Genomic DNA, 56,768 nt, shown 5'->3' on the forward strand with positions numbered 1-56,768 from the left:
CTCCCTGATCTCCCCGCATCTCCCTGATCTCCCCGCATCTCCCTGATCTCCCCGCATCTCCCTGATCTCCCCGCATCTCCCTGATCTCCCCGCATCTCCCTGATCTCCCCGCATCTTCTGGTGCACGGGGTCACGCGCTGCTGGCCTTCCGCCGCGGGTTGCGGGCGGCGAAGTCGTCCGCGATCTGGTCGAAGGTCACCCAGCGGACGCCTTCGCGGGAGTTGATGTGGTCGATGAGCCGCTCCAGCATCAGCAGGACCTGGGGGCGGCCGGACACGTCGGGATGGATGGTCATGGTGAAGGCGGCGTAGTCCATCTCCCGGTGCACCCAGTCGAACTGGTCGCGCCACATCTCCTCGATGTCACGGGGATTGACGAAGCCGTGGCTGTTCGGGCTGGCCTTGATGAACATCATCGGAGGCAGGTCGTCGAGGTACCAGTTGGCCGGGATCTCGATGAGGTCCGTCTCGTGCCCCCGCACCAGCGGCTTCATCCAGGTGCTCGCCGGCTTGCCGTAGTCGATCCTGGTCCAGGAGTCGCCGACCCGGACGTAGTGCGGCTCGAAGTCCCGGTGCATCAGCGAGTGGTCGTACGTGATCCCCCGCTCCAGCAGCAGTTCGTTGGTGACCTGGCTGAACTCCCACCAGGGAGCCACGTATCCGGTGGGACGACGGCCGGACCGGGTCTCGATCAGCTCGATGCACCGGTCCAGGACCGCGGCCTCCTGCTCACGGCTCATGGCGATCGGGTTCTCGTGGCTGTAGCCGTGGAGACCGATCTCGTGGCCGGCGGCGACGCAGGCGTCGAACTCCTCCGGGAAGGTCTCGATGGAGTGGCCGGGCCAGAAGAAGGTCTGGGTCAGGCCACGGCGCCGGAACAGCTCCAGCAGGCGCGGCACGCCGACCTCGCCCGCGAAAAGGCCGCGGGAGATGTCGTCGGGCGAGTTCTCGCCTCCGTACGAGCCGAGCCAGCCGCCGACGGCGTCCACGTCCACTCCGAAGCTGACGAGGATTTCCTTGGGCATCGAACGTCTCCTTGCCTGAGGACACGGGGGTGCGGGTCCGCATGGCCTGTGCGGGTCCGTGCGGGTTCACGGGGAGTGAATCCGGAGGCACGGGGAAAGGGCGGGTCGCGGGGCGCGGATCAGGAACCGGCCCCGGACAGCGGGTCCTGTCCGTCGAGCCAGGCGCGGACGAGTTCCTGCGGCGACCGGCCGGGTACGGCACTCGCGGCGGCCAGCAGCAGCCGGGCCTGCCAGGGGCTGAGGTCGCCGGCGAAGAGGGCGCCGACCCGTCGCAGCTCGGCGCCGCCGCCGGCGTAGAGGGGCATGACCGGGCCGGAGTGCACCCGTGAGCAGATGAGCACCGGGTGACCCGCCGCGACCGCGTCGCCGACCGCGGCCACCAGCTCGGGTCCGGCGTTGCCCGCGCCGACCGCGGCCACCACGACCCCCACGGCGCCCGCGTCCAGGCTGGCCCGGACGAACAGTCCGTCCGCACCGGGGTAGGCCGGCACCACGTCCACCCGGGGCAGCCGGGGGAGGTCGAGGTCCAGGGGAAGCCGCGGGCTGGGGCTCGGCCGCCACAGCGGCACCACGTGTCCGTCCGCCACGCGGAGCGCAGGTCCGCGCCCGGGTGCGGTGAAGGCGTGCGCCGACAGGGTGTCGCTCTTGCGCACCCCGCGAGCGGGGAAGGCGAAGCCGTCGAAGACCACCAGCGGACCGTGTCCCCGGGCCGCCTCAGCGGCGGCCAGGGCCAGGGCGTCGCCGAGGTTGGCCGGGCCGTCAGCGGCGCGGTCGTCGAACGGGCGCTGGGCGCCGGTCAGCACGATCGGCCGCGGATCGTCGAAGGCGAGGTCGAGCAGGAAGGCGGTCTCCTCCATCGTGTCGGTGCCGTGGGTCATGACCACCCCGTCGACGCCGGCGCGCAGCGCGTCACGCACCTCGCGGGCCAGCGCGAGCAGATCGCCGGTGTCGAAGGCGTAGCTGCCCCGGGTGCTCACGTCCCGTGCGTCCACTTCCACGTTTTCGGGCAGTGGGCCGACCGACGCGACCAGTTCCTTCGCGAGCACGGTCGCCCGGCGGCCCTCGGCCCCGGACCGGCTCGCGATGGTGCCGCCGGTTGCCACGATCCGGATACGACGCATGGAGCCCTCTCTTCGCACTCGTCTGCCCCCTGGGCCACGGGTACCGCGTACTGGTCCGGACCAGACATCCATGGGCATCCATGGAGGTGCGAAGCCCAGCGACGTGGCGACGGCGATCGGCCGTGTGCATAAGGAAGAAGATCCAAAAGGGTGCCGGGCGTCCTTCTCCCCGGGGTGCCTCGTCCGGCGCGGTCCGGAGGATCCCGCCCCGGACGGGGCGGGATCGTGCGGCCAGGCGACCGACCGGCGCAGGTCTCGCACTCGGCGGCCTTCGGGCGCCGATCGAGCCGGTGATCTCGAAGGTGATCTTCTTCAGTGAGGTCCGGGGAAGTCGATGACGCCTGCTCCGCTCCGGAGGTCAGGACGGCGCCGGTGTCGGCGTTGACGCCCCTCCAGGACCGGATGGATGGTGCCCTCGGATCCCGATCCCGCTGCCTACCGGATGGTGATCCTGGACACGGTGGTGGCGGGAGCCCCACTTGATCGATATCGCCATGGAGCCGGTGGTGCCGGACGACGACCAGAAGGTGCTCATGTTGCCGTTCCGGACGCTGCCGTGGCTCGTCCCGCTCGCCTGGCTGGAACCGTCGTGCACTCGGCCCACACCGTCTTGCCGGAGCCGAGGCGGTCGCGGACGCCCCAGTCGACGGCGAGCGCGTCGACGAGGACCAGGCCACGGCCCCCGTCCTCGTCGGACCCCGGGGCCAGGCGCGCCGGCAGGGCGGGGTGGGTGTCGGTCACCTCGATCCGGACGATGCGCCGATCGTCGTCGCAGGCGAGGAACAAAGCGAAGTCCCTTCCCGGGACGCGGCCGTGAAGGACGGCGTTCGCGGCGAGTTCGGCGACGACGAGGACGACGGTGTCATGCACCTCGGTCCCGCGAGGGTGGCCCCACTCGGTGAGCTGATGCGCGGCGAGCAGCCGGGCGAGGCGGGCACCGCGCCGGGTGGCGGAGAAGCGCTGGGGGAACGAACGGGCGTGAGCGGGGCTTTGTGTGCGTGGTGCTGACATGCGGGCCACCCTGCCGGGAGCTGACGCTCCGTCGGCAGGTCCGGCGCCGATACAGATCGCGTTGTACCGGTTCACGCACTGGACCGGGACGGTCGCTGTACGTGAGCATGGATCGGTCTGGCGGGGCGCAGCGCGGACGACGAACAGTACGGCACGAGTCCGGGCACAGCACGGGTACGGCCCGGTGGTACAGGGGAAGGCGGCTGCGATGGCGTCGGACAACGGTGGCGCAGTGGGCGGGGGCTGCGAGCCGGAGCTCTCCGAGAGTCTGAGGACCTTCGGCGCGGTTCTCAAGGCCCTGCGGGAGGAAGCGGGCCTGACCCAGGAGCAGTTCGCGCCACTGGTGCGCTACTCGCCCGCGTACATCGCCAAGATCGAACAGGGGAAGCGCTTCCCGCCGAGGGAACTGCTGAAGCGGTCGGACGAGGTCCTGGGCGCGGTCGCGGCACGGGTACTGGAGGCCGCGGCGAAGAGCCTGACACGGAAGGCGGGCTTGGCCTCCTGGTTCCGGCAGTGGGCGGGAATCGAGGAGGAAGCGATCTCGCTGTACGCGTACGAGTGTCGTGCCGTTCCGGGGTTGTTGCAGCCCGAGCCGTACATCAGGGCTGTCTTCGACCGAAGGCTTCCTCCTGTCACAGAGGAACAGCTCGACCGTGCCGTCGCCGCCCGTCTCGACCGCCAGCAGATCATCGTTCAACGGCCCAACACCGCGTTCAGCTTCATCATCGAACAAGCCGTCCTGGAACGACGTCTCGGGGGAAGCCAGGTGACAAAGGCCGTTGTCGATCACCTGCTTGCCATGAGCCGTCTGCGCAACGTCGAGATCCAGCTCATGCCGCTCAGGCAGGAGGATCACTGCGGAGTCGACGGCCACATGTACTTGGCCGAGACGCCTGACCATCGCTGGCTCGGCTACACCGAAGGCCAGCGGTCGAGCAATCTGATCAGCGCGCCCAAGGATGTAAGTGTCCTGCTCCAACGCTATGGAAAGCTGCGCTCGCAGGCCCATGATTGCAGGGCCACCGTGAGCCTGCTGGAACAGATGCGAGGAGCGCTATGAGCACCACTCAACAGGACTGGTTCAAGAGCAGTTACAGCGGTAGTGAAGGCGACAACTGCATCGAGGTCGCCCTGCGCCCCGGCATCGTTCTCGTCCGGGACTCGAAGGACACCCGGAAGCAGCCCCTGACCGTCTCCCCCGACGCCTGGGCGGCATTCACCGCACTCGCCGCCGACTCACACGTCTGAACTTCCGGTGGGGCGGCACCTGCCCATCGCTGCCCCACCACGCCTCGACGACTGCCCCGCATCAAACGCGGCTTGCTCGGTTCCTCAAGTCGCTGCGTCTGTCACCGCGAGTAGCTTCTGGAGCCCCCGTGCGCAGAAACAGCACGGTGAACAGGAGAGCCCCCACAGTGAAACCGTCGAACGCTGTGCGCGTATTCATCACTTGGTGAGGCAGGATCGACTGCTCCCGGCCACGATCACCACGTCTGTAGCGGTGAACCACGGTGCCCGGCACAGGCCCGCATATGTCAACGGCCTCAACTGTCATCCCCGGTCAGGGGCCGTTCTCACAACTCTCGAAGCGAAGGCGGTGGGATTTGAACCCACGGTGACATTGCTGCCACGAAGATTTTCAAGATCGCGCCCATTGGGTCATGAGTAGAAGTTCGCCCAGTACTCCTCGTGACTCTTGGTGAAGTCGGCTGGGCGTTCTCGTCGCAGCACCTCGTAGCGTGCGACGTAGACGTCGAGGGCTTCATGCAACGAGCAGCCGAGGTGATCACGTAGCGTCTTCAGCCCGAGGATGATCTGCCCAGCGACGATCGCGTCGTCGGCCACCTCTGCACCCGTCTCGCCGTTGCCAGGCCCCATAGGGTGATCACATCTCACCTCCGCAGTCAGGTCAACGCGTTATCCCACACTGTCCCTGGGTCGTCTCTGAGTCCTCCGAAGGGGATCAGCGGGACAGACGACGACCGCCGGCGACAGGCATCCAGACCGGCAGTCGCAGGTCACCGAAGTCGATCTGCGACACTGGTAGCACCATGCCCAAGCCCTGAGAACCGGCGTGAAAGGGCTGCTCTGCTGTACAGCAGAGCAGTACAGCAACCACCGCGACCGTAGCCAGTCGTCACAGACCTCAGACACCTGATAGTCCGAAGACTTGACTCGGCCGTTGAGACTCCACCGCCCAGCAGCGCCACACCACGACCGGCCCCAGCCCTTCACGCATCCGGGACGTGGTACTCCGTCCTCTCAGGGGCGGGCCGGACGATGACGCTCTCTTCGGCGAGTTCTCGCAGGAGTCCGCGCGCCTTCTTCTCGTCGGCCTGCGGGGTGGCCGGCTCGCATTCGGCGACACGGAGCGCCAGAACGGCACGCGCCAAATCCCCCGTGCCGCCGAGAACTCGTATGACTGCTGTCAGGGCCTGCTTGGTGTGTCAGTGGCTTGGTCGAGGTGTGTTTCTTCCCGGGCTGACACCACGAGTCATTGGCGGCGAAGGCGGTCGGTCGCCGTGCAGCGTACCGCCAGGGCGTCACCACAACACTGCTGTCGCAGGATCCGGTGTGCCGGACGCGAGAGCCGCAGTGTGCGCCGACCGACCTCGTCGGCGGCCCCCCGGGCCAGGGTCGTCAGGTGCCGAGGTATGCCGTCGCGCCGACAACGAGGGTGCCGATGAGCCATCCGGCCGCGCGGAGAACTCACGTGCCCAGATAGGCGGTTCCGCCGGCTACGAAGATTCCGATGAGCAGCGAGACCAGCGCGGCAAGGCCGGTCGGGAGACTCTGTGTTCCTCTCGCCTCCTTCCCGAAGTGCAGGAGGAGCGAGCGGCAGCTCATGCCGGACAGGACGGGGATGATCAACGTCTTCAGCTCGTCGAGATCGGCATGGGGATGACGCCCGGTCGCGAACTCGCCGATCAGCACGCCCGCGACCGAGGCGGCGGCCACGGCGAGCGGGAGTTCGAGCTGGAGCGCCTTTCGCTTCCGGGGGTCGCGTCGCACCCTCAGCCAGATCAGGATGTGGGCGGCGAGAACGACGGTGGCGACAGCGAGGGATACGGTGCCGGCGGCTGCCCAGAAGTCAGCGGACATGGGGTTCCTTCGGGTGTGAGGGGTACGGCCGCTCCAGGGACTCAGGGAGTCCCCGGAGCGGCCGGGGAGGACTCCGGAAAGGGGCTTCGGCTCAGGTCAGAGGGGCTCTCCGCAGTCTTCCTGGACGGAAGAGATCCCCATGAAGTCGGCGATCGCCCAGCCTCTCTCCTCAAGCGGATGTCGCAGGTTCGAATCCTGCCGGAGCACAGCGAAAGTTGAGAGCACGAGTTCGATTCTCGCCACCCGCTCCACGCGAAACCCCCGAAGGCAAAGGCCCGGAGATTCTCCGTTGTTTGGCTCAGTGAGGTTTTCTTAGCGAAATGATCTACGCAAATCCGGGTGAAACTTCGATACCAGGACAGGTCGGACAGTCCTGTCCCGGTGACGGACAGACGTAAAGCCCCTGACAGGACAGGTCTCACCACAAGATCCTGTCCGGACAACCAGAGACTTCACATTGGTTCCCTATGTGCCAATGCTCGACGTCCCCCGCCCGGTGGTGGTCTTCCTCGCCCACCTGCCGGCCGCCCGCCGCCGGAAGACCGGCACCCCGCGCGGCTCACGAACGCTGGGCCCGTTCCGCCAGGCGGTGCCGGTGCTGCGCTGGTTCCGCCACCGCACCTGCGTGCACTGCCTGACCCGGGACGCCGGCACCTCCCAGGCCACCGGCTACCGGTACCTGCACGAGGGCATCGATGTCCTGGCCGAGCACGCCCCCAACCTGCACGAAGTCCTGGACCACTGCCGCGAGCAGGGCCTGAGCCACGTGGTGCCGGACGGCACCCTGATCGCCTGCGACCGCGTGGCCGGCACCACCGCCAAAGGCACCGACCTGTGGTACTCCGGCAAGGCCAAGCGCTTCGCCGGAAACCTGCAGTTCATAGCCGCCCCCGACGGACAGCCGCTGTGGGTCTCCGACGCCGAGCCCGGCTCCGTGCACGACCTGCGCGCCGCCCGCATCCATGTGCTGCCCGCCCTGTACGCCGCAGCCCGCCAGGGTCTGCCGACCCTGACCGACGTCGGCTACACCGGCGCCGGCCAGGGCATCCACACCCCCTTCCGCCCGCACCCCGACATCGCCTCACCCCTGGCGGCAAACACCCGCACCCACAACCGGCTCCTGCGCGGCATCCGAGCCCTGGGCGAGCGAGCCGCCGCCGAACTCAAACAGCGCTGGCGTGCCCTGCAACATGTCACGCTCAGCCCCAGCCGCATCGGAGCCATTGCTCAGGCCGCCCTTGTCCTCAACAACGCATGGAACGAAAGGCGTTGAGAAAACCTCATTATGTCCGGAACGAAAGCCAAAATACCGGGGCAGCCATGTACGTCTGGAGAAATCATGAGGCATGGACGAACTTCCTTGCGACGACGGGTTATCGGTGAGCGGAAGAGTGAGCCACGTGGACTGGCATGACGACGCAATACTGTCGGCCCAGATTGGCGCCATGGATCGACAGCAGCGCCATCAGGCCGCATACCTGGCCCTGCGAAGGCTGCAGGCGCCCTTGCTGGGCATGGAGATGCCTGCATACTGGGGAATCGACCCTGCTGCGCTCGGTTCCCTGATCCGCAGAGGTGGGGAGCGGCTGGACGGCGAGGCCGACGAGGGTTTTCTACAGGCCATTGGTCGGCTCACGAGCGCTCCGCTGTTCAACTCGGAAGTAGAGTCAGAATTCGCCGAAAGTTTCCAACTGGAGGCTATCGGCGGATGGCTCATGCTGGGTGAAGCTCTTGGCGAGATGAGTGCGACCCAGACGGAGACGTTGATCTATCTGGCACGAGAATTGGCTGACTATCTCGACGGATTCATGGAAAACTCGTCCGCCGAGATCGCTGGAGAAGAGAAGCGAAATGCCTGCTTGACCGGCGTCGATGACCAGCTCCGCTCCTATGGCCTGAGGTATTTCGGCACCATGAATCTCGCCATCGAGCTTGAGTGTCACAAAACCATCCTGGCTGCGTCTGACAGTGATGATCTGCTTGCCTCGGAGGCGGGTCGGCGACTGCTGGTAATGTGCGATGAGTACAGCGGCGAAATGTTGTCCGTCCTGCGGTCGCTTCCGGAGGATTGATGCGGCAGCCGCCTTGTGGGGCGCACGGGCGGGGCCGACCACTGTGGACCGGAGGCTGCTCGAAACTTCAAGAAGACACCGAACCCTCTCACTGGAAAGCGTGGGAGGCGGCCCTGGCCAGAGCAAGTCGGTCGTATAACCGCCTTCGCCTGAAGAAGAGCGGGAAGGCCTTCCGCGGCTTGCTCTCCACCGAGCACCAGCACGGTAAGCGGCAAGACGTCGAGCCCGGTTGCATGATCATGACCGCGCAGCCTGGGGAACACAGTCGGACAACATCACTGCGGCCGAGGGGCGCCGGTGACGCTGCCGGACCGCGAAGAGCTCCGCGGACTCGTCGACTCCATCGTGGAGGCTATTGAGAACCCGAAGAAGGAACTCCACGTGCCGGTGGAGAGCATCAATTTCAACCTCAAGGAGTACCACTACGGCGACAAGGTCAATATGTACGGCGGTCTGAGCAACACGGGGGTGCTGAAGAAATGAGCGGCGACACCGTGAACATGTACGGCGGAACCCACAACACCGAGATGATCAAGAATCAGTACCTCGCTGCACCGCGACCGGCGTCGCAGCCCCTCCTCGAAGCAATTGAGGAGCTGTCGCGCCTTCTCCAGGAACTGCGCAACCAGGTCGCGTCCGCGACCGCGCAGGTCATCGACGACTCCTTGCCCGTGATTTCCTCTCAGACGAGCACCCCGCAGGAACGGCATCGCGCCCTGATCGCCGTGGCCACCATCGCCGCGACCGTCGGAGCGCTGGGTCAGCCGGTCGTCGAAGCGGTCAACAGGGTCCTGGAGTTGCTGGGGGCCTTGTAGAGCGCGGTGTCTGATGTTTCGTTCCCGTCCGGTGGAAAGGCCGAGGTTCACGAGTGGCCTCTGCGCACCGGGTCCGTACCCCCTGCTGCAGTGCGGTGAGGAGCCTGCCGAACCGCCGTGGGCTCAGCCCGCTGAACGGGGCCGTCCGGGAGGGCTCCGGCGCCTTGATCGCACCTGCCACACCACAATCATGTCGGTGGTGGCGCCTGCTTCCCGAGCCGAGGCCTCCACTGACTACGGCAGCTCATCCCCATCCGGCTCGCGAAGGGCGGCAATGTCGGGCAGCATGCTTGGATGGCCACTCCGTTCGTCAACATTCAGGGCAAGGCCGAGGACGGTCCACACCCTTGTCCTTGCTGCGGCTTCCTGACGCTCAGTGAGCGCGGCACCTTCGAGATCTGTCCCGTGTGTTTCTGGGAGGACGACGGGCAGGACGACCATGATGCCGACCAAGTGCGTGGCGGCCCCAACGGCTGGCTGAGCCTTGCGGAAGCACGAAGGAACTTCCATGCTCTGGGAGCTTGCGACGAGCGATGCATCTCGTTCGTACGCGCTCCCCTGCCGGACGAGCATCCCACGGTCTGACATCATCAGCCGGCAACAACTCCATCGGACGACGGCCGATCCCGGCAATCGGAACCGGACTGCGGGCCACTCGCGCCAAGGCAGCTCGGTTCAAAGCCGCTTCACCGACTTGATGCTGCCGCACTGCAGCGATCAGGCTGGTTCCCTTCCTTGGTCGGTGAGTTCATGTCGAGCTGCCTCACCGTGCTCCGCCACCAAGTGACCTTCGAAGGTGGTGCGTGCGAACCTGTGCTGCGCACCATCGCAGCATGACCGACATCGTCGAGGCCGTCTGGCGCAAGATCCTGGCAACCGCCGGGGAGCCCACCGTGCCGGAGGGCTCGCCGCTCCTGGGGCCGTTCATCGAGATGGTGCGGGTGGCCCATGCCGAACCACAGCTGCGTCAGTTCTACCCGTGGACGGGTATGTGGGAGCTGCACTTCAGTAGGTGCACGGGGTTTCCTCCCACCTGGGACATCCCGTACATCGGCGTCTTGAGGGACGGCCGGTACTACGTCGAGGGACCGCATCGCAGCAGCCCGCGGATCGCCGAAACGGACAGCGCACAGGCCGCCGTGGCCATGGTCGTCGAGCGACTGCCACCAGGCTGCGGCCCGGCCTTTGTGGGCACTGCCGAGGAGCCGGCGGCCTACGAGGGGAAGGCGGACACAGGAGGACCATGAATCGGCGAGTGCTCCCCGAGCCGTCTCGGGCTGTCGGAGGGCGCTCAATGATGACCAGCACTGACCACCGACGACAGCCAAGCCGCGAGCCGCAACGTTGATCGACTACACGGCCGCAGGTCAGGGCCCCGGCCCGTCACTTCTTCGGCCGCCGTCCGCCGGGTTCATGTGCGGGCCCGTCGAACGCCGGTGCACGCGATCAGCCTGCTGCCGTCTTCGGTGAGGAACAGCATGAACGTCCAGGAGCCGTCGGCAGCTCCACGGCGTGCGCCAGATTCGTGGTCTCGATGCCCCGAAGGCGCGTGTGCCGCAGCCGGCGTCCATAGATCAGGGCGAGCTGCTCAGCAGGCGCAGTCCCGTCCCAGACCACGGGGAAACCGCCGCGGCGGAGCGCGGCCAGAGCGGCCACGGACGCCTCGTCGTTGCCGACCAGCAGCCGTTCGAGCAGCTCCCGCTCCATGCCGCCACCCCCACCAAGGGATCCTGCCGTCCAGCAGCCGGATACAGCAACCACAGCAACCGGCCCCACCCCTTGGCCCCGGCCGCCGCGCGGCCGGGGCTCCTCGAGGTGGACGATCACCGTCGACCGGGAAGGTCAGCGCTGCAGGGTGAGGACACCCGGCCGCCACGGCAGTCGGTTGTAGTCGCCGCCCGCGGTGGGGGACTTGCCCTGGTAGAGGAACTGCAGATTGCAGGGGTCGACGGTCATGGTCTGGTCGGGGTTGTCGCGGACCAGGTCGCCGTGGCTGATGTCGTTGGTCCAGGTGGCGCCGCTGTTGGCCTTGCCCGCGAAGGGGTTGCTCTCGGTGGCGGCCTGCGGGGTCCACGAGCCGCTCAGGCTGGAGGCCGTGAAGGAACGGAAGTAGCGCCCGTTCGCCCCCATCGCCTCGACGATCATGAGGTACTGGTTCTGGCCCTTGACCTTGTAGACCTGTACGCCCTCGAAGAGGTTGGCCTTCGTGTCGCTCATGATCGTCGTGTACGACGAGCCGAAGTTGCCCGGGAAGTTCCCGATCGGCATGCTCGCGCGGTAGATCCTGCCGTTGTCACCGGCGAAGAACAGGTGGATGTTCCGGTCGTCGGCGATCAGGGTCTGGTCGATCGGGCCGGTGTCGGAGTCGGGAATGCTCCCGGTGAACAGCGGCTGCGGGGCGGACCAGCCGTTGGGGTCGGTGGGGTCGCTCGACGTGCGGTAGACGAAGGGCCACGCACCCCACTGGTACGCCAGCACCCATATGTTCTTGGGCGCGAAGTAGAACAGCGTGGGCGCCACCGCGGCCTGGTTCATCCCGAGCTGGCGGGCCGATGCCATGTCCGACCAGTTCGTGAAGGGGCTGAACATCATCGAGCCGTACGACGATCCCGAGAAGTTCGACCCGTAGACCAGGTACTTGCCGTTGTGCTTCACGGCGGTGAAGTCCTTCAGCGAGACCCATCCGTTCGCCGGCTGCGCCAGCGCACCCGTCGAGGTCCACCGGTACGTCGACGGAAGGGAGCACGTGTCGCCGGGCTGAGTCGGGGTCCCGGGCAGGCCGGTCCACTTCTGGTGGCTGCCGCCGTTGCACGTCCCGATCTGCACTGCTGTGCCGTTGGCCGTACCGGCGCCCGCGGCCTCCAGGCACAGCCCGGACTGCACGCCGACGACCGTGCCGTCGGAGTTGACCCGCCACTGCTGGTTCGCACCGCCGGAACAGGTCCAGATCTGCACCCGGGTACCGGCCGTGGTGGCATGGCCCGGAACATCCAGGCACTTGTCGCCGTACACGGTGAGCTGGTTGCTGTCCGTCAGCGTCCACTGCTGGTTGGTCCCGCCCCAGCAGTCGTAGATCTGCAGATATGTGCCGTTGGCCTGGCTGGCGCCCGGCACATCGAGGCATCGGTTCGAACCGACACCGCGTAATGAACCGGTGGAAGCGGCCTGGGCCGGGGTGGCCGCGAGCATGGCCGCCAATGCGGCCAGGACCGCGACCGCGGCGGCGAGCACCGCGGACGGATGCCTTCGGCTGAAACGTCCTGTGTGCATGGAGACTTCCTCGACCTCGAGTAGGCGGTTCCGGTCGGCCTCGTCAGAGGGTGGCCGGACTGTCGGTGACGTGCGGTGGGCGGTGCCTTCTGCGAGCACCACGGCAGACCGCCGGTGGCTTCCCGGTCCCGCGCGGCCTTCCGAAGGACCGGGGGTGCCCGGCGCCTTCGGGCGGCACGGACACCATGGGTGGATGCTTGGACAGCATGGGACGGGACCGTCGCCGCTTCGGGCGTCATCAGGGTTCCTGCTTTCCCCGTACGGCCGAGTGCGGTGGGCGGCGGTCGATGCCGGCACGGTTCAGGGCGTGGAGCGACCGGAGAAGGCAAAGGAAAGGCCTGGCGGGAACATGACATGCATGCGGTACGACCCCTCGCGGCTCTACTTTCAACGACGTGGCCTGGACGTGCCCTGCTGCGCAACGGGAGCGACGTCGACACGCCTACGTTCGCAATATCGAACGAGGATTGATATATCGATCAGCCTGAATGATAGGAAGCCAGTGAGCGGCGTCAATACCTCTCGCATGTATCGCATCTGATTTCGAAACATTCGGGACGTTCGGAGAGGAGCTCCGGACGTCCGGACGATCTCGGCGGACAACCGCTCCGCCTTCCCGCGCCCGCAGCGCCGAAGCAGCCGCGTCCACGCCCGCCTCCTCCCGCTCCGTCGCCACGGCGGCGACAGACGCGCGGTCCGGGCCCGCCCCCACAGGGACAGAACGCCGGGATGCAGAGCCGGGACAGCGCACAGGACGGGACTCATTGCGCTCAGGCACCGACTGGAACGGCGGAAGATCCCCCGGGGATCACCTCGGAGATCGCCCGGAGGCAGCGCCCCTGTGACATCCGTCGACGATGGCGCCGGGACTCGCCGTTCGACTCGTCGAGATTCGAAAATTTCGAAAGATCAACAGAAACTTTTTCCGCGAGAAGTGTTGACGATGCATCGTCAACACCTCAATCATCCCTGTCTGAGGAAGCGGCCGCAGCGCGCGCTGCCGAAGCACATCGACCCTGGTCAATCCGTGCCGCACGGCAGATCCGCGCACAGCCGTACGACAGACCCGCGTACGCACGCACCTGCACGACCCCGTTCCGTTCCGGTGAGGTTCGCACCAGCGCGTCCTGGTCCTCCGCACGGTTGGAGAGGTACGCGACGCCGCGTGACGATCCCCCGGCTGAGCCGCGATGGACTACCCATGCCTGTGCCTGTGTCGAAACACCGCCGCTGCCCGCCGTACGTCACCCCACGGCCGGCCAGGTCGGCCCGCGCCGGCTGAGATCGCCCCGGTCGCACGACCGCGGTGCCCGGTGAATCCGCGCTGCCGGGGCTCCGGCACCGCCCCGTCCACCTGCCGAAGGGGAACGTCCACCTGCCGAAGGGGAACGGACGACGCACCCCGCGCTGACGTGCTTCCCGCGCTTCAGTCCTTCCGTGATGTCTACCCAGGAGGCAACTTCATGGGCTCATACGCCCTTCCCAGACCCGTTGTCCGCCGGAAAACCCGTGGCCCGCTGTTGACGCTGCTCGCCGGCGTCCTCGGTGCGGTCACCGCACTGGCCGCGCCGCCGACCGCGCACGCCGCCGAGAGCACACTCGGCGCCGCGGCGGCGCAGAGCGGCCGCTACTTCGGCGTCGCCATTGCCGCGGGCAAGCTGGGCGACTCGACGTACACGACGATCGCGAACCGTGAGTTCAACTCGGTGACGGCCGAGAACGAGATGAAGATAGACGCCACCGAGCCGCAGCGGGGCCGGTTCGACTTCACCGCCGCCGACCGCATCTACAACTGGGCGGTGCAGAACGGCAAGCAGGTACGCGGCCACACCCTGGCCTGGCACTCCCAGCAGCCCTCCTGGATGCAGAACCTCAGCGGCAGCGCACTGCGCCAGGCGATGATCGACCACATCAACGGCGTGATGGCCCACTACAAGGGCAAGATCGCCCAGTGGGACGTCGTGAACGAGGCCTTCGCCGACGGCAATTCGGGAGCCCGCCGCGACTCCAACCTGCAGCGCACCGGCAACGACTGGATCGAGGTCGCCTTCCGCACCGCGCGCGCCGCCGACCCGTCCGCCAAGCTGTGCTACAACGACTACAACGTCGAGAACTGGAACGCGGCCAAGACCCAGGCCATGTACGCCATGGTCCGGGACTTCAAGCAGCGCGGCGTGCCGATCGACTGCGTCGGCTTCCAGTCGCACTTCAACAGCGGCAACCCCTACAACAGCAACTTCCGCACCACCCTGCAGAACTTCGCCGCCCTCGGCGTCGACGTGGCCGTCACCGAGCTCGACATCCAGGGCGCCCCGGCGTCGACCTACGCCAGCGTGGTCAACGACTGCCTGGCCGTCTCGCGCTGCCTCGGCATCACCGTCTGGGGTGTGCGCGACAGCGACTCCTGGCGATCGGAGCAGACGCCGCTGCTGTTCAACAACGACGGCAGCAAGAAGGCCGCCTACACCGCCGTCCTCAACGCGCTCAACGGCGGCGACACCACCCCGCTCCCTCCGGAGGGCGGACAGATCAAGGGCGTCGGCTCGGGCCGCTGCCTGGACGTGCCCAACGCCAGCACCGCCGACGGCACCCAGGTCCAGCTGTGGGACTGCCACAGCGGCAGCAACCAGCAGTGGACGTACACCGACGCCGGTGAGCTCAGGGTCTACGGCAACAAGTGCCTGGACGCCGCCGGCACCGGCAACGGCGCCAAGGTCCAGATCTACAGCTGCTGGGGCGGCGACAACCAGAAGTGGCGTCTCAACTCCGACGGATCCATCGTCGGCGTCCAGTCCGGACTCTGCCTTGACGCCGTCGGTGCCGGCACCGGCAACGGCACCCTGATCCAGCTCTACTCCTGCTCGGGTGGCAGCAACCAGCGCTGGATCCGCACCTGACGGGACCTTCCGCCGGCACAGGAACGCCTCGACGACGGACTGCGGCGCGGCTCCTCCCCCGCCCCTCCAGGAACGTCGTCGATGGTCCCGGGTCGCCGCCGTCACGGCGGCGACCCTCGCGTTTCTCGGGAAAAGGCGGGTCAGGACCCCTTCTTCGCGGGCTCCAGGATCGCCACGCACTCCACGTGGTGCGTCATCGGGAACAGGTCGAACGCCCGCAGGGTGCGGACGCGGTAGCCGCCCTCGCGGAAGTACGCCAGGTCGCGGGCGAGGGCGGCCGGGTCGCAGGCGACGTAGGCGATCCTGCGTGCCCCCAGGGACGACAGGCGGGCCACCGTCGTACGGCCCGCGCCCGAGCGGGGCGGGTCCAGGACGATCAGGTCGGCCTCGGTGATGCCGGTGCGCGGCAGGACCGACTCGACCCTGCCCTGTTCGATGCGGACGCGGGGGAAGCCGGCGAGGTTGTGCCGGGCGTCCTGGACCGCGCGCTTGCCGGCCTCGATGCCGAGGACCGCGCCCTTGTCGCCGACGCGGTCGGCCAGGGCGCCGGCGAAGAGGCCGACGCCGCAGTAGAGGTCCAGGGCCATGTCGCCCTTGCGGGGGAGCAGGCCCTGCATGACGGCGGTCACCAGGGTGTCCGCCGCCTTGGGGTGGATCTGCCAGAAGCCCCCGGCGCTGACGCGATGGGTGCGGCCGTCGGCGCGTTCGCGGACGAAGGGGCGGCCGTGGACCCGGTGGACGCCGCCCGTCTTCTCGTCGACCCGGAGGACGGAGACCGGACGGTTCAGTTCGACCAGCGGAAGGCGGGCGCCCGGGCGCGGGGTCAGGATCACCTGGCGGTCGTGCGAGCCGGTCGCCGCGATCGCCTCGACCGACTCCATGCCCGTCCAGTCGCGCTGCTCGACGCCCAGCTCGCCGACGCCCTCCGCCGCGATCATGCAGTGGTCGACCGGCTCGACCTCGTGCGAGCGGTGGCGGCGCAGGCCGGCCCTGCCCGTGGCCGGGTCGACCGCGTACTGCACCCGCGTGCGCCACCGCGGGACCTCGCCCGCCGGCAGCTTGTCGCCCTCGGCCGGCATCACCGTGCCGTCCCAGCCGGCCTCCTCGGGGGTGAGGCCCGCGAGCCGCTTCAGCTGCTCGGCGATCACCTCGGCCTTGAGCCGCCGCTGCGCGCCCGGCTTGGCGTGCTGCCAGTCGCAGCCGCCGCAGCGTCCGGGACCGGCGTAGGGGCAGGGGGGCTCGATGCGGTCCTTGGAGGCGTCGATGATCCGGACCGCGTCCGCGCGCAGGAAGCGGGCGCCCTCCTCGCCCTCCGTCACCCGTGCCACGACCCGCTCACCGGGCAGCGCGTGCCGTACGAACAGCACCTGGCCCTCGGGCGTGCGGGCGACGCAGTGGCCGCCGTGGGCCACGGGGCCGACCTCGACCTCGTACTCCTGCCCCACCAGCGTGCCCTTCTCCGGTCCCACCTGCGCGTTCCTCGGTTCTGTCTGCATGGCGGGGTGACTCCGGATCCAGAAGGGGGGACGGTCTGACAACAGCCCACCAGTCTACGGGAGAGTCCCGTCAGTCCTTTCCCGCCGGTGACTCCCTCTCCTCCTTGGCCCGTTCCTGGGCCGGTCCCCGCCGCACCGATCCCGGCGCGTTCCACTCCTGGTACCGGCGGGCGCGCTGCTTGGCCGCCTCGGAGGAGGCCAGCTGGTAGGGCACCGAGGTCACCATCACGCCCGGGGTGAACAGCAGCCTTCCCTTCAGGCGCAGGGCGCTCTGGTTGTGCAGCAGATGCTCGTACCAGTGGCCGACGACGTACTCGGGGATGATCACCGAGACGATGTCCCGCGGGGACTCCTTGCGCAGGCTCTTGACGTACTCGATGACCGGCCGGGTGACCTCGCGGTACGGCGAGTCGAGCACCTTCAGCGGTACGTCGATGCCGCGCCGCTCCCACTCCTCGTACAGCTTCCTGGTCTCGGCCTGGTCCACGTTGACGGTGAGCGCCTCCAGGGTGTCGGAGCGCATCAGCTTGGCGTAGGCCAGGGCGCGCAGGGTGGGGCGGTGGATCTTGGATATGAGGACGACGGAGTGGACGCGGGACGGGCGTGCCGTGTCGTCGCTCGGGCCCTCGGGGGCGGCGAGCTCCTCGGCGACGCGGTCGTAGTGCCGGCGGATCGCGGTCATCATCACGTAGAAGAGGCACATGCCGAGCACGGCCACCCAGGCGCCGTGCGTGAACTTGGTGACGAGGACGACGACCAGCACCAGGGCGGTGAGGAAGGCGCCGAAGGCGTTGATGGCGCGGGAGCGGATCATGTGGCGGCGCGTGGCCGCGTCCCGCTCGGCGGCCAGATGCCGGTTCCAGTGCCTGACCATGCCGATCTGGCTGGTCGTGAAGGACACGAACACGCCGACGATGTACAGCTGGATCAGCCGCGTCGAGTTGGCGCCGTAGACGAAGATCAGCAGCGCCGCGGCGCCCGCGAGCAGCACGATGCCGTTGGAGAAGGCGAGGCGGTCGCCGCGGGTGTGCAGCTGGCGGGGCATGAAGCGGTCCTGGGCGAGGATCGAGCCGAGCACCGGGAAGCCGTTGTACGCGGTGTTCGCCGCGAGGAAGAGGACCAGTGCCGTGGCCGCGGCGAGCACGACGAACAGGATGCTGCCATGGCCGAACACAGCTTCGGCGACCTGGGAGATCACCGGGTCCTGGACGTAGCCGGGGCCGACCGGGACGCCGTTGCGGAGCAGGTCGGCGGCCGGGTGCTCGGCCATGTGGACCTTGGTCGTCATGGCGAGGGTGATGATGCCGCAGAACATCGTCACGGCCAGCAGGCCCATCAGCGCCAGCGTGGTCGCCGCGTTCTTCGCCTTGGGCTTGCGGAAGGCCGGCACTCCGTTGGAGATCGCCTCGACTCCGGTGAGCGCGGCACAGCCGGAGGAGAAGGCGCGCAGCAGCAGGAAGACGAGGGCGAAGCCGGCGAGTCCCTGCTGCTCCGGCTTGATGTCGAGGTCGGCCGTCGGCGCCCGCATGGTGTCGCCGAGCACCAGTCCGCGGAACGCACCCCAGCCGATCATGAGGAAGACGCCGGTGACGAAGACGTACGTCGGGATGGCGAAGAGCGTGCCCGACTCCCTCACTCCGCGCAGGTTCATCAGCGTCAGCAGCACGATCACGGCGATCGCGCAGAGCACTTTGTGCTCGACGACGAAGGGGATCGCGGAGCCCAGGTTCTCGATGCCGGCGGAGATGGAGACGGCGACGGTCATGACGTAGTCGACCAGGAGCGCGCTGGCGACGGTCAGTCCCGCCCTGGGGCCCAGGTTGGTGCCGGCCACCTCGTAGTCGCCGCCGCCGCTCGGGTAGGCGTGCACGATCTGCCGGTAGGAGGCCACCACGGTGAGCATCAGCACGGCGACCGCGACCGCGATCCAGGGGCTGAAGTGGTACGCCGACACTCCCGCGATGGACAGGACCAGCAGGACCTCCCCTGGCGCGTAGGCCACGGAGGACAGCGGGTCGGAGGCGAAGACGGGGAGTGCGATCCGCTTCGGCAGAAGGGTCTCGCCCAGCCGGTCGCTGCGCAGTGCGTGCCCGATCAGGATGCGTTTGGGCACGTCGGTCAGTTTGGACACAACAGAGGATCGTAGACCTTCGCGCTCCCGGCGGCGCATCGGTGTCCACGGACGTGGACGCCCGGGCGGGGGCACCCCGTCCGGGATCTGCCTCGCGGGTGAAATCCGGGGCCGAAGGCCCGTGGATCGGAGCGGGCGGGGGGTGTGCCGTGCCTGGATGTCCGGACCACGTTCCTCGTCGTACTCGGAGCACCCGGAGGTTCCATGTCCTCGACCGCGGAACTGATCGGCGCCGCCGCCGCGCTGCTCGGCCTCGGCTTTCTGACCCTGCGCAGTGTGCGCAGCATCATCCGGCGCCGGCCGTTCGAGATCGACTGAGCCGGGTGAGGGGCCGAGTGAGGGGACGGGACGAGTCGGGTGAAAAGCGGGAAGAGCCGAGGAAGAGCCGAGGAAGAGCCGGAGGAGAGGGCCGGAGGGGAGCCGGGTGAGAGGCTGGATACCGGGGATCCGTCCGGCATGCGGCAGGGGGGTGCCCACCGCGCACAGCACGTGTGTAGCTTGTCCCTCTGTCTGAGACCCTGATGGGGCTGAGCAGTAGCTGTTGACACCGGAAGGACGGTCGTGCACATCGTCATCATGGGCTGCGGGAGAGTGGGCTCCGCTCTCGCCCAGACCCTGGAGCAGCAAGGGCACACGATCGCGGTGATCGACCGGGATCCCACCGCCTTCCGCCGCCTGGGCCCCGGATTCGGCGGTCGCCGGGTCACCGGGATCGGCTTCGACCAGGACACGCTGCGCGAGGCGGGCATCGAGGAGGCCGGCGCCTTCGCAGCCGTCTCCAGCGGCGACAACTCGAACATCATCTCCGCGCGCGTGGCCCGCGAGACGTTCGGTGTGCAGAACGTCGCGGCCCGGATCTACGACCCGCGCCGGGCCGAGGTGTACCAGCGGCTGGGCATTCCGACCGTGGCCACGGTCCGCTGGACCGCCGACCAGATGCTGCGCCGTCTGCTGCCCTCGGGCGCGGAGCCGTTGTGGCGCGACCCGACCGGCGGCGTCCAGCTCGCCGAGGTGCACGCCTCCCCGAAGTGGGTGGGGCACAAGATCAGCAGGCTGCAGGAGGAGACGGGCGCCCGGGTGGCGTTCCTGACCCGCCTCGGCGAGGCGATCCTGCCGTCCTCGCAGACGGTTCTGCAGGAGGGTGATCTTGTGCACGTGATGATGCGGACGGGCGACGTGGACAAGGTCGAGGCGGCGTTCGCCGAGGGGCCCCGAGAGGAAGGCGGTGGTCGCTGATGAGGGTCGCCATTGCCGGGGCCGGCGCGGTCGGTCGCTCGATCGCGAGTGAGCTGCTGGAGAACGGTCACGAGGTCCTTCTCATCGACAAGGCGCCGACCGCGATCTCGGTGGAGCGTGTCCCGCGGGCGGAGTGGCTGCTCGCCGACGCCTGCGAGATCACCTCGCTGGACGAGGCGGCGCTGCAGCGGTGCAACGTGGTGATCGCCGCGACCGGCGACGACAAGGTGAACCTGGTCGTCTCCCTGCTGGCGAAGACGGAGTACGCCGTACCGCGGGTGGTGGCCCGGGTGAACAACCCGAAGAACGAGTGGTTGTTCAACGAGTCCTGGGGCGTGGACGTCGCCGTGTCGACCCCGCGTCTGATGTCCGCGCTGGTGGAGGAGGCGGTCAGCGTGGGCGATCTGGTCCGCCTGATGCGCTTCAGCCACGGCGACGCCAACCTGGTGGAGCTGACCCTGCCGGAGGAGTCGGCGCTGGCCGGGACCCGGGTCGGCGATGTCCAGTGGCCGGAGGACACCGCGCTGGTCACCATCATCCGCGGCACCCGTGTGCTCGCCCCGTCCCGGGAGGACTCCCTGGAGGCGGGCGACGAGCTGCTGTTCGTGGCCGCGCAGGACCGGGAGGGGCAGCTGGAGGATCTGCTGTCGGTCCGGCGGAAGGACTGAGGCCAAAAGAGCCGGAGGAACCGGAAGAACCGACGGATGAGCTGTCGGATGAACCGACGGAAGAAGTGACGGAAGAACGACGGCGAGGGGCGCCCGGAGATCTCCGGGCGCCCCTCGCCGTGGTACGAGCCGTGTCCGCCGTGGTGGAAGCCGGTGGAAGCCGTGTTCACGGCCGGCGGCGGTGGCGGCCGCCGGCCGGTGCCTCGCCGCGTTCCCCGCGTTCCCTCGCGAGGGCCGCCTTCCGCTCCTCCTCGGCCCTCTCCTCGGCCTCCATCTCCGCGAACACATCGATCGGCGGGGGCGCCTTGGACAGGAAGACCCAGGTCAGCCACACCGCCAGCAGGAAGGGCGGGACCTTGAGCGCGACCAGGACCCAGCCGAACTTCGTGGTGTCGGCCCACCAGTACAGCGGGAAGAGAATCGCGCACTTGCCGAGCAGGATCAGGCCCCAGGCCCAGCTGGCCTTGGCGTACGCCTTCTTGCGGCCCGGGTTGCGGGTGCGCCAGGAGAGGTTCTCTCTGAAGACCGGGCCGAGCATCAGGCCGATCAGCGGAACCCCCGCGAGGGTGGTGATGATGTACGTCAGTCCCAGGCCCAGGGTGTAGAGCATCCCCGGCAGGTAGAAGTCCTTGGCGTTGCCGGTCATCATCGCGAAGACCACGCCGAAGGCGACGCCGAAGACTCCGCTGAAGGCGTGCTTGACGGTGTCCCGCATCGCCAGCCGGACCACGACCAGCACCAGCGAGACGGCCAGAGCGGCGATCGCGGACCAGTGCAGGTTCTCGTTGATCGTGAAGATGGTGACGAAGATGAGGCCGGGCGCCACCGTCTCGACCATGCCCCGGACTCCGCCGAACGCCTCGAACAGCGCGGCCTCCGTCACCGCCCGGTTGTCGTCGTCGGCCGTCGTGTCTTCGGTCGGCTTGTCGAGTGACGTCACCGGCTACTCCCGTCCGAGAGGTCGCAGTTCGTACTTGGGGTTGAACAGCACCCGGCGGCCCCGGTTCATCGAGATCCGGCCCGATGCGATCAGCTTGCGTCCCGGTTCTATTCCGACGATGGAACGCCTGCCGAGCCACACCACGTCCAGGGCGCCGGAGCCGTCGAACAGCTCGGCCTCCAGGGTCGGGACCCCGCCACGCGGGCGCAGAGTGACCGTGCGCAAGGTACCAGTCACCGTGACGACCTGCCGGTCACGACAGTCGCAGATCCGTGTGCAGCCCGCGGTCTCGGTGTCCTCCCGCAGTTCCTCGGACTCCAGGTCCTCCTGCGACGAGGAGAGCCGGCCGAGCATGCGCCGGAACCGGCCCGCCGGCTTTTCGGGACGAGGAACAGCACCCATGCCTGAAGCGTACCGGGGGCGCCGACCGCGGTATAACCGATCACTTCTCGAAGCAAGGGTCTCGAAGCGAGGGTCCCTGGCCGGCCCGGTGGCGCCGCGCCGCGGGGCACGGCCCGCCGGTGCGTCACGGTCCGGTGATTCTTCCGTCGCGCAGCTCCAGGACCCGGTCGGCGTGGTCCATCAGGGTCGCGTCGTGGGTGGCGACCAGTGCGGTGACGTTCTCGCTGCGGACGACGGCACGCAGCAGCTCCATCACGGCGCGGCCGGTCTCCGCGTCCAGCTGGCCGGTCGGCTCGTCGGCGATGAGGAGCGCCGGCTCGTTCGCGAGGGCACGGGCGATGGCCACACGCTGCTGCTGGCCGCCGGAGAGCTCGCTGGGCCGCTGCCGGGCGTGGTCGGCGAGGCCGACCAGGGACAGCAGCAGTTCGACGCGCTCCTCCCGCTCGCGCGGGTCGGTGCGGCGCAGCCGCAGCGGCACGCCCACGTTCTCCGCGGCCGTGAGGATCGGGATGAGCCCGAAGGACTGGAAGACGAACCCGATGCGGTCCCGGCGCAGGGCGAGCAGGCCCTCCTCGCCGAGCTCGGACAGGTCCTGTCCGTCGACGTGGACCCGTCCCTCGTCCGGGGTGTCGAGTCCGCCGACGATGTTGAGCAGGGTGGTCTTGCCGGAGCCCGAGCGGCCCTTGAGGGCGACGAGTTCACCCCGCGGCAGCTCGAAGGAGACCCCTCGCAGGGCGTGCACGGCGCCGGCGCCCCGCCCGTAGGACTTGTGGACGTTCTCGACGCGCACCATGGTCTCGGTGACGACCTGGCTCATGTGCCCTCCCCGCTGCGGTCCCCCGTGGACCGGACGCCAGTATCACGGCCCCCGCCGGTCCCCTCAATCCCCCTCGATCCCCGGCTTTCCCGACGGGCGTGCGCCCGCCGTGGTCCTCCGCCGCGCGGGACTGCCTCGGCTGCGGGAGGCCGTAGGTGCCGGGAGGCGGCCGTGCACCGTGAAGGGCCGTCCCCTGCGAACTGTTGAACTGTGCAGGGGTACGGCCCTTCATGGCCTGTGACGAGGCGACGGCGACGACCGCCGCCCCCGGGAAGGACCACTCCGACGTCACGGGAACCGGGCGTGCTCTCCCCCGGGTCCCGCGGGCAGAGGCCGCGGGACCCGCTCGCGCGGGCCGGCAGGTGCCGTGACCCGGAGCCCCGCCCGGCCCGGCCGCGGGGCACCGCTCACTGGCGCCGGCCCGATCCGGCCCTGTTCCAGGTCTGATCCGGACCTGATCCGGACCTGGCCCGGACGGCCTCCTCAGCGGACCTCGGTGATCTCCGGGCCGCGCTGGAACTGGGCCAGGCCGCCGGAGAAGCGGGACTGGCCTTCCTGCTGCTGGGCGCCCTCGGGCACCATCTGCGCGTCGTTCGGCAGCTTCAGGACGATCGGGTCGCGGGGGGCCATCGGGCCGTCGCCACGGACCACGACCGTGTCCCGGAAGATCTGCTCCAGCAGCCCGGCCGCCTGCGGCTGCACCGCGCCCTGACCGGAGATCACTCCGCGCAGGAACCAGCGGGGACCGTCCACGCCGACGAACCGCACGACCTGGAAGCCGCTCGTGCCGTCCGGCAGCTGCACCGGGACCTGGGCGCGCAGCTCCCAGCCCAGCGGCCCCTCGACCTCGTCCACGATGCCGCCCTGCTGGGTGATGCCGGCGGCGATCTCCTCGCGCACCTCGGTCCAGATGCCCTCGCGCTTGGGCGCGGCGAAGGCCTGCAGCTGGATGGCGCTGTCCTGCAGGACGACGGTCGCCGCGACGATCGCGTCGCCCGCGACCTCCACCCGCAGCTCCATGCCGTCGACGCCCGGCACGAACAGGCCTCCCAGGTCCACCCGGCCCGCGCCCGGGTTGCGCACCTCGGAGATGTCCCAGGGCCCGTCGGGCCGCGGTGCGGGCTCGAGCCTCACCCGCTCGCGCTCGCCCTCCTCGTCCGCCTCGGTGCCGACGTTGTCGACGACCTGCTCGGCCTCGCGGGCCGCGCTCCTGGCGGCACCCTTCTTCTTGCGACGTCCGAACACGTCACTGTCCTTCCCGGTCACATACGACCGAAGCGTATCGATTCCCACCCGCCGGACCGCCCACGGCGGCCCGGCCGTCCGTGCCGCTCGTGCCGTCCACGGCGGCGTGTCCGCCCGTGGACCCGAAGCCCCCCTCGGCCCGCGCCGAGTCGGGAAGCTCCGCCGCCTCCTGGAAGCAGACCCTCTCGACCTGCTGGACGACCAGTTGGGCAATCCGGTCGAAACGCTCGAACCGCACCGGCTCGCGCGGATCGAGGTTCACCACGATCACCTTGATCTCTCCACGGTACCCGGCATCGATCGTCCCCGGGGCATTCACGAGGGCGACACCGCAGCGGGCCGCGAGGCCGGAGCGCGGATGCACGAACGCCGCGTACCCCTCGGGCAGGGCGATGGCCACGCCCGTGGGCAGCACGGCCCGCTCCCCCGGCGCCAGTTCGCACGCCACGGTGGTCCGCAGATCGGCACCGGCGTCGCCCGGATGCGCGTACGCCGGAAGCGGTACGTCGGGGTCGACACGCCGGACCAGCACATTCAGCGGTTCGCGGCTCACGGATTCACCTCGAAGGCACGGGCGCGCCTGACCTGGTCCGGGTCGTTCATCGCGGCCTGGATCTCCTTCTCACGGCCGTGTTCCACGAAGTGGTCCACCTTGACCTCGATGAAGAGGGCGTCGGCGCGCACGGCGACCGGTCCGTCGGGGCCGCCGATGCGACCGGTGGCCGTGGAGTAGATCTTCCGGCCGGCCACCGCGGTGACCTCGGCCTCCAGATACAGGGTCGCCCCGACCGGCACCGGCCGCACGAAGTCGGTCTCCAGCCGTCCGGTCACGGCGATCGTGCGCAGCAGCCAGTTCAGCGAGCCGAGGGTCTCGTCGAGGGCGGTCGCGAGAACACCGCCGTGCGCGAGGCCGGGCGCGCCCTGATGGGCCGGCTGCACGGTGAACTCGGCGGTGACGCTGACGCCCTCCCCGGCGCGTGCCTGGAGGTGCAGCCCGTGCGGCTGCTCGTCGCCGCACCCGAAGCACTCCTTGTAGTGCGCGCCGAGGAGTTCACCTGGCGCGGGCGCATCGGGGTGCCGTATGGGTTTCACGGCGTCGGCAGGGGGCTGAAGTGCTGCGGAAGTACCACTCACAGGCGCAGACCTTACCCGCGCGTCGGCACCGACCGGACACCGTGCCAAGCTTGGTGCATGCAGCTCTCCGCGCAGCCGTATGAAGAACGTCTCACCGCGCCCCGGTCCTGGTGGCTGGTCAGCCTGCTGATCGGTGTCTCGGTCGGCCTGATCCTGCTTCCCTTCGGCATTCTGCCGATGCTGGCCGGCCTGGCCGGCGGCACGGCGATGACGGCGGCCGCGGTGAGCTCCTACGGCTCGGTGCGCATCCGGGTCGTGGGCGACCTGCTGATCGCGGGCGAGGCGAAGGTCCCGGTCACGGCGCTGGGCGAGGCCCATGTGCTGGACGCGGAGGAGGCGCGCGCCTGGCGCACCTACAAGGCGGACACCCGGGCCTTCCTGCTGCTGCGCGCCTACATTCCGACGGCGCTGCGGGTGGAGGTCACCGACCCGGAGGACCCGACGCCGTACCTGTATCTGTCGACGCGGGAGCCGGAGCGGCTGGCCGAGGCGCTGCGGGCGGCACAGGCGGCGGCGAAGCCGGGGACCGCGTAGGGCGCGGCACCGGTCCAGGGGACGGGGGATACGGGGCGGCGGTCTTGGCGGTCCCGGCGGTCCGGGCCTGGCCTGTGTCGGCGCCTGAGGCTCTCCCCAGCCCTTCCCGGGGCCGTCGGGGTGGTCGGGGCGGGAGTCGGTGCCTGCCAGCGCTGTCGGAGCCGCCAGGGGCGTCCTGGCTGCCCGTCGGCGGGCTTCCGGGCGGGTCTGAACGACACCACTCCCCAAGGCGGCGGCACGGGCTCGGGGGTGTCGTTTGGATCAGGCCGGCTCCGATGAGCGGTGCCTGATGTCCGAGGTGAGCGGGGTTCGGTGCGTGCAGATGCAAGGCGGAGGAGGGAGCCGACGCGGAGCGTCGGCGAGTGACGACAACGCCGCAGATGGGCGTGCCGAACCCCGCGACCTGCGGCATGATCCAAACGACACCCCCTAGGACGGCAGCGCGGGCAGCTCGTCCCAGGGGACCTGGATCCTGCGCAGATCGGCGCGGACACGGGCCGCGAGCCTCCGGGTGCCGCGCCGGTTCATGACGGCGCCCGCGGCGGCGCCCACCAGGAACGGCGTCAGGTTCGGCAGGTTCCGTACCGTACGTTTCATGATCCGCCGGCGCAGATGGCGCCTCATCCGGCCGCCGAGGGCCGTGTCGAGGGTGGACGGCCTGCGCACGTCGATGCCGCGCTCCTCCGACCAGGAGGACAGATACACGGCGCTGCGGGCCTTCAGACTTCCGGGGGGCCGCACCCCGTACACCTCGTGAAGCTCGGCGATCAGCTTGAGCTCGATCGCCGCGACCCCGGTGAGCTCCGCGGCCAGCTCGGTCGGTATCGCGGGCGGTACGGGCAGCATGGCCGCCGCCCCGACACCGGCCCCGACTGTGGACGTGGCGGCCGCGGCACCCGCCACCAGCTTGTCCGCGAGCTGTTCGGGCCCGAGCCCCGGGAACTGCCGCCGGAGCGTGGCGAGGTCCCGTACGGGGACCCGTGGGGCCATGTCGATGATCCGGTCGGTGAGGGGTTCAAGGGCCGCCCTGGCGCGGATTCCGCCTCTGCGGACGCCGTTCCTGGCGGCCTTCCCGACCCTCCTCCGGAACGCCGCGGCCCGGCGTACGGCGGGCGCGGCGCCTTCCGCAGGAGCGGCGAGGGCACCGCGCCCGTAGACGGGAGTGAGCGAGGCCGATCCCGGTGGTCCGGTCGTACCGGATGGACGGAATGGGCCTCGCTCGTCGTCACGCGCGCCGTGAGAGCCGTCGGACGGTCCCGGGTTCGCTCGGTCCGTTTCCCCGCGGAGTTTCCCGCGAAATTTCCCGCGGGAGAAGCGGCGCTTCCAAGGAGGGGTCGAGCCAGACACGGCCGACCCTGCCTCAGTCGCAGTCGCGGCAGATCGGCTGACCGTTCTTCTCCCGGGCCAGCTGGCTGCGGTGGTGCACCAGGAAGCAGCTCATGCAAGTGAACTCGTCCTGCTGCTTGGGAAGCACCCGGACGGCCAGTTCCTCGTTGGAGAGGTCGGCGCCGGGCAGCTCCAGGCTTTCCGCGGCCTCGAACTCGTCGACGTCCACGGAGGAGGCCGACTTGTCGTTCCGCCTGGCCTTCAGCTCTTCCAGGCTGTCCGAGTCGACGTCGTCGTCGGTCTTGCGTGGGGTGTCGTAATCGGTTGCCATGTCGCTCTCCCCCTCTGGGTGTCTGCGGTATCTCCAGCGCACGTAACGCGTGAGAGGCCGGACTTGTGCCCGACCCGAGGCGGAGATTTTGCCTCACATCAAGGTCTGTTACTCAATCGACACCCAACCGCACTCCTCAAGAGTGATCGGCTCGGGTGGCGATCGGGACCGTACACGGTTCGGATCTCACGCTTCAAAGCGGTCTCCCCGTGTACTTCCCGTGATCAGGACAGCCGAAAACCCGGATTTTCCCGGCTTTTCGGCTGCCGTTGTGATCACGGAGAGTAGATGACCGGAAAAGCGCCCATGTGATCGATCACACACGGGGAAGCAGGGAACGAGCCCCGGGAATTCCGCGCAAAGCGAACACTCCCCCGCGTGTCGCGCCCGGCCTCAGACGGGAAGCGTGACCCGCATCACGAGTCCGCCCCCCTCGCGGGGCTGGGCCGTGATGTATCCGCCGTGCGCTCTCGCCACGGAGCGGGCGATGGACAGGCCCAGGCCGACGCCCTTGTCGCTGCCCGTCCGTTCGGTGCGCAGCCGTCTGAAGGGCTCGAAGAGGTTGTCGACCTCGTACGCCGGGACCACGGGCCCGGTGTTCGTGACCACCAGGACCGCCTGTCCGTGCTGGGTGTCGGTCACGACCTCCACCCAGCCGTTCTCGGGGACGTTGTAGCGCACCGCGTTCTGCACCAGGTTCAGCGCGATCCGCTCCAGCAGCACGCCGTTGCCCTGCACGATCACCGACTTGCGCTCGCCGCGGATCTCGACCCCTTTCGCCTGGGCCTCCGCATGCACCTGGTCGATGGCCTGCGTGGCCACCTCGGCCAGGTCCACCGGCTTGCGCTCGACGATCTGGTTGTCGCTGCGGGCGAGCAGCAGCAGGCCCTCCACCAGCTGTTCACTGCGCTCATTGGTGGCCAGCAGGGTCTTGCCGAGCTGCTGCACCTCCACGGGCGCGTTCGGATCGGACAGCTGCACCTCCAGGAGCGTGCGGTTGATCGCGAGCGGTGTGCGCAGCTCGTGGGAGGCGTTGCCGACGAAGCGCTGCTGGGCGGTGAAGGCCCGCTGCAACCGCTCCAGCATGTCGTCGAAGGTGTCCGCGAGCTCCTTCAGCTCGTCGTCCGGGCCGTCCAGCTCGATCCGCCGGGACAGATCCGAACCGGCCACCGCGCGGGCGGTGCGGGTGATCCGGCCGAGCGGCGCCAGCACCCGGCCCGCCATCGCGTAGCCGAAGGCGAAGGCGATCACGGCGAGGCCGAGCAGCGCCAGCAGCGAGCGGCTGAGCAGGCTGTCCAGAGCCGCCTGGCGCTGGTCGTCGATGCACGCGCTGATCGCGGCGTTGAACTCGGCGAGCGAGAGGTTGCTCGCGTTGTTGACGGCGGGACAGTTCTCGCTGGCAACCCTGATGGCGGTGCCGTCCACGATCTTGAACAGCGGCCTGTTTCCCGTGGTCAGCGCCTGCGCGGCCAGCAGATAGATGATCAGCAGCAGCAGAATGCCGGCGATCAGGAACATGCCGCCGTACAGCAGCGTGAGCCGTATCCGGATGGTCGGGCGCAGCCACGGGAAGGGCGGCTCCGGCCTCCTCGGGTCCCAGGTGGGTTTCGGGGGCGCCTGGGGCGGCGCGGGGGTGGCGGCCACGGCGGATCAGATCCGGTAGCCGGAGCCGGGCACGGTGACGATCACCGGAGGTTCACCGAGCTTGCGGCGCAGCGTCATCACCGTGACGCGCACGACATTGGTGAACGGGTCGGTGTTCTCGTCCCAGGCCTTCTCCAGCAGCTGCTCCGCGGACACCACCGCGCCCTCGCTGCGCATGAGCACCTCCAGCACGGCGAACTCCTTCGGCGCAAGCTGGACCTCCCTGCCGTCACGGAAGACCTCACGACGGTTCGGGTCGAGCTTGATCCCGGCGCGCTCCAGGACGGGCGGCAGGGGCAGGCTGGTACGGCGTCCCAGGGCACGCACGCGTGCCGTCAGCTCGCTGAACGCGAACGGCTTGGGCAGATAGTCGTCGGCGCCGATCTCCAGGCCCTCCACACGGTCGCTGACGTCGCCGGACGCGGTCAGCATCAGCACGCGCGTGGGCATGCCGAGCTCGACGATCTTGCGGCAGACGTCGTCGCCGTGCACCAGGGGGAGGTCGCGGTCGAGGACGACCACGTCGTAGTCGTTGACGCCGATGCGCTCCAGGGCGGCCGCACCGTCGTACACGACGTCGACGGCCATGGCCTCCCGGCGCAGTCCGGTGGCCACCGCATCGGCGAGCAGCTGCTCGTCCTCGACGACGAGTACGCGCACGTCGCTTGTCCTTCCTGTGTCCGCCCGCTCCGCGCCGTCCGGGCGCGCACGGGCAGGGGTTGTCTTCACGGTTCTCTGTGTCTCCATCCTGCCCCTTTTGGCCTAAGTCGGCTGTAAGCCGGGGCAGGGGAGGCAACCACCGTGGGAGAAGTGAAGATCGGATGAAGGGTGCGGGAATGGCGGATTTTTTCGCCGGATCGAGGTTTCTCCGGAAGGAAGCCTGGGGAGGACGGCTTTACACCCCGCGATCACGCTCTGCATGTGCCGTGCCACCATGCGGCACTCCGCGATCCGCTTGCGCAGAGTGGGTGTGGATGTCCGACACCGTCGCCGCCCCGCGGGGCAGCGCATCGGACACCTGCTGAGGCGTGATCGCCCCTTCCGAATGGCACACCCCCGTGCCACCCGACCCACGACCCAGGACGAGGGGGCGCAGCATGGACGCTTTCACCGCAGGACTTCTGCAGCGCATAAGGGCGACCGAGTCCATCCTGACGCGGGCTCGCGACGAGGGCGACGACTTCCTTGTCGAGGTGGAGCTGGGCGAACTCGACGACCTGCGCCGCCTCGCCGCCGAGCACGGTGTGGAGGTCGGCGCGTCCGGCGCCTGATCGGCCTGCGCACGAGCGGGGCCCCGGCGGATCCAGCGCCGGGGCCCCGCTCGTTCCGCGGAGATGCGTCCGCTTGCGGGGCTTGCGGAAGCGGGCCGTGGGTTTCGGCGGCTCGGCCCGCCCGCAGGCGCTGGAGGCCGGCGGCGGAAGGCCGGTCGCGCTCAGGCGGTACGCGCCTTTGCTCTCTCCCCCGCGCTCCCCACGCTCCCCGCGCTCCCCCGGAACCCGCGGCAAGCAGCGGCAGGCGGAGGGACGTCCTCGAGCGCAGGAGGACACCCTCATGCAAGGGCCTCATGGCCTCTCCCTCAAGGCCTCACAGCCTCTCGACGTGCAACGCGCCCGCTGTTCCCCCGTGGCCGGCGGGTGGGAGCAGCGGGCGCGGAGGGGACCTCACCCCCGGGACAAGAGGTCCGGGTGGGCCCGTGGTCTCGGCCGAGGTGCATCCTCACTGTCAGTCGTGCCAGGCCCCGTACTCGTCCAGGAGCCGCTGGAGCGGCTCGAAGACGCCCGGGATCGCCGCCACCATCAGGTCGCCCGACGGGGGCTCTCCCGGGCGGCCGCCGGTCAGGGCGCCCGCCTCTCTGGCGATCAGGTCGCCCGCGGCGAAGTCCCAGGGGTTCAGACCGCGCTCGTAGTAGCCGTCCAGGCGGCCGGCCGCCAGGTCGCAGAGGTCCGTCGCGGCCGAGCCGCTGCGCCGGATGTCGCGCACCCGCGGGATCAGGCGATGGGCGACGTCGGCCTGGTGGGCGCGGACCTCGGTGACGTAGTTGAAACCGGTGGAGACCAGGGCCTGGTCCAGGGGCGGGGCGGAACGGCAGGCCAGCCTGCGTTCGCCGGACCGGTTGCCGGTGGCCCAGGCGCCCCGGCCGCGTATGGCGTGGAAGGTCTCGCCGCGCATCGGAACGGTCACGACCCCCACGACGACTTCGCCGTTCTGTTCGGCCGCGATGGACACGGCCCAGGCCGGCAGGCCGTAGAGATAGTTCACCGTGCCGTCGAGCGGGTCTATCACCCAGCGGACGCCGCTCGTGCCCTCGGTGACGGCGCCCTCCTCGCCGAGGAAGCCGTCGTCGGGGCGCTGGTCGGCGATCATGCCGGTGATCAGCTTCTCCGCGGCGATGTCCATCTCGGTGACGACATCGATCGGGCTGGTTTTCGTGGCGGCCACCCCGAGGTCGGCGGGGCGGCCGTTCAGGAGCAGGTCTCCGGCGCGTGCGGCGGCCCGGAGGGCGAGTCGCAGCAGTTCCGTGTGCAGGGCGTCGGTCACGGGGCTCCTCAGGCGTAGGGGCTGTCGGCGCCCGCGGCGGCGGGACGGGGCTCACGGGCCGGGCAGCAGCCCACCGGGCAGAGGTGGTGGCTCGGGCCCAGGGTGCCGAGGGCGCACGGGGTGACCTGCTCCCCGCGTTCGACGGCGGCGCGCTCCAGGATCAGGTCGCGGACGGCGGCGACGAACCGCGGGTCCGCGCCGACGGTGGCCGAGCGGCGCACCGGCAGACCCAGTTCGTCGGCCTTGGCCCTGGCCTCGGTGTCGAGGTCGTAGACGACCTCCATGTGGTCGGAGACGAAGCCGATGGGCGCCATGACGACTGCCGGGACACCGGCCGCGTGCCGCTCCTCGAGGTGGTCGCAGATGTCGGGCTCGAGCCACGGGATGTGCGGGGCGCCGGAGCGGGACTGGTAGACGAGCTGCCAGGGGTGGTCGACGCCGGTGCGCTCGCGGACGGCGTCGGCGATCAGCCGGGCCACGTCCAGATGCTGGCGGACGTACGCCCCTCCGTCGCCGTGCCCCTCCACGGGGCCGGAGGTGTCCGCGGCCGAGACGGGGATCGAGTGGGTGCAGAAGGCGATGTGCGCACCGTCGCGGACGTCCTCGGGAAGGTCGGCGAGGGACTCGATCACACCGTCGGTCATCGGCTCGACGAAGCCGGGGTGGTTGAAGTAGTGCCGCAGCTTGTCGACCTTCGGCGGCTCCAGGCCCTCGGCCCGGAGGGTGGCGAGGGCGTCCGCGAGGTTCTCGCGGTACTGGCGGCAGCCGGAGTAGGAGGCGTAGGCGCTGGTGGCGAGGACCAGGATGCGGCGGCGGCCGTCGCGGACCATGTCCCGCAGGGTGTCGGTGAGGTAGGGCGCCCAGTTGCGGTTGCCCCAGTAGACCGGCAGGTTCAGGCCGTGGTCGGCGAAGTCCTTGCGGAGGGCGGCCAGCAGGGCACGGTTCTGGTCGTTGATGGGGCTGACCCCTCCGAACAGGAAGTAGTGCTCGCCGACCTCCTTCAGGCGCTCGGTGGGAATGTTGCGTCCGCGCGTCACGTTCTCCAGGAACGGAACCACCTCGTCCGGCCCCTCGGGGCCACCGAACGAGAGCAGGAGCAGGGCGTCGTACGGGGTGGGATCGAGCACGTCAGCCATGCCTCGATCCTGCCACTCCGCCCGGAGGACCGGGCTTCCGCCCCGCGCCGGAACGGCTCATCAGTAAGCTGTACAGGCCATCTTCACGCCTTACCGGATCCCGGAGACCCTGTGCCCAGCCCTTACCGTGCCCTGTTCGCCGCCCCCGGCTCCAAGGGCTTCGCCGCCGCGGGGTTCATCGGCCGGCTGCCCCTGTCGATGATGGGCATCGGCGTGGTGACGATGATCTCCCAGCTCACCGGGCGCTATGGCCTCGCGGGTGCGCTGTCGGCGACCATCGCTCTGTCCGCCGCCCTCATCGGCCCCCAGATATCCCGGCTGGTCGACCAGTACGGGCAGCGCCGGGTGATGCGGCCCGCGACGCTCCTCTCGCTGGCCGCCACGGCGGGGCTGCTGCTCGCCGCGTCCTTCCGGTGGCCGGACTGGGTGCTGTTCGTGTGCGCCGCCGGGATCGGCACGGTGCCGAGCGTGGGTGCGATGGTCCGCGCGCGCTGGGCGGCCCTGTACCGGGGAACCCCGCGGCTTCACACGGCCTACTCGTTCGAATCGGTGGTCGACGAGGTCTGCTTCATCGTCGGGCCGATCGTCTCCATCGGGCTGTCGACGGCCTGGTTCCCGGCGGCGGGGCCGCTGCTGGCCGCCTGCTTCCTCGCGATCGGGGTCTTCTGGCTGACCGCGCAGCGCTCCACCGAGCCCGAGCCGCACCCGCGCGAGCAGCACGGCGGCGGTTCGGCCCTGCGGTCGGGCGGGCTGCGGGTGCTGGTGGTCACCTTCGTGGCGACCGGGGCGATCTTCGGGGCGGTGGACGTGGTCACCGTGGCCTTCGCCGACGAGCAGGGTCACAAGGGTGCCGCGAGTGTGGTGCTCGCCCTGTACGCGGCCGGGTCCTGCACGGCGGGGATCGTCTTCGGACTGCTGCGCTTCGCGGGACCGCCCGCCCGTCGCTGGTTGCTGGGCATCTGCATGATGGCCGTGAGTATGATCCCCCTCCTACTGGTCGGAAACCTGCCGTTTCTGGCCGTGGCGCTGTTCGTCGCGGGCCTGTCCATCGCTCCTACGATGATCACGACAATGGCCCTCGTCGAGGAGCACGTACCACGCGCGCAGCTGACCGAGGGCATGACCTGGGTGAGCACCGGGCTGGCGATCGGGGTGGCCCTGGGTTCCTCGGTGGCCGGCTGGGTGATCGACGAGGCCGGGGCGCGGACCGGGTACGGGGTTGCGGCAGTGTCCGGAGCCGCCGCGGTCGCGGTCGGTTTCCTCGGGTACCGCCGGCTCAACAGGCCGGTTCCAGGTCGGGGAGGCTCCGTTGAACAGCACAACGAGCACGAAGAACGGCACATGGCGTAACTGGGGCGGCACCGTCGGCATCCGCCCCGCGCGCGAGGTCACGCCGGCCTCCGTGGAGGAGCTGGCAGCAGTCGTGCGCAAGGCCGCCGAGGACGACCTGCGAGTGAAGGCCGTCGGCACCGGTCACTCGTTCACCTCCATCGCGGCGACGGACGGCGTCATGATCCGTCCGGACCTGCTGACCGGTATACGCGCGATCGACCGTGACGCCATGACGGTCACCGTGGAAGCCGGCACTCCGCTCAAGAGACTCAACGTCGCTCTCGCACGCGAGGGCCTGTCGCTCACCAACATGGGCGACATCATGGAGCAGACGGTGTCCGGGGCGACCAGCACCGGCACGCACGGCACGGGGCGCGACTCGGGCTCGCTGGCCGCCCAGATCAAGGGTCTGGAACTGGTCACGGCGGACGGCTCGGTGCTCACCTGCTCACCGGAGGAGAACCCCGAGATCTTCACGGCGGCGCGCATCGGGCTGGGGGCCCTCGGGATCGTCACGGCCATCACCTTCGCCGTGGAGCCGATCTTTCTGCTCACCGCCCGCGAGGAGCCGATGCCGCTCGAGCGGGTGCTCGCGGAGTTCGACCAGCTCTGGGCGGAGAACGAGCACTTCGAGTTCTACTGGTTCCCGCACACCGGCAACACCATCACCAAGCGCAACAACCGCAGCCCCGGGCCGGAGAGACCGCTGGGACAGCTGTCCGGCTGGTTCGAGGACGAGTTCCTCTCCAACGGGGTGTTCCAGGTGGCCAATCTGGTGGGCCGTGCGGTGCCCGCCACCATCCCGTCGATCGCCAAGATCGCCAGCCGGGCGCTGTCCACCCGGACCTACACCGACATCCCCTACAAGGTCTTCACCTCCCCGCGCCGGGTGCGCTTCGTGGAGATGGAGTACGCCATTCCGCGCGCGGCCCTGGTGGACACCCTGCGCGAGCTGAAGGCGATGGTCGACCGCTCCGATCTGAGGGTGAGCTTCCCGGTGGAGGTGCGCACCACGCCGGCCGACGACATCCCTCTGTCCACGGCCTCGGGCCGCGACAGCGCCTACGTGGCGATCCACATGTTCCGGGGCACCCCCTACCAGCGGTACTTCACCGCCGCCGAACGCATCTTCGTCGCGCACGAGGGCCGGCCGCACTGGGGGAAGCTCCACACCCAGAACGCCGACTACTTCGCCGAGGTCTATCCGCGCTTCGCCGAGTTCACGGCGCTGCGGGACCGGCTGGATCCTCACCGCCGGTTCCAGAACGACTACTTGCGGCGGGTGCTGGGGGCGTAGCGGTCGCGCCGGGCGGCGGGGCGGCGGCTTCGGCACCGGCCGGGCCGCCCGCCCCGGTGCCCCTGGCGCCCCGGTGCCCGGGCTTCCCGTGCTCCCTTCACTCTCCGGGCTTCCGCTGTTCCCGGTGCTCCTGGTACTCCCGGTGATCCCGGTGGTGTCCGTGGGCTTTGGCGCCGGCGCCGGGTCGTCCTGCTGCTGCGGGGGAGAAGTGCGGCGGCCGGTCACCACCTCGCCGACCGTCGTTCCCCCGCCGCCGCTGAAGGTGCTGCCCGCAATGTGAGGGAAGCTCAGGTCGATCCACCGCTCGCCCCCCTGCTCCCCCTCGCCCTCCTTGCGCCCCTACTCCTCTTGCTCCCCCCATTCCTCTTGCTCTCCCCACTCCTCCCTCTCCGGGTTCTCCGGCTTCCCCGCGCCCGGCTCCTCGCCGTCGACGAATCTTCCCCGCGTTGCCGGAACTTTCCCCCCTCTGGCGTACATGACCGCATCTTTCACAGGTGATCAGCCGACGGCACGAGAAGGGGACATGCGAGCGAAACCGTTAGTTCCGATTCCGGTGATTACGTGAAGTACACCACGTTCATGATCGAAAAAACCGGTCAGGGACGGCCAAGTCCCGCTCCTTGCGAGAAGTTGGGCGGCGCGCCAATCCACGCACGTGGCCCGAATGGAGTACGGTTGTGAGCCCTGGGCCCGGCCTCCCTTTGGGGTGTCCGCGGCCCTGCTGGATTGCCGGGAGGGGGCTGGTTGCACAAGGTGACGATGCTGGTCACTCAGCGTTGCCAACGGGTAACCGTGCCATAACGGCGATCCAGGGCCCGCGCCCGACACGCCGGGCAACTCGGCAAGGTTGTGGCAGGCTGCACCCGGGCAGGCCACACTCGACTAGCGGAAGCAGCGACGCACGTGACGTCGGCAGGCACCACCCGGGAGGTCCCCATGCCCGAACTGCGTGTCGTGGCCGTCTCCAATGACGGCACACGGCTGGTGCTGAAGGCTGCGGACGGCACGGAGTACACGCTTCCGATCGACGAACGGCTTCGCGCCGCCGTGCGCGGCGACCGTCCCCGTCTCGGCCAGATCGAGATCGAGGTGGAGAGCCATCTCCGCCCCCGCGACATCCAGGCCCGGATACGAGCCGGTGCGACCGCGGAGGAGGTCGCCCAGCTCGCCGGCATCCCCGTCGACCGCGTACGGCGTTTCGAGGGCCCCGTGCTCGCCGAGCGTGCCTTCATGGCCGAGCGGGCCCGCAAGACCCCGGTCCGCCGCCCCGGCGAGAACTCCGGGCCGCTGCTCGGCGATGTCGTCCAGGAGCGGCTGATGCTGCGCGGCGCCGAGAAGGACACCGCCCAGTGGGACTCCTGGCGCCGTGACGACGGCACCTGGGAGGTGCTGCTGGTCTACCGGGTCGCGGGCGAGACGCACACGGCGAGCTGGATGTACGACCCGCCGCGCCGTCTGGTGCAGGCCGTCGACGACGAGGCGCGCGCCCTGATCGGCGAGACCGACGACCTCGGTGCGCCGGGGCCCACCTACCCGTTCGTGCCGCGCATCGCGCGTCTGCCGCGCGAGCGCGCCTTCGACCGGGACCGCGACCGTTCGGCGCTGCCCGCGCAGTCCTCCGAGCCGGCCGGGGAGAACGCGGGGGAACGCGACTCGCTGACCAGCCTGCTGGAGGCGGTGCCGAATTTCCGGGGCGACCTCGTGGTGCCCGAGCGCACGTCGGAGCAGGGGGAGGAGTCCGGGCAGGAACCGGAGGTGGAGGAGCCGCCGGCTCCCGCGGCCTCCGCCGGGTCCGCCTACGCGGACGTCCTCATGCCGCGTTCCGTCAGCAGCCACCGCGAACGTCTGATCGGTGCCACCGACCGTCAGGCGGAGGCGGACGGTGTCCGCCCCGGCCGCCGGGCCGCGGTCCCGAGCTGGGACGAGATCGTGTTCGGCACGCGCCGCAAGAAGCAGGAATAGCCAGGAACAGCAAGGTCACGGGCCACAGGTGGGCCACGGGCGGAGGGCCGTGCCCGTCGGGTGCGGCCCTCCGCCCGTGCGTCCGTGCCGGCCGCGGTGGCCGGCGGCCGGTCACTGCGGGTCCGGACCCACCGCGACCGGCCGGGACGGATCCGACGACCACTCCGACCAGGAGCCGACGTACAGCGCCGCCGGGATTCCCGCGATGGCCAGCGCCAGCACCTCGTGCGCCGCGGAGACGCCCGAGCCGCAGTAGACGCCGACCTGCCGGCCGTCGGCCGCTCCCAGCGCCTTGAACCGGGCCGCGAGCTCCCCGGCGGGCAGGAAGCGCCCGTCCGGGCCGGTGTTCTCGGTGGTGGGCGCGGACACTGCGCCCGGGATGTGTCCGCCCACCCGGTCGATCGGCTCCACCTCGCCCCGGTACCGCTCCCCCGCGCGTGCGTCCAGCAGCAGCCCGGAACGCGCCAGTTCTCCGGCCCCGTCGGCGTCGAGCAGCGGCAGCGCCCCCGGGACCGGCGAGAAGTCGCCCTCGGCCGGCTCGGGCACGGGGGCGGTGCGCAGGGGGCCCTCCCAGGCCGCCAGCCCCCCGTCGAGGACCCGTGCATCGGGATGCCCGGTCCAGCGCAGCAGCCACCAGGCACGGGCCGCCGCCCAGCCCAGTCCGCCGTCGTAGACGACGACCGGCCGGTTCGCGGACACCCCCGCGCGGCGCATCGCGGCACCGAAGACCTCCAGGTCGGGCAGCGGATGACGGCCCTTCTCGCCCGGCGCCGAGGCCAGTTCGCGGTCCAGGTCGACGAAGACGGCGCCGGGGATGTGCCCGGCCTCGTATGCGGCGCGCCCGTCGAAGGGCGGCTCACCGGGCGCCGTGAGCTGCCAGCGGATGTCGAGCAGCACCGGCGGGCGCGGTCCCTCCAGGGCGCTCGCGAGCTCGGATGCGGAGATGATGGGGTTCATGGCCACCATCCTTGCGCACGGGGTGGCCGCATCGCCGGACTCCGGCTACTCTGCCCGCCGAACAGGTCCGGTCACGACGCGTACGGGACCGGACACATGCCGTACAGCGGATCGCTCTTCACCGGCAAGCGCAAGAAAGCGGGCACCACATCACGTACCGGGCATCCTTCGGACGGGGCACCGCCCTTCAGGGACGCGTCCGGGAAGGGCGGGATGGATGCGGCCACCTTCACAGGCCGAGAGATGGATGAAGATGACCGAGGCACCGGAGCCGGCCGGCCCGGACGGCCGGGCACTCACTCGGTGCGCGCCCGGCACACCGTGCTGGGTGAGCCTGATGACCCACGACCTGACCACCGCCCAGACCTTCTACGCAGCGCTCTTCGGCTGGGAGTTACGGCCGAGCCCCCGCCGGCCGGGCCTTGGCGCACGGGCTCTGCTGGACGGTCACGAGGTGGCGGACATCGGGCACTTACCGCCCGATGGGCATCTGCCCGCCGCCTGGACGCCTCATCTCGCCTCGGACGATGTGGATCTGACGGCTGAAACGGTACGTCTGCGCTGCGGCACGATCGGGGTGGGGCCGCTGGACACCGACGGCTCCGGGCGCCTGCTGATCGGTTCCGATCCGTCGGGCGCGGTGTTCGGCGTCCGGCAGACCTCCGCATACCTGGGCAGCGGGATCACCGGCGTGCCCGGCGCCCCCGTGTGGCACGAGCTGGTGACCTGGGAGACGGAGGGGGCGGTCGCGTTCTACGAGGCGCTGTTCGGCTACGAGGGGAAGGCGACGTCGGCCGACGGCCCCGACCGTGTGACCCTGCATCTGGACGGACGCCCGGTCGCGGGGGTGCACGGGGCGGGCCGCGCCCTGCTGCGCGACCGGGGTCCGCACTGGCTGACGTACTTTCAGGTCGCCGACATGGACGGCGCGCTCGAACAGCTCACCGGTCTGGGCGGGCGGGTCCTCACCCCCGCTCATGACTCGGCCCACGGCCGGGCGGCCACGGTGACCGATCCGGAGGGCGCCCGGTTCGCGCTGATCCAGGACCCGCGGTGACTTCGGCAATCCACGTTGACAGCGGGTGCCGCCCGGGAGGGTGATATCGACGGCACCCCCGGTGACAGCATCATGACGCAGGCCGGTACGACTGCCATGCGGCGGCGGTGCCGTGTCGCGTCCCGCGGACGGGGCGGCGACGGCACGAGCGGCATGGAGTCCCGGCCCACACGGGCGACGGCGTCGTCAGGGCCGTTCCCCTTCCGGGGGCAACGGCGCGTTCTTGTGCACCGTTGCCCTTGAGCGGTGGCCGGGCGTGTCCGGGCAGGTCGCCCGGACGTTCCGGGCCGAGGCCGCGCGGGCCGCCGCACGCGCTTCCGCCGAGGAACCTCCCACTCCGTTCAGGTTCTCCCAGCCGTTCGCCCACGTCGTGTCGTGGTGCACGGGAGAACACTGTCGGTGACGATGGCGGGATGATCACCGGCGACGTGATCCGCCGGCCGCCGTCAGCCGAATGGAGGAACGTGAGAACAACGATGTCCCGGATCGCAGCCCTCGCCGTGGCGGGTGTCCTGGCCACGGCGGTCTCGGCGGGCGCCGCCCCCGACCGGTCCGCCGCCGACGGTGCGGGGCCGCAGCCCCCCAAACCGACCGCTCCCCCCAAACCGACCGCTCCACCGGGAGCCGCGCTCGACGGTGAGGCCTGGGCGTGGACCCAGCTGACCAGCCGCGGCACCCAGATCCGCTACGTGTCCACGGACAGCAGCCAGAGCTGTCCCGCCGTGCGTTACACCCTCGGAACGGCCAGGAACCCGTTCCAGATGCACCGGGTGAGCACCCCCATGGGGTCGCAGTTCCCCACCACTGTGTGCGAGTTGACGGTACCCCTGACGGCCACCGACGCGGTGCTCGAGCAGACGACGGTCCGCGCGGCCACGCTGCACCCCGCGAACCGGCAGCTGCCCCTGCCGAGGTGGACACCCACGACGCGTCCCGGCAGGATCGGCGTCATCGGCGACACCGGCTGCAGCCTCCCGGTGGCGGGCCCCGCCCAGAACTGCGCGACCGGCTGGCCCTTCGGGCGGATCGCGACCAGCCTGGCCAACGGGAACCCGGATCTCGTGATCCACGTCGGCGACTACCTCTACCGGGAGGACCCCAACAGGGCGAACGACAAGCCGGCGAACCCGGGCTGCCGGACGTCCGCCGATGCGGCCAGTTGGGACTGCCTCGTCGCCGATTTCTTCCGGCCCGCCGAAGCGCTGCTGGCCAAGGCGCCCGTCGTGTTGGTCCGGGGCAACCACGAGGACTGCAACTTGGCGGGGCAGGGCGGCGCGGGCGGGGCATGGTTCCGCTACCTCGCGGACGATCTCCGCAGCAACGGCAGTTGCAGCAACTTCACTCCGCCCGCGTTCCTCCGCGCCGGCACCCTGAACCTCGTCTCCGTGGACTCCTCGCTCGCCGACCCGAACGACGACGGGGGCATGGCGAACAGAAACCTCTTCGCCAACCAGTTCGAAGCCGTGAACCGGGACGCGGGACTGCCGCAACACGCCACCCAGGACTATTTCCTCCTCACGCACAAACCGTTGTGGATGGTGAAGCAGGCCGGCTTCGCGCCCGGCAATGTGACATGGGCAACGCCCGTCCTCGACTCCGCCGTCGCGCACACCGGCCTGCGCGCGCTGCGCGAGAACGTGCGGCTGGTCCTGTCGGGACACATCCACCTCTACCAGATGCTCGACTTCGACACCGCCCGGCCGCCCCAGCTGACCGTGGGTTCCTCGGGCGCTCCGCTGGACAACGGCCCGAACGACGCGAACGTCGTCGGCAAGACGTTCGGCGAGGTGCCCCAGCCCGTCCACCAGTCGATCACCCAGGAACAGAACCCTCCCGGAGGGATCGGGGTGTTCGGCTACGCGGAGCTGCTCGACACCGGCAGCACCTGGACCCTTGTCTTCCGTGACACGAACGGTTCCGTGAGGGGCCAGACCTGCACCCTGAGCACGAGCACGGCCAACAAGTCCTTCACCTGCGTCTGAGCCGCCCGCCGGGCCGGCGGCCCGGAAGAGCCGCGGGCGGCCGGCCCCACCCCGCACCGGACCCACCGGCAACGGTGGGTCCGGTGCGGTCTGCCAAAGCGCCCTGTCGAAACCGGCCTCGACGACGACCGTTCGCCCATGAGCACCGAAGTCCGGGCGTTCGTCGAGGCCGGCCCCACCACCCGACGGGAGCGCGGGCGCAGAAGGGCTCGCTCGGGGCACCGAACAGCCTCACACGATTCCCCGGCCGATGACGGCCGAAGCCCCGGACGCCGATCACGTGCTTCGGTCCGGACGGCTGTCACGGCATCGCCTGGACGATGCCGCATCTGAGGGGAAGGACCGATCCCCGCACTGACGCCCCAACCGTGACCGCGGGTGGTCCGCTTGCCTTAGCCCGCCCCCAGGGCCGTCCTGGCTTCGCTGCCCTCCCAGCCGCTGGGGGTGCGCCGGATGACCTCGACGGTGAAGACATCACGGATGGAGGCGGCCGACCACGGTTCGGCCGGCGGCTCGGAGAGTACGGGGCAGAGGCGGCCGGCCCTGGCCGGCAGGATGTGGTCGACTTCCAGGAGCCGCGCCGCGCCTGCACGGAGGCCGGCGTGGGACGTCCGGCCGGCGCCGGGAACCTCGTAGAGGGCAAGACCGTGCCGGTGACGCACCTGACGTCGACGACCGCGGAGCCCTCGGGCTGTCGGTCCGCGCGCAGGAGGGCCGCCATCGGTTCGAACCGCACGGCTTCGTGTGTCCTGCAGGCGCGGTCGGCGGCGACAGCCGCCTCACGTGCTGGAGCAGGTCCGCGGCCGGCTCGGCCGTGTGCGGGGTGGTGGCCACGCCCTTGAGCAGGGCTGCCGGAAGTGGACCAAGGCCGGCTGACCGGCTTCCGCGGATGCCGCGCTCGTGCATGAGGGGGCGCACGCGACCTTGCAAGGGGCGCGTGGGTGTGCAGAGGGCGCGGTGGATGCGAGAGGCGCCCCGGTCTGGAACCGGGTCGTCCCCCACCGCCGTCCTCCCCATCCCGCCCTGCTTCGCCTCTCGCCCTCTGCGCACAGGAGGATCCGCCGATGGGCCGTCGGTCTCCGCTCGCTCGCCCGCCCCGCCTTGTCCTCCGAGGCCGCCGGCAGGTGCACTACGAGGGTGCGGTCAAGACACTCCAGTACCGGCCGATCGTTCTCGCCACGGACGCCTCCGTCGCCGCCGACAAGGTGGGCACCGGCTACCTCGCCACCAGCGGCGAGACCGGACTGCGCGCCCACGTCTACCCGCGGCACCTCGTCAAGGCCCGGGCCCGCGTGGTCGTCACCGAACTCCGGGCGGTCTACTGGGGGCTGCGGCGCGTCGTCGCAGCGCACCCCGGACAGCCCGTCGAGGTGCGCGTCGACAACCTCGACGCCCTGGGCTTCCTGCACGCGTGGCAGAACGGCAGCAGCCGGATGCCGGACGGGTACGAGACCCGGCTGCGCTCGCGGGGCCGCCGGCCCAGCCTCGTCAAACTGCAAATGTATGCGGAATACACGCCCGGCCTGACCTTCGTCCATGAGAAGGCCCACGTGGGCAACCCGCTCAACGAGGCCGCCGACTCCCTGGCCAAGCTCGGCCTGCGCTCCCTGCGCGGTACGGTGCCGGCGACCGAGATACCCCGGCTGGTCCCCCTCTGGGCGAGCGGGGCGCTGGCCGAGTACCGGCGAAGCCGGAACCGGGGCTGAGGCCCGCGTCTGTTCGCGTGCGGTGTCCACCGGGTGGCCGACCGGCCGCCGAGCGGCAGCGGCCGCGCGAGGCCGGGACGGCTCGAGGAGGGCGAACAGGGCTCACCGCCGGAGGCGGAGCCGGCCGCGTGCCGATGGCTGCGCGATCGTTCCCGGGGCCGGAATAGCCGTGGGCCGCCCTGTGTTGCCGCGGACATGGCGATGAATGCACCGCGGCCCGACATCCTGCGCTACACCGCCTTCTCCACCACCCCCGACGGCGGAAACCCCGCCGGTGTCGTCCTGGACGCCACCGGTCTGGACGACAGCGACATGCTGGCCATCGCCGCCGGCCTCGGGTACTCGGAGTCCGCGTTCCTGACCGCGTCTCCGGAGGATCTCGGCGGCCAGGAGGGACGCGCGTACGGCATCCGTTGCTTCAGCCCCAAGGCCGAGGTGCCGTTCTGCGGGCACGCCACCCTCGCGACCGCCGTCGCGCTCGCCGAGCGGATCGGCCCCGGGGAGCTGGTGTTCGCGACGCGCGCCGGCACCGTGCCGGTGGAGGTGACCGAGGAGAACGGGACGCTCAGGGCCACGCTCACCAGCGTCGAGCCGTACATCGAGAAGATCGCCGAGGACGACCTCGCGGAGGCGCTCGCCGCGCTCGGCTGGCCGGCCGGCGACCTCGACCCCGCCTTCCCGCCGCGTATCGCGTTCGCCGGTGCCCGTCATCTCGTTCTCGCGGCGGCGACGCGCGCCCGCCTCGCGGACCTCGCGTACGACTTCGCACGCCTCGAGGCCCTGATGCACCGTCTGGACCTGACCACGGTCCAGCTGGTGTGGCGGGAGTCGGCCACCGTCTTCCACGTCCGTGACCCGTTCCCCGTCGGTGGTGTCGTCGAGGACCCGGCGACCGGCGCCGCGGCCGCCGCGTTCGGTGCGTACGCCCGGGATCTCGGCCTGGTCCCCGAGGACGCCGTTCTCACCCTGCACCAGGGCGAGGACCTGGGCCGTCCCGGCGAGCTCACGGTGACGCTGCGCGCGGGCGACCCGCGCGTCCGGGTCAGTGGCGCGGGGACACGCATCGGCTGAGCGTCGTCAGGCGGGGGTGGGGATGCGTACCGTCTCCACCCAGCTCGGAGGCTGCGGTGCGTCGGGGCCGATCAGGGCCGCGATGAGACGGCAGGACGGGATCTCGTCGGGCCAGGGCGTGAAGCCGTCGGTGAGGACGACGACGATGGACGGGCGGTCCCGTGCCGCGAGCGCGGCGTCGATCCCGACCCGCATGTCCGTGCCGCCACCGCCGGCGAGGCTGATCTGCTCGGTGGTCGTCACCCGGGACACGGCATGCACATCGGCGTCGCACGCGAGGACGGTGACGCGGTTGCCCTGGATGCCGACCTCGCGCAGCACACCCGTCACCTCTCCCAGGGCGGCCGCGAGTTCCGCCTCGCCCATCGAGCCCGAGGTGTCGATGACAATGGCCACCCGGGGCAGCGGACGACGCAGGCTCGGCAGGACGACCCCGCGCAGCGCCGGTGTGCGGCGCGACGGGCGGCGGTAGGTGTAGTCGACGGCCCCGCCGGCCCATGCGGCGGCCTCGCGGACCGCGCCGGTCAGCGCCTGCCGCCAGTCCACCGTGGGTTCCAGGACCTCCTCCGCCCAGCGCTGCCAGCCCGCGGGCAGGGTGCCGCGGGCACGCTGGTGGGCGCGCATCGCCTCGGCGGTGTGCCGGCGCAGTGCCTGGGCCTCGACCTCGCTCAGCCGGGCGGGACCGGCGGTTCCCGGAAGCTCCCAGGGCACCGGGCGGCCGTGGGCTCCCGATCCGCAGTCGTGTCCCCGCACCTGTGGGGGCAGCTGCTCGAGGTAGGCCTCGAACAGCTGCCCGCTGGACAGGCCGAAGAGGCGGGGCTCGGCACGTCCGTCGGGCAGACGCAGGCCGTCGGCGAGCAGGTCGTCGTTGATCTCGCAGTCCTGGGCGACATTGACGCGGTGCCAGTCGCGCTGCTCGGCGGCGGGGAGCCGGTCGGCGCGGCCGTGGTGGTCGCGCAGCAGATGCGCCACCTCGTGCACCCATACGCCCGCGAGTTCCTCCACGGGGGTCGCGTCGACGAAGGCGGGGGACACATAGCAGCGCCAGTGCCGGTCCACTCCCATCGTCGGCACCTCGCGGCAGGCCACGACGGTCAGGGCGTACAGGGCCGACGCCAGATAGGGCCGGTCGCTCGCCGCCCGGTAGCGGGCGGCGAGCAGTTTGGTCATGTCCAGGTCCCTGCGGGATTCCTTCATGCCCTCGGCCTCACCGGCCGCCGGGCAGGGCCCCGGACATCTGCAGCAGATCCAGGAATCCGTCGATGCCGGGGGGCACGGGCCAGTCGGGGTGCCGCATCGCCGCGAGGTCGGTGGCGGCCCGGGCGGCCACGTCGGGGACGCCCGCTTCCACGGCCTTGGCCAGGACCGCCCAGCCGGCCTCCCAGCGGGGCCGGGTGAGGTTGCCCTGGATGGCGGCGACCACCGCGATGAGGAAGGCCAGCTGCCGGTCACCGCGCTGGGGCAGGGCGAAGGCGTCGGGATCGGCGAGGACCCGCTCGGGGTCCGGCAGGTCGAGGTGTTCCAGGTACGACAGCAGTTCGATGCCCGCGCCGTCGCCGACGGCGCCGGTGAGCGCGGCGGCCAGTGCCTCGCGGCCGACGCCGGCCGCGTATCCCGTCGCGAGCAGCCGCAGCGCCATCTCCCAGGTCCGCGGGGACGGCCATGCCCGGCCCCGGCTCTCGGCGTCGGCGGGGATGTGGTGGGTCAGGCCCGGGCGGGCCGTGAGGAAACCGGAGACGGCGCCGCGGGCCCGTGCGACGGCACCGGGCACCTTGGCCGGGTCGACCACGGGTATGGCCACCTCCGGCCAGGTGCCGGCCATGCCGCGCGCGACCGTGGCGGGGTCGTGGGTCCAGCTGAGGTGGACGAAGCGGTTGGCGAGCGGCGGGCTGAGATGCCAGCCGTCCGCGGCACTCGACGGCGGGTTGGCGGCGGCGACGATGCGCACCGCCTCGGGCAGGGCGAGGCTGCCGACCCGGCGTTCGAGGACGACACGCAGCAGCGCCGCCTGCACGGCCGGTGGCGCGGAGGACAGCTCGTCGAAGAAGAGCAGGCCCTGTCCGGCGCGGGTGAGCCGGACCGCCCAGTCGGGCGGGGCCATCGGGACACCGGTCACGGCCGGGTCGTCCCCGACGATCGGCAGTCCGGCGAAGTCCGACGGCTCGTGCACGCTGGCGATGACCGTCTCCAGGTGAATGCCGAGTCCGGCGGCGAGCTGCTCCAGGCCGGCCGACTTGCCGATGCCCGGTTCACCCCACAGCAGAACGGGCTGATTGGCCGTCACGGCCAGGGCGAGCGCCTCCAGCTGGGTGCTGGTGGCGGGCTCGGTCCGCCGGGTGCGCAGCCTGCTGAGGAGGTCGTCCGCGGCGGCCAGCGGTCCCGGCCCGGTGCGGAAGGTGGGGGTGGTGGTCACGAGTTCTCGCCCTCGCCGTCGTCCTCGCTGTTCTCGCCGCCCAGGCTCTCGTACACGTACGCCTCGTCCTCCTCGGCCTCGTCCATCAACGCCTCCCACCAGTCGGCGCTGATGTCCGGATGTTCCTCGAGTACACGCTCCCGCAGGAAGGTCAGGTCGGAACGCTTGTACCGGCGAACGACCTGGGCCAGCGAGAGCCCCTGGTGGTCGACCACGTCGATCCGGGCGCCGGCGGCAAGAAGCGCCTCCACGAGGGCCTTGGAACCGCCGTCGTTGACCGCCGTGAACAGCGGTGTGCGCTCCCGGTGGTCCCGGGCCTCCAGGTCGAGGCCTTCCGCGAGCAGCCGGGGCAGAAGCAGCTCGTGGTCGAGCAGATGCAGCGCATGGAGCAGCGTGCGCCGGCCGGCGTCGCGCACCCGGGGATCCATTCCCGCGTCCAGAAGGGCGAGCACGCCCTGGGTGTCGCCGTGCTGGGCGCGCAGGAACAGCTCCCGCTGCTGGGCGCGCAGTGCCTTCGGCAGCCGGCCGGTTCCCGACGTCCACGTCTGCTGGACGGCGAAGCACCCGGCGACGGCGCCGCCGAAGGCACGCAGGGCCTGCTCGCGCCGCTGTTCCTCGTCGCTGTGCGGCATGTGGAGCAGGCTGCCGCCCTTGCGGAACCCCACCTCGTGCCATTCGCCGCGGCACCTCACCCGGACGGGTGCGAGAGCGGCGGGACCCGGTGGTCCGGCGGTCTCGTCGGTGACCTCGAGTACGGGGAACAGCGCCTCACGGACCAGCGGGTGCAGATGTTCCGGCTCGACTCCGCCGATGCGCAGCAGGTCGAGGTCGGGGAGCCTGCGCCAGAGTGCCTCGGCCAGGTGGGGCATGTCCTTGCCCTCGTCCGAGTGGACGACCCTCACCCGTAGCCCGGCACGGCTGTCCGCCGGCTCCAGCAGGACGTGCGCATACACGTTCACGCTGCCGACCATGCGGAAGCGGTCCCCGACGCCCTCGTCCGCCAGGCGGCGGACCTCCCGCTCCAGGCGGGTGTGGTCGAACGCGAGCCTGCCGAGGAGCTGCTCCGGTTCGGCCCGGTACCACGTGGGGAAGCCACTCGAGCGTGTCAGGTCGACCTCGATCCCGGCCACGGCGAAGGCCGCCTGGATCTCTCCCCTCTGATGCAGCAGGGCGGCCCACTCGGCCTGCGCCACCGCGTCGTCGGGGCCGGGATCGGCCGTGGGCAGCTCGTCCGTACCGCGCGGCCTGCCGTCGGGGTGGAAGAACGGCAGCCGCTCGCGGCCACCGCACCGCTCGCGCAGTTCGGCGGTGTGCCGGGCGTCCCACAGGTGCCGGGCGTACCGCCAGTCCTCGGTCAGGATCCCGAAGACACCGGCGGCCTGCTCGTCCCCGACCGTCTGGAAACGCAGGGTGAGCCGCTGCGGGCCCTCGGTCATCGGGGGCGTGGTGAGGTGAAGGTACGGCGTGGAGCGAGGGCTCTCGCCCGCTTCCACCGGCCGGTAGCGGGCGAGGACCACGTTCCGGTGGGGGACAAGGGTGGTCAGCCCGCCCGGGAGCCGGGGCAGATGCCAGCGCACCAGATCCGGGACCAGATGGCGCAGGTCGTCCTCCAGCGCCGCGGCGACGTCGTGGCCCCAGCGCTCGCCGACCTCGGACAGGTCGAAGGCGACGTCCACGTTGGCCGCCGCGCACGCTCCCCGCCAGTCACCGGCCAGGCGGCGTTCGGTCGCGCGCTCGATCATCCCCCGGGGGACCGCGTAGCGGCGGATCCGCCGCCAGCTCGCCGCCTCCTCCGGTGGAAACCACGGGAGTTCGGGGCGGGGGCTCACCGGTAGACACTCCCTATCGCGCGCAGGTCGGGGTGGGCCCTGCTCACGGGCCGCAGGCGCCGGGCGAAGGAGCGCTTCACCTTCCGGGGCAGCCCGGGCCCCAGACCGACGTACTCCAGGGGCGAGTCGTCCGGCACGGCCGCCAGCAGGGCCTTCGCGCCCCGTCCGGTGAGCCCGGTGTGGCGCAGCTCGAGCCGGCGCAGCGGGCTGCCCGGAAGCGCGGCGGCCAGGGCGTGGGCCCCTTCGTCACCGGTGGTGTTGGCGGGGGCGCCGAGGCTGCGCTCCGACGGCGGCCTCCCCAGGTCGAGCGCCTCGATGCCGTCCAGGGCGTCGGCGAGGGCGCGCGCCCCGGCGGGGCCGATCCCGTTGCCGCCCAGCCCGAGGCGCACCGGCCGTCCGGAGTCGGCCGCGGCCGCGAGGACGGCGGCGCCCTTGTCGCCGAGGTGGTTGGCGGGCAGGTACAGCTCGCGCACGCCCGCCTCGCGGATCAGCGCCGCCAGCAGCCCGGCGGCGTCGGCGGTCAGGCCGTTTCCGCCGAGGAAGAGGCGTTCCACCGGGCGCGGGCGGCTGGTGAGGGCGTCCAGCAGGGCGCGCAGCCCCGCGGTGGTGACGCCGGTGTTGACCAGGTCGAGGGTGCGCAGTGCGGTGTTGCGGCGGAGCATCGCGGCGAGCGCGAAAACACCGTCGTCGCCCACCGGGTTGCGCTTGAGCCACAGGGCACGGACGGTCCCGTCCGTCGACAGCGCGTCGGCGAGCGCGCGGGCACCTTCCGGGCCGATGCGGTTGCAGCCGAGGTAGAGCGTGTGCAGCGTGTGGCCGTCGACGAGCGCCCGGGCCACCGCCGACGCACCTTCGTCGCCGAGGGCGTTGGTGCCGAACAGGATGTGCCGGGCGTGCGGCGAGGTCGCGACGACGGGCATCAGACGAGCGGCGCCGGCCGCTCCGAGCCCCTGCTTGCACAGGTCGACGCGTCCGTCCGCGCACAGGGTGCCGAGCGGGAAGGTCTCATCGGTCTCGACCGCTTGCGCCGACGTCAGCCGGTCCAGCAGCGGGTCCAGCCCGGAGGGGTCGTTGAGCGGGACGTCCGGGGCCTCGATCGCCGGGCAACGCACGGGTGTCGGCTGCGTCATCATCACTCCACCGGTCCATCGCCGGTGCCCGGCTCGCCGAGGGCGGCACCGCCCTCCGCCCGCCCGGAACGGACCGACGCCGGTCAACTTTCCACAGAGACAAAGGCGGCAAGACTGGCCGGATTCGAACCGGCGTCCTCCCGCTTGCTGCGAGGGCGCGACGACCTCTGCGCTACAGCCTTGCCGAGGGGATCATAGTCCCGTCCGCTTTGAAGTTGATCAGACTTCAACTTTTTTGCCGTTCCTCTGTCCTTCGTTCTCCTGTCCTTCGTTCTCCTGTCCTTCGTTCTCCGCTCGGGGACTCGGTCTTCCGAGGACGCCGGAGTCGCTCTGGGCGGCCCGGGGCCGTGATGGCACCGGCTGCCGTCACCGCCCCCGCGGACGACCGGCCGGAAACCGGACGCGCCCCGTTCGCACGGGCGCGCCCGCCACCTGAGCAGGGATCAGCTGAACGGGAATCAGTCGGAGGTCACGGGCAGGGCGTCCGACGACCGCGCGGCGGCGCGGGCCGAGGCGGCCGTCATGCGGAGGCGGTGGTGACGGCGGCACAGGACCTCGTAGCCGATCTCGTCCGTGGAGCTGGTCACGTCGCCGACGACCACCTGGGCGCCCTCGACGACCATGACGCCGCCCACCGTACGGGCGTTGTGCGTGGCACGGGCGCCGCACCAGCACAGGGCCTCGACCTGGAGCACCTCGATCCGGTCGGCCAGTTCGACCAGGCGCTGGGAACCGGGAAACAGCTTGGTGCGGAAATCCGTGGTGATGCCGAAGGCGTAGACGTCGATCCCCAGGTCGTCGACCACGCGCGCGAGCTGGTCGATCTGCTCGGGCGCGAGGAACTGGGCCTCGTCCGCGATCACATAGTCGGCGCGCTCGCCCCGGGAGAGGCGGTCGGCGACATGGGCGTACAGGTCCATGCCGTCCTCGGCCTCCACCGCGTCGGTGACCAGGCCGAGACGGGAGGAGAGCCTGCCCTGCCCGGCGCGGTCGTTGCGGGTGAAGATGACGCCCGTCAGCCCGCGCGTGGAGCGGTTGTGCTCGATCTGCAGAGCCAGTGTCGACTTCCCGCAGTCCATCGTTCCGGAGAAGAACACCAGCTCGGGCATGGGTGATGGGACACCTTTCGGTGAGTGCGCGTGCGGATACGGTGTGCGGACGGTGGCGTCAGGAGCGTACTTCGAGCAAGGGGACGAGCTGCTCGGCAGGAGTCATCGAACCATGGTTGCCGACCATCGAGGACTCGTTGGGCTCCCGTTCGGAGGCGATGAGCAGGACGTCGTCACGGGCGGCGGCGACCACGTCGCCGATCCTCTCGTACACGCGCTCGTCGACCCGCGGCCCGAACCAGCCGGCCGCGATCGCCTCGTCGCGGGAGGCGACCCAGAACTGCTCGCCGAGCACCTCGCGCCAGCAGGCCAGGACGTCGCCCTCCGCCCCCGGCACCGCGTAGACGTGCCGGGCGCGTCCCTCGCCGCCGAGCAGGGCGACTCCGGCGCGCAGCTCCCACTCCTCGTCGAAGTCGTAGCGGTGCTGCTCGTCGAACGGGATGTCGACCATGCCGTGGTCGGCGGTGATGTAGAGCGCGCTGCGCGGCGGCAGCTGCTCGGCCAGGCGCTGGGCGAGCCGGTCCACGTGCATGAGCTGGCCGCGCCAGGTGTCGGAGTCGACGCCGTAGCGATGGCCGGCGCCGTCGAGTTCGGAGTAGTAGGTGTAGACGAGGGCGCGGTCGGCGGCGGCCAGCTGTTCGGCCGCGAGATCCATCCGCTCCTCCCCGGTCAGCCGTCCCAGGAACGTTCCACCGCTGAGCGCGATCCTGGTCAGCGGGGTGTTCTCGAAGAGGGGTGAGGACACCTGGGCGGCGTGCACCCCCGCCCGGTGGGCCAGCTGGAAGACGGTGGGGTACGGCTGCCAGGAGCCCGGCTCGGTGTACGGCTGCCAGCGCAGCTGGTTCATCAGCTCGCCGGTGGCCGGGTTGCGCACGGTGTAGCCGGGCAGGCCGTGGGCGCCCGGGGGCAGGCCGGTGCCGACCGAGGCGAGGGAGGTCGCCGTGGTGGCCGGGTAGCCGGCGGTGAGCGGACGGCCGGTGCCGCCGCGGGAGCTGCCGAGCAGGGAGGTGAGGAAGGGGGCTTCCTCGGGGTGCGCCTTCAGCTGCTCCCAGCCGAGGCCGTCGACCAGGAAGACGCAGGCGCGGTCGACGGGGGTCAGCTCGGGGATCGCGGCGGTCGTCTCCGGTACGCCCATGCCGGCGGCCAGCGTGGGCAGCAGGTCGGCGAGCGAGCCGGACCCGTACTGCGGGACGGGCGCGGACTCGACGGCGAGGGGCTGCGGCCGGTTCCAGGCGGTGGCGTCGTCGGAGGCGGGCACGGGACGCCCGTGGTTCCTGGCGGCGGGAGACGGGCGCGTCATCAGCGGCTCGGGTTCGCGGTGGCCTCGGAAATGGCCTGCGCGAAGGCCAGGGCCTGACGCACCGTCTCCGGGCCGTCTCCGGCCTCGCTGACGCGCAGGCTGAGGTCGTCGGCCGTCGAGTTGCCCGTGTAGCCGTGGTCCGCCTCGCAGTTGGGGTCGCCGCAGGCGGCGGGCTCGAGGTCGATGCGGGAGACGGCGCCCCAGCCGATGGTCAGCACGATCTCGCGGGGCAGGGTGCCCGGCGTGTACTGCTCCGGGTTGGAGACCACGCGGCTGACCACGACCGAGGAGATCCGGTCGAGCCTCACCGACTCGGTGGAGGTCGTGGCGTACGGCGTCGGGGAGGTGCTGTCGGCGGCCTGCTCGTCGGTGTGGCTGACGATGAAACGGGTGCTGGTGAGGACGAGCACCGTCACATGCCGCCGTACTTCGTTCTGGTCGAATGTCGTCTCCTGGTGGACCAGGTACGACCGGATGGGCTCGCCGCCCACGGCGGCCTCCACCGCCTCGGCCACGAGAGCCGGGTAGTAGCCGCTGCGCTCGATCGCCGCGCGCAGCCCCTGGGTCGTCGTACTGGTCTTGGCCATGCGGTCCATCCTACGGGGGCGCGCCGACTGCGAGGCACCGCCGTGGGCGGGGGCCTCGTTCAGTACACCGGGAGGGTGCGCGGGCCGAGGTCGTCGCGGGCGGGCGGGGGCGCCAGACGCACGGTGGCGCCCAGGACGCTGAGCCCGCGCGGGGCGACGACGACCGGCTCCAGGGTGACGGCGACGACCTCCGGATGGTCGTCGACCAGCCGCGACACCCGCAGCAGCAGCTCCTGCAGCGCGGGGGTGTCGACCGGGTCCGAGCCGCGCCAGCCGAACAGCAGGGGGGCCGTGCGGATGGACCGGATCATCGAGACGGCCTCGCGTTCGGTGACCGGGATCAGTCGGTGCGCCATGTCGTCGAGCAGCTGTGAGGCCGCTCCGGCGAGCCCGAAGGAGAGCACGGCGCCGGCCGCGGGGTCGATGACCGCGCGGACCAGGGTGTCGACTCCTCGGGGCGCCATCGCCTGCACCACCGGCCGCAGCTGCTCGGGCGTGCCGAAGAGGTCGGTCAATTCGGCGTACGTCCGGCGCAGTTGTTCCTCGTCGGCGAGGTCGAGCCGTACGCCGCCCAGGTCGGCGCGGTGCCGCAGATGCGGGGCGGTGGCCTTCAGGGCGACGGGGTAGCCGAGGGTGCGGGCGGCCTCGACGGCGGCCTCGGGGCTGGGGGCGGGCAGGGCGCGGTGGACGCGGATGCCGTACCGGCCGAGCAGCTCGCAGGTCTCCTCCATGCCCAGGGTCAGTCCCTGCCCGCGTGCGAGCAGCCCGTCGATGAGCGCGGCGGCGCCCTTCTCGTCGATGTCCTCGTACTCGGGCACCTTGCCGGGGTCGGCGGCCTCCCGCCGCCACTGGGCGTACCGGACGGCCTCGGCGAGGGCCCGGACGGCGCGTTCGGCGGCGGGGTAGGCGGTGATGAGGCGGGTGCCGGTGCCCCGGGACCCCTCGGGGGCCGTGCCGGACGGCTGCCCGTCCCCGTTCCCCGGCTCCGTGATCGCCTTCGGGTCCGTCCCGGTCCCGGGATGCGGGTCCGTTCCGGCCCGGGGGTCCGGGCCGGGCCGCGGTCCCCCGGCGGACTCCTCGTCCGCGCCGGGCCGGGAGCCGGTGTCCGCCCGCGGCTCCGTCCCGGACTCCGCGTCCGCGCCGGACGGCGGGGTCCCGTCCGTCCGCGGGGCCGCCCCCGGCCGGTCCGGCCGGGTCTGCTGCGGGCCCGTGCCGGCGGCCACCGACAGGGCCGTGGCCAGACCGCCGAACTCGACGTGGACCACCAGGACCGGCTTGTGGGGCACCGTCTGCGCGGCCGAGCGCAGGGCCTCGGCCAGGGCCGCGTCCTCGGCGGCGCCCTCGCCCACGGCCGGTATCGCCGTGACGACGACGGCGTCGGTGGTCTCGTCGGCGAGGGCCCGGCACAGGGCCCGCCGGAAGTCCTCCGGCGACGCCGCCGTCGTCAGGTCCTGCGGCGGCTGCGGGCGCAGCCCCTCGGCGAGGCAGCGGTCGTAGGTGAGCACCCCCAGCGACTCGGAGTTGCCGAGGATCGCCACCCGCGGGCCGGGCGGCAGCGGCTGCCGGGCGAGCAGCAGGCCGGTGTCGACCAGTTCGGTGATGGTGTCCACGCAGATCACGCCGACCTGCCGCAGCAGCGCGGCGACCGTCGCGCGCGGCAGCCGTGTCCCCCGGACCGCGTGCCCCTGCGGGGTGGTCCCCGAGCCCTGCACCACGACCAGCGGCTTCACGGCCGCCGTGCGCCGGGCGAGGCGGGCGAACTTGCGCGGGTTGCCGATGGACTCCAGGTACATCAGGGCGACGTCGGTGTCGGGGTCGTCGTACCAGAACTGCATGACGTCGTTGCCGGAGACGTCCGCCCGGTTGCCCGCCGACACGAAGGTCGACACGCCCGTGACACCGGTGACCCCGCCGCCGCGCCGGTGCAGCCGGGACAGCAGCGCGATGCCGATCGCCCCGGACTGCGCGAACAGCCCGATGCGGCCGGGCCGCGGCATCTCGGGGGCGAGGGAGGCGTTCAGGCGTACGTCCGGCGAGGTGTTGATGACCCCGAAGGTGTTCGGCCCGAGAAGGCGCATGCCGTACGCGCGCGCGTGCCGCACCAGGGCACGCTGGCGCTCGCGCCCCTCGGGGCCGCTCTCCGCGTATCCGGCGGAGATCACGACGAGTCCCCGCACGCCGTGCTCGCCGCACTCGGTGACGACCTCCGGGACACGGTCGGCCGGCACGGCGACGACGGCGAGGTCGACGGGCTCGTCGATGTCCCGCACCGAGCGGTGGGCGGGTACGCCGTCGATCTCCTCGCAGTCCTCGTCGAAGGCCCGGTTCACGGCGTGGAGCCGGCCGGTGAACCCCCCGTTGCGGATGTTGTCGAGGATGCTGCGGCCCACGCCCCCGGGCGCGCGGCCCACGCCGATGACGGCGACGGAGCCGGGCACCAGCAGCCGCCGTACCGACCGTGCCTCGGCGCGCTGCTCCCGTGCGCGCTGCACGGCCAGGGAGCGGTCGGTCGGCTCGAGGTCGAGCTCCAGGCGTACGACGCCGTCCTCGAAGCTGCGCTTCTGGGTGTACCCGGCGTCCGTGAACACCTTGATCATCTTGGTGTTGGCGGGCAGCACCTCGGCGCTGAAGCGGCGGATGCCGCGCTCGCGGGCGACGGCCGCGATGTGCTCCAGGAGCGCGGAGGCGACCCCGCGTCCCTGATGGGCGTCCTGCACCAGGAAGGCGACCTCGGCCTCGTCGGAGGGCTCCGAGGCGGGCCTGCCGTCGGCACCGACGCGGTCGTAGCGCACGGTGGCGATGAACTCGCCGCCGATCGTGGCCGCGAGTCCCACCCGGTCCACGAAGTCGTGGTGCGTGAAGCGGTAGACGTCCTTGGCGGACAGACGCGGATAGGGCGCGAAGAAGCGGTAGTACTTGGACTCGTCCGACACCTTCTCGTAGAAGCTGACCAGACGGTCGGCGTCATCGGCGGTGATGGGGCGGATCCGCGTGGTGCCGCCGTCCCGCAGCACCACGTCGGCTTCCCAGTGGGCGGGGTAGTCGTGCCGGTCCGGCGAGGTCTGCATGGGCCCAGCGTACGGCCAGGGCCCTTCGTGTGGATCAGGTGCGTGGACCAGGCGTGTGGATCAGATCGGGCCGGGGAGCGGGAGTCCGGTGCCCGCCCCTCCCCCGCCCCCTTGGGCGACGGCGGGCAGCAGGACGGCGGGAGAGCTCGGGAAGGCGGCGGGACGGGAACCCTGCCGGCCGACGGCCGCGCGGCGGGGTGCGGCGTCAGGGCCCGCGAGCCCGCGTGATCCGCCGAGCGGCCTTGGCGTCCGGCGGCCGGGGAAGGCAGGCTGTGGGGGACGCACACCGGGCCGAGGCCGCGGTCCGGCGCCCCGGAGCGGAGCACGAGCCGCTCCGGACGGCTCATGTATGGAAAACTGGTCTAGACAACCATGGACACCTGAAGGGCAACATCACATGGCTGAGCGCCGCGTCACCGTCGGCTGGGCCGAGGGCCTTCACGCCCGCCCCGCCTCCATCTTCGTCCGGGCCGCCACGGCCGCAGGCATCCCCGTGACGATCGCCAAGGCCGGCGGCACCCCCGTCAACGCGGCCTCCATGCTGGCCGTGCTCGGCCTTGGCGCCAAGGGGGGCGAGGAGGTCGTCCTGGCCTCCGACGCCGAGGGCGCGGACGAGGCGCTGGACCGGCTGGCCAAGCTGGTCTCCGAGGGGCTCGAGGAGCTTCCCGAGACGGTCTGATCCCCGGCGGCCGGCCGGCCCGGTCGCGCACCGGAGCCGTGCCGCCTCTCCGGGCGGCACGGCTCCGCTTGCGTGTGCCGCCCTTGGCGGCGGCGTGTCAGAGGGTCACCCCGTGCTCGCGGAGGTAGGCCACGGGGTCGACGTCGGAGCCGTACTCCGGGGTCGCGCGGACCTCGAAGTGCAGATGTGCTCCGGTGACGTTGCCGGTCGCGCCGGACAGGCCGATCCGCTGGCCGGGGACGACCGTCTGGCCCACCGAGACACCGATGGACGACAGGTGGGCGTACTGGGTGTACATGCCGTCGGCCATCCTGATCACGACCTGGTTGCCGTACGCCCCGCCCCAGCCGGCCCGGACGACGGTGCCGGCGCCGACCGCGTGGACGGGGGTGCCGCTCG

53 protein-coding genes, 1 tRNA gene and 1 pseudogene (1 of these 55 only partly in view) are annotated in these 56,768 nt (G+C 70.9%); 21 read left to right on the forward strand and 34 right to left on the reverse strand.

The window, feature by feature from the left end:
- Positions 1-130: 130 nt before the first annotated feature.
- The 3 genes from ABD224_RS01080 to ABD224_RS01090 all read right to left on the reverse strand — a co-directional run bounded on the left by ABD224_RS01080 (position 131) and on the right by ABD224_RS01090 (position 3,156).
- Positions 131-1,024, reverse strand: a complete 894-nt coding sequence (locus tag ABD224_RS01080) for a polysaccharide deacetylase family protein (RefSeq protein ID WP_344045646.1) — start codon at positions 1,022-1,024, stop codon at positions 131-133.
- A 119-nt stretch (positions 1,025-1,143) separates the two neighbouring features.
- The gene (locus ABD224_RS01085; protein WP_344045648.1) at positions 1,144-2,145 is read right to left on the reverse strand and encodes an asparaginase domain-containing protein; all 1,002 of its coding nucleotides are present in this window, start codon (positions 2,143-2,145) and stop codon (positions 1,144-1,146) included.
- A 531-nt stretch (positions 2,146-2,676) separates the two neighbouring features.
- Complete coding sequence (locus tag ABD224_RS01090) at positions 2,677-3,156, reverse strand: ATP-binding protein (protein WP_344045650.1); 480 nt, start codon at positions 3,154-3,156, stop codon at positions 2,677-2,679.
- A 208-nt stretch (positions 3,157-3,364) separates the two neighbouring features.
- On the opposite strand from ABD224_RS01090, the gene ABD224_RS01095 reads away from it, so the two are divergent.
- On the forward strand, positions 3,365-4,216 hold the full coding sequence (locus tag ABD224_RS01095) for a helix-turn-helix domain-containing protein (protein ID WP_344045652.1): 852 nt from the start codon (positions 3,365-3,367) through the stop codon (positions 4,214-4,216).
- Positions 4,213-4,404 (forward strand): DUF397 domain-containing protein, encoded by a 192-nt coding sequence (locus ABD224_RS01100; protein ID WP_344045654.1) that lies wholly within the window; start codon positions 4,213-4,215, stop codon positions 4,402-4,404. Before ABD224_RS01095 ends, ABD224_RS01100 begins: the two co-directional genes overlap by 4 nt.
- A 411-nt stretch (positions 4,405-4,815) precedes the next feature.
- On the opposite strand, the gene ABD224_RS01105 is transcribed toward ABD224_RS01100, so the two are convergent.
- From ABD224_RS01105 to ABD224_RS01115, 3 genes are all read right to left on the reverse strand, one after another.
- The gene (locus tag ABD224_RS01105; protein WP_344045657.1) at positions 4,816-5,034 is read right to left on the reverse strand and encodes a hypothetical protein; all 219 of its coding nucleotides are present in this window, start codon (positions 5,032-5,034) and stop codon (positions 4,816-4,818) included.
- 353 nt (positions 5,035-5,387) lie between these two features.
- On the reverse strand, positions 5,388-5,549 hold the full coding sequence (locus ABD224_RS01110) for a hypothetical protein (protein ID WP_344045659.1): 162 nt from the start codon (positions 5,547-5,549) through the stop codon (positions 5,388-5,390).
- A gap of 316 nt (positions 5,550-5,865) precedes the next feature.
- On the reverse strand, positions 5,866-6,258 hold the full coding sequence (locus ABD224_RS01115) for a hypothetical protein (protein ID WP_344045661.1): 393 nt from the start codon (positions 6,256-6,258) through the stop codon (positions 5,866-5,868).
- A gap of 457 nt (positions 6,259-6,715) precedes the next feature.
- Between ABD224_RS01115 and ABD224_RS01120 the strand changes: the two genes are divergently transcribed.
- From ABD224_RS01120 to ABD224_RS01135, 4 genes are all read left to right on the forward strand, one after another.
- Positions 6,716-7,531 (forward strand): transposase family protein, encoded by an 816-nt coding sequence (locus tag ABD224_RS01120; protein ID WP_425580895.1) that lies wholly within the window; start codon positions 6,716-6,718, stop codon positions 7,529-7,531.
- A gap of 73 nt (positions 7,532-7,604) precedes the next feature.
- Positions 7,605-8,330 (forward strand): hypothetical protein, encoded by a 726-nt coding sequence (locus tag ABD224_RS01125; protein ID WP_344045665.1) that lies wholly within the window; start codon positions 7,605-7,607, stop codon positions 8,328-8,330.
- Positions 8,331-8,627: 297 nt separating this feature from the next.
- A complete protein-coding gene (locus tag ABD224_RS01130) occupies positions 8,628-8,813 on the forward strand; it encodes a hypothetical protein (protein WP_344045667.1) in 186 nt (61 codons plus the stop codon).
- Entirely contained in the window at positions 8,810-9,145 is a 336-nt protein-coding gene (locus tag ABD224_RS01135; RefSeq protein WP_344045669.1) for a hypothetical protein, read from the forward strand. Before ABD224_RS01130 ends, ABD224_RS01135 begins: the two co-directional genes overlap by 4 nt.
- Before the next feature lie 34 nt (positions 9,146-9,179).
- Here ABD224_RS01135 and ABD224_RS01140 read toward each other — a convergent pair.
- A pseudogene (locus tag ABD224_RS01140) lies at positions 9,180-9,326 on the reverse strand (IS5/IS1182 family transposase); the annotation flags it as partial.
- A 113-nt stretch (positions 9,327-9,439) separates the two neighbouring features.
- Between ABD224_RS01140 and ABD224_RS01145 the strand changes: the two are divergent.
- Both ABD224_RS01145 and ABD224_RS01150 read left to right on the forward strand, forming a co-directional pair.
- Positions 9,440-9,730 carry a CPCC family cysteine-rich protein gene (locus ABD224_RS01145; RefSeq protein ID WP_344045671.1) on the forward strand — a complete coding sequence of 97 codons (291 nt, stop codon included), beginning with the start codon at positions 9,440-9,442 and terminating at the stop codon, positions 9,728-9,730.
- Between the two features lie 248 nt (positions 9,731-9,978).
- On the forward strand, positions 9,979-10,392 hold the full coding sequence (locus tag ABD224_RS01150; protein WP_344045673.1) for a DUF6193 family natural product biosynthesis protein: 414 nt from the start codon (positions 9,979-9,981) through the stop codon (positions 10,390-10,392).
- A 199-nt stretch (positions 10,393-10,591) separates the two neighbouring features.
- Here ABD224_RS01150 and ABD224_RS01155 read toward each other — a convergent pair whose 3' ends face one another.
- Positions 10,592-10,852, reverse strand: coding sequence for a hypothetical protein (locus ABD224_RS01155; RefSeq protein WP_344045675.1), 261 nt, complete (start codon positions 10,850-10,852; stop codon positions 10,592-10,594).
- Positions 10,853-10,987: 135 nt separating this feature from the next.
- Entirely contained in the window at positions 10,988-12,415 is a 1,428-nt protein-coding gene (locus ABD224_RS01160) for a non-reducing end alpha-L-arabinofuranosidase family hydrolase (protein WP_344045677.1), read from the reverse strand.
- 1,463 nt (positions 12,416-13,878) lie between these two features.
- Here ABD224_RS01160 and ABD224_RS01165 point away from each other — a divergent pair.
- On the forward strand, positions 13,879-15,312 hold the full coding sequence (locus ABD224_RS01165) for an endo-1,4-beta-xylanase (protein ID WP_344045679.1): 1,434 nt from the start codon (positions 13,879-13,881) through the stop codon (positions 15,310-15,312).
- Positions 15,313-15,452: 140 nt separating this feature from the next.
- On the opposite strand, the gene ABD224_RS01170 is transcribed toward ABD224_RS01165, so the two are convergent.
- Positions 15,453-16,808 (reverse strand): class I SAM-dependent RNA methyltransferase, encoded by a 1,356-nt coding sequence (locus tag ABD224_RS01170; RefSeq protein WP_344045681.1) that lies wholly within the window; start codon positions 16,806-16,808, stop codon positions 15,453-15,455.
- A gap of 70 nt (positions 16,809-16,878) precedes the next feature.
- Complete coding sequence (locus tag ABD224_RS01175; protein ID WP_344045683.1) at positions 16,879-18,939, reverse strand: APC family permease; 2,061 nt, start codon at positions 18,937-18,939, stop codon at positions 16,879-16,881.
- 561 nt (positions 18,940-19,500) lie between these two features.
- Here ABD224_RS01175 and ABD224_RS01180 point away from each other — a divergent pair.
- Both ABD224_RS01180 and ABD224_RS01185 read left to right on the forward strand, forming a co-directional pair.
- Positions 19,501-20,175, forward strand: a complete 675-nt coding sequence (locus ABD224_RS01180; RefSeq protein WP_344045685.1) for a potassium channel family protein — start codon at positions 19,501-19,503, stop codon at positions 20,173-20,175.
- Positions 20,175-20,843: a potassium channel family protein gene (locus ABD224_RS01185; RefSeq protein ID WP_344045687.1), complete on the forward strand. Its 669-nt coding sequence runs from the start codon at positions 20,175-20,177 to the stop codon at positions 20,841-20,843. Before ABD224_RS01180 ends, ABD224_RS01185 begins: the two co-directional genes overlap by 1 nt.
- A 166-nt stretch (positions 20,844-21,009) precedes the next feature.
- Here the strand turns inward: ABD224_RS01185 and ABD224_RS01190 are convergent, their stop codons facing one another.
- The 6 genes from ABD224_RS01190 to ABD224_RS01215 all read right to left on the reverse strand — a co-directional run bounded on the left by ABD224_RS01190 (position 21,010) and on the right by ABD224_RS01215 (position 25,381).
- Entirely contained in the window at positions 21,010-21,783 is a 774-nt protein-coding gene (locus ABD224_RS01190; RefSeq protein ID WP_344045689.1) for a DUF3159 domain-containing protein, read from the reverse strand.
- A gap of 3 nt (positions 21,784-21,786) precedes the next feature.
- Positions 21,787-22,185, reverse strand: a complete 399-nt coding sequence (locus tag ABD224_RS01195) for an OB-fold nucleic acid binding domain-containing protein (RefSeq protein ID WP_079129675.1) — start codon at positions 22,183-22,185, stop codon at positions 21,787-21,789.
- A gap of 124 nt (positions 22,186-22,309) precedes the next feature.
- Entirely contained in the window at positions 22,310-23,002 is a 693-nt protein-coding gene (locus tag ABD224_RS01200) for an ABC transporter ATP-binding protein (RefSeq protein WP_344045694.1), read from the reverse strand.
- 483 nt (positions 23,003-23,485) lie between these two features.
- Positions 23,486-24,247, reverse strand: coding sequence for a DUF3710 domain-containing protein (locus tag ABD224_RS01205; protein ID WP_344045696.1), 762 nt, complete (start codon positions 24,245-24,247; stop codon positions 23,486-23,488).
- A 1-nt stretch (position 24,248) separates the two neighbouring features.
- Positions 24,249-24,800, reverse strand: coding sequence for a dUTP diphosphatase (gene dut / locus ABD224_RS01210; protein ID WP_344045698.1), 552 nt, complete (start codon positions 24,798-24,800; stop codon positions 24,249-24,251).
- Positions 24,797-25,381, reverse strand: coding sequence for a PaaI family thioesterase (locus ABD224_RS01215; RefSeq protein WP_067393168.1), 585 nt, complete (start codon positions 25,379-25,381; stop codon positions 24,797-24,799). Before ABD224_RS01215 ends, dut begins: the two co-directional genes overlap by 4 nt.
- 57 nt (positions 25,382-25,438) lie before the next feature.
- Between ABD224_RS01215 and ABD224_RS01220 the strand changes: the two genes are divergently transcribed.
- Positions 25,439-25,915, forward strand: coding sequence for a DUF3093 domain-containing protein (locus tag ABD224_RS01220; protein ID WP_344045702.1), 477 nt, complete (start codon positions 25,439-25,441; stop codon positions 25,913-25,915).
- A 429-nt stretch (positions 25,916-26,344) separates the two neighbouring features.
- Here the strand turns inward: ABD224_RS01220 and ABD224_RS01225 are convergent, their stop codons facing one another.
- The 4 genes from ABD224_RS01225 to ABD224_RS01240 all read right to left on the reverse strand — a co-directional run bounded on the left by ABD224_RS01225 (position 26,345) and on the right by ABD224_RS01240 (position 29,876).
- Positions 26,345-27,262 (reverse strand): hypothetical protein, encoded by a 918-nt coding sequence (locus ABD224_RS01225; RefSeq protein ID WP_344045704.1) that lies wholly within the window; start codon positions 27,260-27,262, stop codon positions 26,345-26,347.
- Positions 27,263-27,275: 13 nt separating this feature from the next.
- Positions 27,276-27,572, reverse strand: coding sequence for a DUF4193 domain-containing protein (locus ABD224_RS01230; protein ID WP_067393177.1), 297 nt, complete (start codon positions 27,570-27,572; stop codon positions 27,276-27,278).
- A gap of 393 nt (positions 27,573-27,965) precedes the next feature.
- Positions 27,966-29,216 carry a sensor histidine kinase gene (locus ABD224_RS01235; RefSeq protein ID WP_344045707.1) on the reverse strand — a complete coding sequence of 417 codons (1,251 nt, stop codon included), beginning with the start codon at positions 29,214-29,216 and terminating at the stop codon, positions 27,966-27,968.
- A 6-nt stretch (positions 29,217-29,222) separates the two neighbouring features.
- Positions 29,223-29,876, reverse strand: a complete 654-nt coding sequence (locus ABD224_RS01240) for a response regulator transcription factor (protein ID WP_344045709.1) — start codon at positions 29,874-29,876, stop codon at positions 29,223-29,225.
- 437 nt (positions 29,877-30,313) lie between these two features.
- Here ABD224_RS01240 and ABD224_RS01245 point away from each other — a divergent pair, with 437 nt between their 5' ends.
- A complete protein-coding gene (locus tag ABD224_RS01245) occupies positions 30,314-30,487 on the forward strand; it encodes a hypothetical protein (protein ID WP_344045711.1) in 174 nt (57 codons plus the stop codon).
- A gap of 451 nt (positions 30,488-30,938) precedes the next feature.
- Here ABD224_RS01245 and ABD224_RS01250 read toward each other — a convergent pair whose 3' ends face one another.
- Complete coding sequence (locus ABD224_RS01250; RefSeq protein WP_344045713.1) at positions 30,939-31,754, reverse strand: inositol monophosphatase family protein; 816 nt, start codon at positions 31,752-31,754, stop codon at positions 30,939-30,941.
- Positions 31,755-31,762: 8 nt separating this feature from the next.
- Complete coding sequence (locus tag ABD224_RS01255) at positions 31,763-32,890, reverse strand: ferrochelatase (RefSeq protein WP_344045715.1); 1,128 nt, start codon at positions 32,888-32,890, stop codon at positions 31,763-31,765.
- A 111-nt stretch (positions 32,891-33,001) separates the two neighbouring features.
- On the opposite strand from ABD224_RS01255, the gene ABD224_RS01260 reads away from it, so the two are divergent.
- From ABD224_RS01260 to sepH, 3 genes are all read left to right on the forward strand, one after another.
- A complete protein-coding gene (locus ABD224_RS01260) occupies positions 33,002-34,240 on the forward strand; it encodes an MFS transporter (RefSeq protein ID WP_344045717.1) in 1,239 nt (412 codons plus the stop codon).
- Entirely contained in the window at positions 34,200-35,519 is a 1,320-nt protein-coding gene (locus ABD224_RS01265; protein WP_344045719.1) for a D-arabinono-1,4-lactone oxidase, read from the forward strand. Before ABD224_RS01260 ends, ABD224_RS01265 begins: the two co-directional genes overlap by 41 nt.
- Positions 35,520-36,455: 936 nt before the next feature.
- Positions 36,456-37,481, forward strand: a complete 1,026-nt coding sequence (sepH, locus tag ABD224_RS01270) for a septation protein SepH (RefSeq protein ID WP_344045721.1) — start codon at positions 36,456-36,458, stop codon at positions 37,479-37,481.
- A 111-nt stretch (positions 37,482-37,592) separates the two neighbouring features.
- On the opposite strand, the gene ABD224_RS01275 is transcribed toward sepH, so the two are convergent.
- Positions 37,593-38,438, reverse strand: coding sequence for a sulfurtransferase (locus tag ABD224_RS01275; protein WP_344045723.1), 846 nt, complete (start codon positions 38,436-38,438; stop codon positions 37,593-37,595).
- 253 nt (positions 38,439-38,691) lie between these two features.
- Here ABD224_RS01275 and ABD224_RS01280 point away from each other — a divergent pair, with 253 nt between their 5' ends.
- From ABD224_RS01280 to ABD224_RS01295, 4 genes are all read left to right on the forward strand, one after another.
- On the forward strand, positions 38,692-39,495 hold the full coding sequence (locus ABD224_RS01280; protein ID WP_344045725.1) for a VOC family protein: 804 nt from the start codon (positions 38,692-38,694) through the stop codon (positions 39,493-39,495).
- 476 nt (positions 39,496-39,971) lie between these two features.
- Positions 39,972-41,477, forward strand: coding sequence for a metallophosphoesterase family protein (locus tag ABD224_RS01285; protein WP_344045727.1), 1,506 nt, complete (start codon positions 39,972-39,974; stop codon positions 41,475-41,477).
- A gap of 1,124 nt (positions 41,478-42,601) precedes the next feature.
- The gene (locus ABD224_RS01290) at positions 42,602-43,183 is read left to right on the forward strand and encodes a ribonuclease H family protein (protein WP_344045729.1); all 582 of its coding nucleotides are present in this window, start codon (positions 42,602-42,604) and stop codon (positions 43,181-43,183) included.
- Positions 43,184-43,378: 195 nt separating this feature from the next.
- Positions 43,379-44,254 (forward strand): PhzF family phenazine biosynthesis protein, encoded by an 876-nt coding sequence (locus ABD224_RS01295; RefSeq protein WP_344045731.1) that lies wholly within the window; start codon positions 43,379-43,381, stop codon positions 44,252-44,254.
- A 6-nt stretch (positions 44,255-44,260) separates the two neighbouring features.
- Here the strand turns inward: ABD224_RS01295 and ABD224_RS01300 are convergent, their stop codons facing one another.
- The 9 genes from ABD224_RS01300 to ABD224_RS01340 form a co-directional block, all read right to left on the reverse strand.
- Positions 44,261-45,451, reverse strand: a complete 1,191-nt coding sequence (locus ABD224_RS01300) for a vWA domain-containing protein (RefSeq protein WP_344045733.1) — start codon at positions 45,449-45,451, stop codon at positions 44,261-44,263.
- Positions 45,452-45,461: 10 nt separating this feature from the next.
- Complete coding sequence (locus tag ABD224_RS01305; protein ID WP_344045735.1) at positions 45,462-46,667, reverse strand: sigma 54-interacting transcriptional regulator; 1,206 nt, start codon at positions 46,665-46,667, stop codon at positions 45,462-45,464.
- Entirely contained in the window at positions 46,664-48,496 is a 1,833-nt protein-coding gene (locus ABD224_RS01310) for an ankyrin repeat domain-containing protein (protein ID WP_344045737.1), read from the reverse strand. The genes ABD224_RS01305 and ABD224_RS01310 overlap by 4 nt, the downstream gene beginning before the upstream one ends.
- Complete coding sequence (locus tag ABD224_RS01315) at positions 48,493-49,626, reverse strand: leucine-rich repeat domain-containing protein (RefSeq protein ID WP_344045739.1); 1,134 nt, start codon at positions 49,624-49,626, stop codon at positions 48,493-48,495. The genes ABD224_RS01310 and ABD224_RS01315 overlap by 4 nt, the downstream gene beginning before the upstream one ends.
- Before the next feature lie 109 nt (positions 49,627-49,735).
- Positions 49,736-49,808 (reverse strand) — tRNA-Cys (locus ABD224_RS01320).
- 276 nt (positions 49,809-50,084) lie between these two features.
- Positions 50,085-50,735, reverse strand: a complete 651-nt coding sequence (locus tag ABD224_RS01325; protein WP_344045741.1) for a thymidine kinase — start codon at positions 50,733-50,735, stop codon at positions 50,085-50,087.
- A 58-nt stretch (positions 50,736-50,793) separates the two neighbouring features.
- Entirely contained in the window at positions 50,794-52,035 is a 1,242-nt protein-coding gene (locus tag ABD224_RS01330) for an alkaline phosphatase family protein (RefSeq protein ID WP_344045743.1), read from the reverse strand.
- Positions 52,035-52,631: a DUF5998 family protein gene (locus ABD224_RS01335; protein ID WP_344045745.1), complete on the reverse strand. Its 597-nt coding sequence runs from the start codon at positions 52,629-52,631 to the stop codon at positions 52,035-52,037. The genes ABD224_RS01330 and ABD224_RS01335 overlap by 1 nt, the downstream gene beginning before the upstream one ends.
- A gap of 50 nt (positions 52,632-52,681) precedes the next feature.
- Positions 52,682-55,690 (reverse strand): bifunctional acetate--CoA ligase family protein/GNAT family N-acetyltransferase, encoded by a 3,009-nt coding sequence (locus ABD224_RS01340; RefSeq protein ID WP_344045747.1) that lies wholly within the window; start codon positions 55,688-55,690, stop codon positions 52,682-52,684.
- A 397-nt stretch (positions 55,691-56,087) separates the two neighbouring features.
- Here ABD224_RS01340 and ABD224_RS01345 point away from each other — a divergent pair, with 397 nt between their 5' ends.
- Positions 56,088-56,369, forward strand: coding sequence for an HPr family phosphocarrier protein (locus ABD224_RS01345; protein ID WP_344045749.1), 282 nt, complete (start codon positions 56,088-56,090; stop codon positions 56,367-56,369).
- 97 nt (positions 56,370-56,466) lie between these two features.
- On the opposite strand, the gene ABD224_RS01350 is transcribed toward ABD224_RS01345, so the two are convergent.
- A protein-coding gene (locus ABD224_RS01350) for a M23 family metallopeptidase (protein ID WP_344045751.1) crosses the window boundary here: on the reverse strand, positions 56,467-56,768 show its 3' portion. It continues 457 nt past the right edge of the window; 302 of the gene's 759 nt are visible here — the last part of the coding sequence; the start codon falls outside the window, past its right edge; its stop codon occupies positions 56,467-56,469.

It is taken from the genome of Streptomyces thermoalcalitolerans, from assembly GCF_039525155.1.
In the GTDB taxonomy this organism is placed as follows: Bacteria; Actinomycetota; Actinomycetes; order Streptomycetales; family Streptomycetaceae; genus Streptomyces; species Streptomyces thermovulgaris.

Coding starts and splice junctions, on each gene's coding strand:
- ABD224_RS01090 (WP_344045650.1), bottom strand. CDS start 3,156: ATGTCAGCACCACGCACACAAAGCCCCGCTCACGCCCGTTCGTTCCCC.
- ABD224_RS01105 (WP_344045657.1), bottom strand. CDS start 5,034: ATGGGGCCTGGCAACGGCGAGACGGGTGCAGAGGTGGCCGACGACGCG.
- ABD224_RS01185 (WP_344045687.1), top strand. CDS start 20,175: ATGAGGGTCGCCATTGCCGGGGCCGGCGCGGTCGGTCGCTCGATCGCG.
- ABD224_RS01220 (WP_344045702.1), top strand. CDS start 25,439: ATGCAGCTCTCCGCGCAGCCGTATGAAGAACGTCTCACCGCGCCCCGG.
- ABD224_RS01100 (WP_344045654.1), top strand. CDS start 4,213: ATGAGCACCACTCAACAGGACTGGTTCAAGAGCAGTTACAGCGGTAGT.
- ABD224_RS01335 (WP_344045745.1), bottom strand. CDS start 52,631: ATGGACCGCATGGCCAAGACCAGTACGACGACCCAGGGGCTGCGCGCG.
- ABD224_RS01135 (WP_344045669.1), top strand. CDS start 8,810: ATGAGCGGCGACACCGTGAACATGTACGGCGGAACCCACAACACCGAG.
- ABD224_RS01275 (WP_344045723.1), bottom strand. CDS start 38,438: ATGAACCCCATCATCTCCGCATCCGAGCTCGCGAGCGCCCTGGAGGGA.
- ABD224_RS01165 (WP_344045679.1), top strand. CDS start 13,879: ATGGGCTCATACGCCCTTCCCAGACCCGTTGTCCGCCGGAAAACCCGT.
- ABD224_RS01115 (WP_344045661.1), bottom strand. CDS start 6,258: ATGTCCGCTGACTTCTGGGCAGCCGCCGGCACCGTATCCCTCGCTGTC.
- ABD224_RS01170 (WP_344045681.1), bottom strand. CDS start 16,808: ATGCAGACAGAACCGAGGAACGCGCAGGTGGGACCGGAGAAGGGCACG.
- ABD224_RS01200 (WP_344045694.1), bottom strand. CDS start 23,002: ATGAGCCAGGTCGTCACCGAGACCATGGTGCGCGTCGAGAACGTCCAC.
- ABD224_RS01295 (WP_344045731.1), top strand. CDS start 43,379: ATGGCGATGAATGCACCGCGGCCCGACATCCTGCGCTACACCGCCTTC.
- ABD224_RS01330 (WP_344045743.1), bottom strand. CDS start 52,035: ATGACGCGCCCGTCTCCCGCCGCCAGGAACCACGGGCGTCCCGTGCCC.
- ABD224_RS01145 (WP_344045671.1), top strand. CDS start 9,440: ATGGCCACTCCGTTCGTCAACATTCAGGGCAAGGCCGAGGACGGTCCA.
- ABD224_RS01315 (WP_344045739.1), bottom strand. CDS start 49,626: ATGACGCAGCCGACACCCGTGCGTTGCCCGGCGATCGAGGCCCCGGAC.
- ABD224_RS01150 (WP_344045673.1), top strand. CDS start 9,979: ATGACCGACATCGTCGAGGCCGTCTGGCGCAAGATCCTGGCAACCGCC.
- ABD224_RS01155 (WP_344045675.1), bottom strand. CDS start 10,852: ATGGAGCGGGAGCTGCTCGAACGGCTGCTGGTCGGCAACGACGAGGCG.
- ABD224_RS01195 (WP_079129675.1), bottom strand. CDS start 22,185: ATGGGTGCTGTTCCTCGTCCCGAAAAGCCGGCGGGCCGGTTCCGGCGC.
- ABD224_RS01080 (WP_344045646.1), bottom strand. CDS start 1,024: ATGCCCAAGGAAATCCTCGTCAGCTTCGGAGTGGACGTGGACGCCGTC.
- sepH (WP_344045721.1), top strand. CDS start 36,456: ATGCCCGAACTGCGTGTCGTGGCCGTCTCCAATGACGGCACACGGCTG.
- ABD224_RS01325 (WP_344045741.1), bottom strand. CDS start 50,735: ATGCCCGAGCTGGTGTTCTTCTCCGGAACGATGGACTGCGGGAAGTCG.
- ABD224_RS01255 (WP_344045715.1), bottom strand. CDS start 32,890: ATGGCTGACGTGCTCGATCCCACCCCGTACGACGCCCTGCTCCTGCTC.
- ABD224_RS01285 (WP_344045727.1), top strand. CDS start 39,972: ATGTCCCGGATCGCAGCCCTCGCCGTGGCGGGTGTCCTGGCCACGGCG.
- ABD224_RS01160 (WP_344045677.1), bottom strand. CDS start 12,415: ATGCACACAGGACGTTTCAGCCGAAGGCATCCGTCCGCGGTGCTCGCC.
- ABD224_RS01245 (WP_344045711.1), top strand. CDS start 30,314: ATGGACGCTTTCACCGCAGGACTTCTGCAGCGCATAAGGGCGACCGAG.
- ABD224_RS01280 (WP_344045725.1), top strand. CDS start 38,692: ATGACCGAGGCACCGGAGCCGGCCGGCCCGGACGGCCGGGCACTCACT.
- ABD224_RS01300 (WP_344045733.1), bottom strand. CDS start 45,451: ATGAAGGAATCCCGCAGGGACCTGGACATGACCAAACTGCTCGCCGCC.
- ABD224_RS01085 (WP_344045648.1), bottom strand. CDS start 2,145: ATGCGTCGTATCCGGATCGTGGCAACCGGCGGCACCATCGCGAGCCGG.
- ABD224_RS01345 (WP_344045749.1), top strand. CDS start 56,088: ATGGCTGAGCGCCGCGTCACCGTCGGCTGGGCCGAGGGCCTTCACGCC.
- ABD224_RS01230 (WP_067393177.1), bottom strand. CDS start 27,572: ATGGCAACCGATTACGACACCCCACGCAAGACCGACGACGACGTCGAC.
- ABD224_RS01340 (WP_344045747.1), bottom strand. CDS start 55,690: ATGCAGACCTCGCCGGACCGGCACGACTACCCCGCCCACTGGGAAGCC.
- ABD224_RS01125 (WP_344045665.1), top strand. CDS start 7,605: ATGGACGAACTTCCTTGCGACGACGGGTTATCGGTGAGCGGAAGAGTG.
- ABD224_RS01095 (WP_344045652.1), top strand. CDS start 3,365: ATGGCGTCGGACAACGGTGGCGCAGTGGGCGGGGGCTGCGAGCCGGAG.